At 55.2% G+C, this 56,874-nt stretch carries 54 protein-coding genes; 31 read left to right on the forward strand and 23 right to left on the reverse strand.

From position 1 onward, the window contains the following. Positions 1–197: 197 nt before the first annotated feature. On the reverse strand, positions 198–803 hold the full coding sequence (locus AUQ42_RS02130) for a LysE family translocator (protein WP_068517317.1): 606 nt from the start codon (positions 801–803) through the stop codon (positions 198–200). A 124-nt stretch (positions 804–927) separates the two neighbouring features. Here AUQ42_RS02130 and AUQ42_RS02135 point away from each other — a divergent pair, with 124 nt between their 5' ends. Then, positions 928–2,070 carry an AraC family transcriptional regulator gene (locus AUQ42_RS02135; RefSeq protein ID WP_082817681.1) on the forward strand — a complete coding sequence of 381 codons (1,143 nt, stop codon included), beginning with the start codon at positions 928–930 and terminating at the stop codon, positions 2,068–2,070. A 3-nt stretch (positions 2,071–2,073) separates the two neighbouring features. On the opposite strand, the gene AUQ42_RS02140 is transcribed toward AUQ42_RS02135, so the two are convergent. Further along, positions 2,074–2,811 (reverse strand): GntR family transcriptional regulator, encoded by a 738-nt coding sequence (locus AUQ42_RS02140; RefSeq protein WP_068517319.1) that lies wholly within the window; start codon positions 2,809–2,811, stop codon positions 2,074–2,076. Between the two features lie 333 nt (positions 2,812–3,144). Here AUQ42_RS02140 and AUQ42_RS02145 point away from each other — a divergent pair, with 333 nt between their 5' ends. The 4 genes from AUQ42_RS02145 (at position 3,145) to AUQ42_RS02160 (ending at position 7,878) form a co-directional block, all read left to right on the forward strand. Beyond that, positions 3,145–4,263, forward strand: a complete 1,119-nt coding sequence (locus AUQ42_RS02145) for a TRAP transporter substrate-binding protein (RefSeq protein ID WP_170310173.1) — start codon at positions 3,145–3,147, stop codon at positions 4,261–4,263. A gap of 1 nt (position 4,264) precedes the next feature. Then, positions 4,265–4,834, forward strand: a complete 570-nt coding sequence (locus tag AUQ42_RS02150) for a TRAP transporter small permease subunit (RefSeq protein WP_068517320.1) — start codon at positions 4,265–4,267, stop codon at positions 4,832–4,834. Between the two features lie 6 nt (positions 4,835–4,840). Then, entirely contained in the window at positions 4,841–6,166 is a 1,326-nt protein-coding gene (locus tag AUQ42_RS02155) for a TRAP transporter large permease subunit (protein WP_068517321.1), read from the forward strand. A gap of 128 nt (positions 6,167–6,294) precedes the next feature. Continuing rightward, positions 6,295–7,878 (forward strand): gamma-glutamyltransferase family protein, encoded by a 1,584-nt coding sequence (locus tag AUQ42_RS02160; RefSeq protein WP_068517322.1) that lies wholly within the window; start codon positions 6,295–6,297, stop codon positions 7,876–7,878. Positions 7,879–7,900: 22 nt separating this feature from the next. On the opposite strand, the gene AUQ42_RS02165 is transcribed toward AUQ42_RS02160, so the two are convergent. Continuing rightward, the gene (locus AUQ42_RS02165) at positions 7,901–8,962 is read right to left on the reverse strand and encodes an aldose epimerase family protein (protein WP_231856658.1); all 1,062 of its coding nucleotides are present in this window, start codon (positions 8,960–8,962) and stop codon (positions 7,901–7,903) included. 166 nt (positions 8,963–9,128) lie between these two features. Here AUQ42_RS02165 and AUQ42_RS02170 point away from each other — a divergent pair, with 166 nt between their 5' ends. From AUQ42_RS02170 to yjfF, 4 genes are all read left to right on the forward strand, one after another. Continuing rightward, positions 9,129–10,076, forward strand: a complete 948-nt coding sequence (locus tag AUQ42_RS02170) for an ABC transporter substrate-binding protein (protein WP_068517323.1) — start codon at positions 9,129–9,131, stop codon at positions 10,074–10,076. A 141-nt stretch (positions 10,077–10,217) separates the two neighbouring features. Beyond that, positions 10,218–11,741 carry a sugar ABC transporter ATP-binding protein gene (locus tag AUQ42_RS02175; RefSeq protein WP_068517324.1) on the forward strand — a complete coding sequence of 508 codons (1,524 nt, stop codon included), beginning with the start codon at positions 10,218–10,220 and terminating at the stop codon, positions 11,739–11,741. Next, the gene (locus AUQ42_RS02180; RefSeq protein WP_068517325.1) at positions 11,738–12,799 is read left to right on the forward strand and encodes an ABC transporter permease; all 1,062 of its coding nucleotides are present in this window, start codon (positions 11,738–11,740) and stop codon (positions 12,797–12,799) included. The genes AUQ42_RS02175 and AUQ42_RS02180 overlap by 4 nt, the downstream gene beginning before the upstream one ends. Next, positions 12,789–13,766 (forward strand): galactofuranose ABC transporter, permease protein YjfF, encoded by a 978-nt coding sequence (gene yjfF / locus AUQ42_RS02185; protein WP_082817683.1) that lies wholly within the window; start codon positions 12,789–12,791, stop codon positions 13,764–13,766. The genes AUQ42_RS02180 and yjfF overlap by 11 nt, the downstream gene beginning before the upstream one ends. An 84-nt stretch (positions 13,767–13,850) precedes the next feature. Here the strand turns inward: yjfF and AUQ42_RS02190 are convergent, their stop codons facing one another. Then, the gene (locus AUQ42_RS02190) at positions 13,851–14,597 is read right to left on the reverse strand and encodes a FadR/GntR family transcriptional regulator (protein WP_068517326.1); all 747 of its coding nucleotides are present in this window, start codon (positions 14,595–14,597) and stop codon (positions 13,851–13,853) included. 565 nt (positions 14,598–15,162) lie between these two features. Here AUQ42_RS02190 and AUQ42_RS02195 point away from each other — a divergent pair. The 3 genes from AUQ42_RS02195 (at position 15,163) to AUQ42_RS02205 (ending at position 17,838) form a co-directional block, all read left to right on the forward strand. Then, on the forward strand, positions 15,163–15,936 hold the full coding sequence (locus tag AUQ42_RS02195; protein ID WP_068517327.1) for an SDR family NAD(P)-dependent oxidoreductase: 774 nt from the start codon (positions 15,163–15,165) through the stop codon (positions 15,934–15,936). Positions 15,937–16,005: 69 nt separating this feature from the next. Continuing rightward, positions 16,006–16,995, forward strand: a complete 990-nt coding sequence (gene araD1 / locus AUQ42_RS02200) for an AraD1 family protein (RefSeq protein ID WP_068517328.1) — start codon at positions 16,006–16,008, stop codon at positions 16,993–16,995. Positions 16,996–17,163: 168 nt separating this feature from the next. After that, a complete protein-coding gene (locus tag AUQ42_RS02205) occupies positions 17,164–17,838 on the forward strand; it encodes a dihydrofolate reductase family protein (RefSeq protein ID WP_068517329.1) in 675 nt (224 codons plus the stop codon). 106 nt (positions 17,839–17,944) lie between these two features. Here AUQ42_RS02205 and AUQ42_RS02210 read toward each other — a convergent pair whose 3' ends face one another. Continuing rightward, positions 17,945–19,162: an MFS transporter gene (locus tag AUQ42_RS02210; RefSeq protein ID WP_068517330.1), complete on the reverse strand. Its 1,218-nt coding sequence runs from the start codon at positions 19,160–19,162 to the stop codon at positions 17,945–17,947. Between the two features lie 108 nt (positions 19,163–19,270). Here AUQ42_RS02210 and AUQ42_RS02215 point away from each other — a divergent pair, with 108 nt between their 5' ends. Then, entirely contained in the window at positions 19,271–20,287 is a 1,017-nt protein-coding gene (locus AUQ42_RS02215) for an AraC family transcriptional regulator (protein ID WP_082817684.1), read from the forward strand. Here AUQ42_RS02215 and AUQ42_RS02220 read toward each other — a convergent pair. Continuing rightward, positions 20,272–21,033, reverse strand: a complete 762-nt coding sequence (locus AUQ42_RS02220) for an IclR family transcriptional regulator (RefSeq protein WP_068517331.1) — start codon at positions 21,031–21,033, stop codon at positions 20,272–20,274. The genes AUQ42_RS02215 and AUQ42_RS02220 overlap by 16 nt on opposite strands. 137 nt (positions 21,034–21,170) lie before the next feature. Between AUQ42_RS02220 and AUQ42_RS02225 the strand changes: the two genes are divergently transcribed. The 5 genes from AUQ42_RS02225 (at position 21,171) to AUQ42_RS02245 (ending at position 26,550) form a co-directional block, all read left to right on the forward strand. Beyond that, on the forward strand, positions 21,171–22,898 hold the full coding sequence (locus AUQ42_RS02225; protein WP_068517332.1) for a thiamine pyrophosphate-requiring protein: 1,728 nt from the start codon (positions 21,171–21,173) through the stop codon (positions 22,896–22,898). A 164-nt stretch (positions 22,899–23,062) separates the two neighbouring features. Then, positions 23,063–24,877 carry a sugar phosphorylase gene (locus tag AUQ42_RS02230; RefSeq protein ID WP_068517333.1) on the forward strand — a complete coding sequence of 605 codons (1,815 nt, stop codon included), beginning with the start codon at positions 23,063–23,065 and terminating at the stop codon, positions 24,875–24,877. Positions 24,878–24,992: 115 nt separating this feature from the next. Beyond that, positions 24,993–25,469 (forward strand): hypothetical protein, encoded by a 477-nt coding sequence (locus AUQ42_RS02235; protein WP_068517334.1) that lies wholly within the window; start codon positions 24,993–24,995, stop codon positions 25,467–25,469. A 63-nt stretch (positions 25,470–25,532) separates the two neighbouring features. After that, positions 25,533–26,045 carry a hypothetical protein gene (locus tag AUQ42_RS02240; RefSeq protein ID WP_068517335.1) on the forward strand — a complete coding sequence of 171 codons (513 nt, stop codon included), beginning with the start codon at positions 25,533–25,535 and terminating at the stop codon, positions 26,043–26,045. Between the two features lie 10 nt (positions 26,046–26,055). Then, positions 26,056–26,550: a hypothetical protein gene (locus AUQ42_RS02245; protein WP_068517336.1), complete on the forward strand. Its 495-nt coding sequence runs from the start codon at positions 26,056–26,058 to the stop codon at positions 26,548–26,550. Between the two features lie 50 nt (positions 26,551–26,600). On the opposite strand, the gene AUQ42_RS02250 is transcribed toward AUQ42_RS02245, so the two are convergent. Continuing rightward, positions 26,601–27,833, reverse strand: a complete 1,233-nt coding sequence (locus AUQ42_RS02250) for a glycosyl transferase (protein WP_068517337.1) — start codon at positions 27,831–27,833, stop codon at positions 26,601–26,603. Beyond that, positions 27,826–28,665: a mannosyl-3-phosphoglycerate phosphatase gene (locus tag AUQ42_RS02255; protein WP_068517421.1), complete on the reverse strand. Its 840-nt coding sequence runs from the start codon at positions 28,663–28,665 to the stop codon at positions 27,826–27,828. Before AUQ42_RS02255 ends, AUQ42_RS02250 begins: the two co-directional genes overlap by 8 nt. A 286-nt stretch (positions 28,666–28,951) precedes the next feature. Between AUQ42_RS02255 and AUQ42_RS02260 the strand changes: the two genes are divergently transcribed. Further along, a complete protein-coding gene (locus tag AUQ42_RS02260; RefSeq protein WP_068517338.1) occupies positions 28,952–29,977 on the forward strand; it encodes a hypothetical protein in 1,026 nt (341 codons plus the stop codon). 204 nt (positions 29,978–30,181) lie between these two features. Further along, complete coding sequence (gene pobA, locus AUQ42_RS02265) at positions 30,182–31,348, forward strand: 4-hydroxybenzoate 3-monooxygenase (protein ID WP_068517339.1); 1,167 nt, start codon at positions 30,182–30,184, stop codon at positions 31,346–31,348. Positions 31,349–31,476: 128 nt separating this feature from the next. Here the strand turns inward: pobA and AUQ42_RS02270 are convergent, their stop codons facing one another. After that, positions 31,477–32,802, reverse strand: coding sequence for a thaumatin family protein (locus tag AUQ42_RS02270; RefSeq protein WP_197460760.1), 1,326 nt, complete (start codon positions 32,800–32,802; stop codon positions 31,477–31,479). A gap of 236 nt (positions 32,803–33,038) precedes the next feature. Between AUQ42_RS02270 and AUQ42_RS02275 the strand changes: the two genes are divergently transcribed. Together AUQ42_RS02275 and AUQ42_RS02280 are read left to right on the forward strand one after the other, a co-directional pair. After that, entirely contained in the window at positions 33,039–33,332 is a 294-nt protein-coding gene (locus AUQ42_RS02275; RefSeq protein WP_068517341.1) for a YqjD family protein, read from the forward strand. Continuing rightward, positions 33,329–33,820 (forward strand): hypothetical protein, encoded by a 492-nt coding sequence (locus AUQ42_RS02280; RefSeq protein ID WP_068517342.1) that lies wholly within the window; start codon positions 33,329–33,331, stop codon positions 33,818–33,820. The genes AUQ42_RS02275 and AUQ42_RS02280 overlap by 4 nt, the downstream gene beginning before the upstream one ends. 40 nt (positions 33,821–33,860) lie before the next feature. Here the strand turns inward: AUQ42_RS02280 and hpt are convergent, their stop codons facing one another. Then, positions 33,861–34,397, reverse strand: coding sequence for a hypoxanthine phosphoribosyltransferase (hpt, locus tag AUQ42_RS02285; RefSeq protein ID WP_068517343.1), 537 nt, complete (start codon positions 34,395–34,397; stop codon positions 33,861–33,863). A gap of 192 nt (positions 34,398–34,589) precedes the next feature. Continuing rightward, positions 34,590–35,543: a LysR family transcriptional regulator gene (locus tag AUQ42_RS02290; protein ID WP_068517344.1), complete on the reverse strand. Its 954-nt coding sequence runs from the start codon at positions 35,541–35,543 to the stop codon at positions 34,590–34,592. A gap of 136 nt (positions 35,544–35,679) precedes the next feature. On the opposite strand from AUQ42_RS02290, the gene AUQ42_RS02295 reads away from it, so the two are divergent. From AUQ42_RS02295 to AUQ42_RS02310, 4 genes are read left to right on the forward strand one after another with little or no spacing between them, the layout of a single operon-like run. Then, positions 35,680–36,651: a TAXI family TRAP transporter solute-binding subunit gene (locus AUQ42_RS02295; protein WP_068517345.1), complete on the forward strand. Its 972-nt coding sequence runs from the start codon at positions 35,680–35,682 to the stop codon at positions 36,649–36,651. Between the two features lie 29 nt (positions 36,652–36,680). Then, positions 36,681–38,549: a TRAP transporter fused permease subunit gene (locus AUQ42_RS02300; protein ID WP_068517346.1), complete on the forward strand. Its 1,869-nt coding sequence runs from the start codon at positions 36,681–36,683 to the stop codon at positions 38,547–38,549. Then, positions 38,546–39,883, forward strand: a complete 1,338-nt coding sequence (locus AUQ42_RS02305) for an acyclic terpene utilization AtuA family protein (protein ID WP_068517347.1) — start codon at positions 38,546–38,548, stop codon at positions 39,881–39,883. The genes AUQ42_RS02300 and AUQ42_RS02305 overlap by 4 nt, the downstream gene beginning before the upstream one ends. After that, on the forward strand, positions 39,883–40,200 hold the full coding sequence (locus AUQ42_RS02310) for a hypothetical protein (protein ID WP_369813516.1): 318 nt from the start codon (positions 39,883–39,885) through the stop codon (positions 40,198–40,200). The genes AUQ42_RS02305 and AUQ42_RS02310 overlap by 1 nt, the downstream gene beginning before the upstream one ends. A 150-nt stretch (positions 40,201–40,350) precedes the next feature. Here the strand turns inward: AUQ42_RS02310 and AUQ42_RS02315 are convergent, their stop codons facing one another. Then, positions 40,351–41,115 (reverse strand): glutathione S-transferase, encoded by a 765-nt coding sequence (locus tag AUQ42_RS02315; protein ID WP_231856659.1) that lies wholly within the window; start codon positions 41,113–41,115, stop codon positions 40,351–40,353. Between the two features lie 263 nt (positions 41,116–41,378). Here AUQ42_RS02315 and AUQ42_RS02320 point away from each other — a divergent pair, with 263 nt between their 5' ends. Beyond that, positions 41,379–41,597 (forward strand): DUF3126 family protein, encoded by a 219-nt coding sequence (locus tag AUQ42_RS02320; protein WP_068517348.1) that lies wholly within the window; start codon positions 41,379–41,381, stop codon positions 41,595–41,597. A 76-nt stretch (positions 41,598–41,673) separates the two neighbouring features. Here the strand turns inward: AUQ42_RS02320 and AUQ42_RS02325 are convergent, their stop codons facing one another. Genes AUQ42_RS02325 through AUQ42_RS02340 form a run of 5 tightly spaced genes read right to left on the reverse strand, consistent with a single transcriptional unit; the run spans position 41,674 to position 44,941 of the window. Beyond that, positions 41,674–41,943 (reverse strand): DUF4177 domain-containing protein, encoded by a 270-nt coding sequence (locus AUQ42_RS02325; RefSeq protein ID WP_068517349.1) that lies wholly within the window; start codon positions 41,941–41,943, stop codon positions 41,674–41,676. A 38-nt stretch (positions 41,944–41,981) separates the two neighbouring features. After that, complete coding sequence (gene yidD, locus AUQ42_RS16090; RefSeq protein ID WP_197460761.1) at positions 41,982–42,203, reverse strand: membrane protein insertion efficiency factor YidD; 222 nt, start codon at positions 42,201–42,203, stop codon at positions 41,982–41,984. 31 nt (positions 42,204–42,234) lie between these two features. Further along, positions 42,235–43,017 carry a siderophore-interacting protein gene (locus tag AUQ42_RS02330; RefSeq protein WP_068517350.1) on the reverse strand — a complete coding sequence of 261 codons (783 nt, stop codon included), beginning with the start codon at positions 43,015–43,017 and terminating at the stop codon, positions 42,235–42,237. A gap of 48 nt (positions 43,018–43,065) precedes the next feature. After that, on the reverse strand, positions 43,066–43,533 hold the full coding sequence (locus AUQ42_RS02335; protein WP_068517351.1) for a MarR family winged helix-turn-helix transcriptional regulator: 468 nt from the start codon (positions 43,531–43,533) through the stop codon (positions 43,066–43,068). A 16-nt stretch (positions 43,534–43,549) separates the two neighbouring features. After that, positions 43,550–44,941 (reverse strand): MFS transporter, encoded by a 1,392-nt coding sequence (locus AUQ42_RS02340; protein ID WP_068517352.1) that lies wholly within the window; start codon positions 44,939–44,941, stop codon positions 43,550–43,552. Positions 44,942–45,500: 559 nt separating this feature from the next. On the opposite strand from AUQ42_RS02340, the gene AUQ42_RS02350 reads away from it, so the two are divergent. Continuing rightward, the gene (locus tag AUQ42_RS02350; protein ID WP_197460762.1) at positions 45,501–47,138 is read left to right on the forward strand and encodes a TIGR04141 family sporadically distributed protein; all 1,638 of its coding nucleotides are present in this window, start codon (positions 45,501–45,503) and stop codon (positions 47,136–47,138) included. Here the strand turns inward: AUQ42_RS02350 and AUQ42_RS02355 are convergent. Further along, positions 47,122–48,339: a TIGR03862 family flavoprotein gene (locus AUQ42_RS02355; protein ID WP_068517355.1), complete on the reverse strand. Its 1,218-nt coding sequence runs from the start codon at positions 48,337–48,339 to the stop codon at positions 47,122–47,124. The two genes, AUQ42_RS02350 and AUQ42_RS02355, sit on opposite strands and share 17 nt — an antisense overlap. Before the next feature lie 381 nt (positions 48,340–48,720). Here AUQ42_RS02355 and AUQ42_RS02360 point away from each other — a divergent pair, with 381 nt between their 5' ends. The 3 genes from AUQ42_RS02360 to AUQ42_RS02370 all read left to right on the forward strand — a co-directional run bounded on the left by AUQ42_RS02360 (position 48,721) and on the right by AUQ42_RS02370 (position 51,490). After that, a complete protein-coding gene (locus AUQ42_RS02360; RefSeq protein ID WP_082817687.1) occupies positions 48,721–49,797 on the forward strand; it encodes an ABC transporter substrate-binding protein in 1,077 nt (358 codons plus the stop codon). A 111-nt stretch (positions 49,798–49,908) separates the two neighbouring features. Then, the gene (locus tag AUQ42_RS02365) at positions 49,909–50,682 is read left to right on the forward strand and encodes an ABC transporter ATP-binding protein (protein WP_068517356.1); all 774 of its coding nucleotides are present in this window, start codon (positions 49,909–49,911) and stop codon (positions 50,680–50,682) included. Next, a complete protein-coding gene (locus tag AUQ42_RS02370; RefSeq protein ID WP_068517357.1) occupies positions 50,672–51,490 on the forward strand; it encodes an ABC transporter permease in 819 nt (272 codons plus the stop codon). Before AUQ42_RS02365 ends, AUQ42_RS02370 begins: the two co-directional genes overlap by 11 nt. Before the next feature lie 54 nt (positions 51,491–51,544). Here AUQ42_RS02370 and AUQ42_RS02375 read toward each other — a convergent pair whose 3' ends face one another. The 5 genes from AUQ42_RS02375 to pcaQ all read right to left on the reverse strand — a co-directional run bounded on the left by AUQ42_RS02375 (position 51,545) and on the right by pcaQ (position 56,831). Further along, the gene (locus AUQ42_RS02375; protein ID WP_068517358.1) at positions 51,545–52,528 is read right to left on the reverse strand and encodes a helix-turn-helix domain-containing protein; all 984 of its coding nucleotides are present in this window, start codon (positions 52,526–52,528) and stop codon (positions 51,545–51,547) included. A 124-nt stretch (positions 52,529–52,652) separates the two neighbouring features. Beyond that, positions 52,653–54,044: a TRAP transporter large permease gene (locus AUQ42_RS02380; protein WP_068517359.1), complete on the reverse strand. Its 1,392-nt coding sequence runs from the start codon at positions 54,042–54,044 to the stop codon at positions 52,653–52,655. Beyond that, positions 54,037–54,534, reverse strand: a complete 498-nt coding sequence (locus tag AUQ42_RS02385) for a TRAP transporter small permease (RefSeq protein ID WP_068517360.1) — start codon at positions 54,532–54,534, stop codon at positions 54,037–54,039. Before AUQ42_RS02385 ends, AUQ42_RS02380 begins: the two co-directional genes overlap by 8 nt. 96 nt (positions 54,535–54,630) lie before the next feature. Further along, on the reverse strand, positions 54,631–55,662 hold the full coding sequence (locus AUQ42_RS02390; RefSeq protein WP_068517361.1) for a TRAP transporter substrate-binding protein: 1,032 nt from the start codon (positions 55,660–55,662) through the stop codon (positions 54,631–54,633). A 227-nt stretch (positions 55,663–55,889) separates the two neighbouring features. Next, the gene (gene pcaQ, locus AUQ42_RS02395; protein ID WP_068517362.1) at positions 55,890–56,831 is read right to left on the reverse strand and encodes a pca operon transcription factor PcaQ; all 942 of its coding nucleotides are present in this window, start codon (positions 56,829–56,831) and stop codon (positions 55,890–55,892) included. Between the last annotated feature and the right edge of the window lie 43 nt (positions 56,832–56,874).

Consider the following 56,874-nt stretch of genomic DNA (forward strand, 5'->3'; position numbering starts at 1 on the left):
AACTCAGAAGTGAAACCAGCCTGCGCCGATGGTACTTTGTCTTAAGGCACGGGAGAGTAGGTCACCGCCGGGCCTTCCAAATACAGCATCATATTCCCTAACATCACACGATATCAAAAACCCTCGACCTTCTGGTCGAGGGTTTTGTCGTTTCTGGTTGTGTGGCTGCTCTGGCTGCCAATGTTGCGCTATGTATTCTACCTGTTGAACATCAGAAGCGGGGCGATCGATGCCACCAGCAACAGTGCCATGATGATGTTGAAAATCCGGGTGCGGTTGCCGTGGCTGATAAAGTTGCGCATGGCCGCACCAAACAGAGCCCAGCTTGAAATGGTCGGAATATTGACCAGTGCAAAGATCCCGATCATGACCAGCAGTCCAGCAATCCCGCCATCCGGTGACATATAGGTGACCGTGACGATAAGGGCGACGGTCCAGGCCTTGGGATTGACCAGTTGCAGGGTGGCGGCTTCGATAAAGCTGACCGGTCGGGCTGCGGGGTGATCTGCGCTGCCAAATGATCTGATCCGTGCAATGCGAAAGGCCAGCCACAGAATGTAGGCCAGACAGATCAGGCGCAAGATATCGTCAATCACCGGATATCTGGCCATGACTTCCCCAAGCCCCAGCCCGACGATGAAGACCATCGACAGAAATCCGAAGCTGATGCCAAGGATCAGCGGGACCGTGCGAACCATGCCAAAATTCGCACCCGAAGCCAGCAACAGGAAATTGCCGGGGCCGGGCGACAGGGACATGACAAAGGCAAAACCGATCAGGGCGGCGAGTGTTTCCGGGGGCATTGATCTTATTCCATTTTTTGCGTGCCATCAGGGGCGATGGAGAGATCATTGAGGATTTCGTCGCCGTCGTCTTTGCGATAACCTGTTAAAAATTTATCAGATCGTTCCAAAAACACGGGCAATCATGCAGCCAGACGTTTTGAGTGATGTGTGCAGCAATTTAAGACTGCGATCGGATTTCTATTTCACAGCGGAAATGCAAGGGGCGTTTTGCGTCCGTGTTCCGGCCGAAGGGGCGCGGATCCGCTTTCATCTTGTGCTGGCAGGCGGATGCCGATTGCTGTTTGAGGATCGCGATCTGGCACTTGATCTTGGGCCGGGTGATCTTGTTCTGGTGCCAAATGGCAAGGCCCATATTCTTGCCGATGCACAGCAGAAAACAGGACCGGCCAATGTCATGCCGGTCGATCTGGCCACTGCGATGGCCCACGGCTTTGATCCGCAGACCGGCATTTTGCGCAACCGGAAAAAGGTTCCCAACCCGGCACCCGGAGATATGGACGAGCAGATGGTCAGGCAAATGTATGGGCAAATGCATGGACAAATGGACGGGCCAACGCAAGAGCCAACGCACGGGCAGGATGCCGATATGCGGATGTTATGCGGGTTCTGTGCCTTTGACGAGGCCATCCGGCATCCGGGACTGGCGCTGATTGATGATCATGTGGTGTTGCGTGGCGGGGATCGGCGTCAGTCACTCCAGCAGCCACCCTATGAGCTACCCCATGAGGCGCCCCACGGGCCACCCGACGAGCTGCCACATGATGCGGCCCATGGCGCGGTTCTGGCGGCAATCACCGATCTTGCCACAAGCCGCCGACCCGGTTGGCAGGCAGCGCTTGCACGCCTGATGGAGGTCGTGGTTCTGGAAATTCTGGGGTCGCAGCTGGGCAAGGATGATTTGCCGCCCGGTGTTTTGGCGGGGCTTGCTGATCCGCGGATCAGTCGTGCCCTTACGGTCATGCACCGCAATCCCGAACAGGACTGGAATGCCGAAAGCCTTGCCCGTCATGCCGGGATGTCGCGGACCCGGTTTGTTGTGCGGTTCGGGGCATGTGTCGGGGTGCCGCCGATGCAATATCTTCAGGATTGGCGCATGATCCGCGCCCGCACCATGTTGCGCGACACCAATCTGTCGATGGACGAGGTCGCCCTGCGCTGTGGATATCAATCGATGCCGGCCTTTTCGCGGCGCTTCAAGGCCCGTTTCGGAGAGGGGCCGGGCGGATATCGGCGGGGCTTGCGCAAGCAATCCGGGGCAGGCTGATGGTTATTTGGCGATCATGACCTTGTCGGATGGTTTTTCCGCTGTCTTGTCGTTGCGCAGGCTGGCCAGATAATCCTGGCTGATGTCATGAACCGACATGATATGCCCATAGAGCAATTCTTCGGCCGCCTTGACGTCGCCGCGCAGGATCGCATCGACAATGCCCTGATGTTCCTCGTGCGAGGAGGCAAGCCGGGCCAGGCTTTGGAACTGTACGCGGCGAAATGGCGCGACCCGACGGCGCACCGACAATGTCACATCGACCAGAACATCATTATGGGTGCCGCGATACAGCGCGTTGTGAAAGGCCCGGTTCAGCGTTTCATAATTGTCGCTGTCACCATGGCGGACGGTCTGTGCCAGGTCGTGATGGATCTTTTCAAGATTGTGGCGTTCGCCGCTGGTCATGCGTTTGGCGGCAAGGCGCCCGCACATGCCTTCGAGTTCGGCCATGCTTTCAAACATTGCGGTCAACCGTTCCGGGGTGGCAAGCGAAACATAGACCCCGCGATTGGGGATCTTTTCGGCCAGTTCGGTTGCGGTCAGAAGTTGCAGGGCCTCGCGGACAGGGGTGCGTGACACGCCGAAACGCTTTGCCAGAAGCGGTTCTTCAAGGCGCTGCCCGGGCGGCAATTTGCCCTTCACGATGTCATCTTCAAGGGCCTGACACAATTGCTGGGCAATGCCGACAGAATCCGGCTGGTCGGAGGCGGTGCTGAGCGTTTGGCGAAGCTCGATCATATGGCGTTTTAACCCTTCTTACGAGGTTTATGCGGTTTCCCTTTAAGGAATGTATACATCAGTTTTGCCATCAAATCCAAGAATACCAAGAGTTGCGCATGATTGCTTTTACGCGACCCGGTTTGCTGCATATTTTATGTGCAATAAATATATGCAGCGCAAGATAATGATTAAATAATAAACATAACTTGTTGTTGGGTGAGAGGTAAAAATCACATAAGTCATTGAAAAATATGAAATGGCACGACGGTTGCAAGATGTATACATAATGCGGAATGCATTCCGTTGAGAGTACGTTTCAAAGAAATAGCTATCTCTATCAGGGAGACATCAATGACGAATGTGAAACGGCGCGACTTTTTGACAAAGTCCGCAGTCGGTGCGGCAGCTGCGGGGGCAGCTGTTGTGGCGGCACCAAATATCGTGCGTGCCCAGGAAACCTTTAACTGGAAAATGACCAATGCCTATGGTCCCGGGTCGCCTTTTTATGTGACCGGTCCGGGCAGCCCGGAGGATTTCTGCAAACGCGTGACCGAGATGTCAAACGGGCGCCTGAATATCCAGCATTTTGCCGCAGGCGAGCTGATCCCGGCCCTTGAAGGGTTTGACGCGGTTCAGGCCGGCACGGTCGAAATGAATGCGGCCAACGCCTATTTCTGGGCCGGCAAGATCTTTGCTGCCCAGTATTTCACCACGGTTCCGTTCGGCCTGAACTTCCAGGGCATGAATGCCTGGCTTTATCATGCCGGTGGTCTTGATCTGTGGCATGAAGTTTACAAGCCATATGGTCTTGTCGCCTTCCCGATGGGCAATACCGGTGTTCAGATGACCGGCTGGTTCCGCGAACCGATCGAAAGCCTTGATGATTTCAAGGGCCTGAAAATGCGTATTCCGGGTCTGGCGGGCAAAGTGTACCAGCAGATCGGTGTTGAAGTGAAACTGCTTCCGGGTGGGGAAATCTTCCCGGCCCTTGAGCGTGGTGTGATTGATGCCGCCGAGTTTGTCGGCCCCTATCAGGACCGTCGTCTGGGCCTGCAGAAGGCCGCGAAATACTATTACACCACCGGCTGGCACGAACCGTCCAACGTCACCGAACTTCTGATCAATCAGAAGGCCTGGGAAAGCCTTCCGGCCGACCTTCAGGCGATTGTCAAGAACGCTGCCCAAGCCTGCAACCTTGACAGCCATTCCTGGTGCGAAGCCAATAACGCAGCCGCCCTGCGTGATCTGGTCGAGAACTTTGGCGTGACCGCCCAGACCCTTCCTGATGAAGTGGTCACCAAGCTTAAGGGCATCACCAAGGAAACCCTCGAAGCCGAAGCCGCCAAGGACCCGATCACCAAAAAGGTCCATGAAAGCTTCATGGCGTTCCGCGATAACCATCACGAATGGGCGGCCGTCAGCGAAAAACCCTATCACGGGATCATTTCATCCAAAGACGGGATGAGCTGACATGACGACGACCCGTACCGAACCGCCTTTTGACCGTGTTCTTGGCCTGATTGTCGATATTGCCGGATGGGGGGCTGCGATCAGTGGTCTGGCCCTTGTTCTGGTGGTCGGCGGCAATGTGTTGCTGCGCTATCTTTTGAATTCGGGAAGTGTGGCGATGCAGGAGCTTGAATGGCATCTGGTCTCGCCGATTGCATTGATGGGCATGGCGTATGGCATGCGTCATGGCGGTCATGTGCGGGTCGATTTTCTCTATGAACGTCTGGGCCTGCGGGCCCGGGCGGTCATTGACCTGTTTTCGGCTGTTCTGATGGCAATTCTTGGCGCGGCATTGATCTGGTTTTCGATCCCCTATGTCGAGCAATCCATCATGATGGGCGAAGGATCCCCCGATCCGGGTGGCTTGCCATATCGCTTCCTGCTTAAGGCATTCATTCCCGTCGGCTTCGGGCTTTTGCTGGTGCAGGCCGTGTCACAGGCAATGATCAATTATCGACAGATACGCGCCGAAAGCGGCGTTCCCACCTATGAGACATCCGCCGCGATACCACAAAGCGGCGCAGGAGACTAATCAGACATGACCGGAAATGAATGGCTGGCCATCGGCATGGTCGGGGGCTTCTTTGGCTTCCTCGTGCTTGGTGTGCCGGTGGCGATCTCGCTTGCGATTTCGGGATTTGCCTTTGGGATTATGGGTTTTGGAACCGGCCTGTTCAATCTGTTGCCTGCGCGCGTTTACGGGGTTGTGACCAACTATACGCTTCTGGCCTTGCCGCTTTTTATCTTTATGGGGGTGATGCTTGAAAAGTCGAAATTGGCCGAAGAACTGATTGATGTGATCGGTCATGCCATGGGGCGGCTCAAGGGCGGCATGGGGCTTGCGATTGTTATTGTTGGGGTTCTGATGGGCGCATCGTCGGGCGTGGTCGGGGCAACGGTTGTGACGGTGGGGTTGCTGTCGCTCCAGCCGCTGATCAATCGCGGCTATGACAAGGGCGTTGCAAGCGGGGTGATCTGTGCATCGGGCACCCTTGGGCAGATCATTCCGCCCAGTCTGGTCCTAATTCTTTTGGCCGATATTCTAGGCGAATCTGTCGGGACCCTGTTTGCCGCGGCCATGTTGCCGGGGCTGATCCTGGCGGGGATGCTTGGGCTTTATCTTGTCCTTTTGGGGATCTTCAAGCCCGACATGGTGCCGGCCATTCCCCAGGATGAGCGCGACGCTCTCAGTTCGCGCGATCTGCTGATCAAAATCGTCAAGGTGGTTTTGCCGCCGCTGGCGCTGGTTTTTGCTGTGCTTGGATCGATCGTTGGCGGGATTGCCGCCCCGACCGAGGCGGCCTCGATGGGGGCGCTCGGCGCGTTGCTTCTTGCGCTTTTTACCCGGCGTCTCAGCCTTGGCGTCATGCGCGATGTTTTGCATGACACCCTGATCACCAGTGCAATGGTGTTCTTTATCCTGATCTGTGCGCAGCCATTCGGTCTGGCCTTCCGCGGGCTTGGTGGCGAGGGGCTTGTTCATGCGATGTTTGAATGGGTGCCGGGCGGCGATATGGGCAACCTTTTGTTCATGATGGGCGTGATCTTTGTTCTCGGGTTCTTTCTTGAATGGATCGAGATTTCCTATATCGCGCTTCCGATGTTCTTGCCGGTATTCCACAATAGCGGCATCGATATGGCCTGGCTTGCCATTCTGGTGGCGATGAATTTGCAGACCAGCTTCCTGACACCGCCTTTTGGCTGGGCGCTGTTCTTCCTTAAGGGGGTGGCACCGCCGTCGGTTTCGACAGTTGATATCTATCGCGGTGTGATACCGTTTATCGGTATCCAGGCACTGGCCCTGATCCTGCTGTTCATTTTCCCGGAACTGACAAGCTGGTTGCCTGATCTGATCGGCTGGTAGGATTTCTTTCTACGATGTGAAAAGCCGGGCGCCGTTCTGGAAAAACGGCGCTAAGAAGAAATCACCGGACAATGTGCGAAAAGCACGCAGCATGACCGAAAGCATTACGGCAGGGAGGCCGGATTACGATGTTACGTTCAAGAACCGCACTTGGTGGCATGGTTACGGCCCCCCATCATCTGGCAGCCCAGGCCGGGCGGGATATTCTGCGCGATGGCGGCAATGCGGTCGAGGCAATGATTGCCGCGGCCGCCACCATTGCGGTTGTCTATCCGCATATGAATGCGATCGGGGGTGACGGGTTCTGGCTGATTGCCGAACCGGGCAAGGACCCGGTTGCCATTCGGGCTTGCGGCGGCGCGGCGGGGGCTGCGACCCCCGATTTCTATCGTCAGCAGGGCCATGCCGCGATCCCGTCGCGCGGGCCGCTGGCGGCGTTAACGGTTGCCGGGGCGATTGGTGGCTGGATCAAGGCTGCTGATATCGCAACAGGGATCGGCGGGAAAGTTCCGCTTGAACGGTTGCTTGCCGATGCGGTGCATCACGCCCGGGCCGGGGTGCCGGTCACGAAATCGCAGGTCGAACTGACCACAACCAAAATGGCGGAACTCAAAGACGTTCCGGGCTTTGTCGATACCTATGCCGCCAATGGCATTTCCGCGATTGGCGATGTGTTGAAGCAACCGGCCCTTGGCGCGACGCTTGAGCATCTTGGCAAGGTCGGGCTTGATGATTTTTATCGCGGCGACATTGCGCGCAGCAATGCCAATGGTCTTGCTGCCGTCGGCAGCCCGATCGCGCTTGCCGATCTGGAAAGCTACCACGCCAAGGTCATGACGCCGCTTTCGGTCCGGCTGTCGGCCGGCACGGTCTTTAACATGGTGCCACCGACCCAGGGGGTGGCATCGCTTATGATCCTTGGTCTTTTTGACCGGCTGGGGGTGAAGGCGGGTGACGGATTTGATCACGTCCACGGACTGATTGAATCGACCAAGCGCGCCTTTATCGCCCGCAACAATCATGTTGGCGATCCCGACCGCATGACCATTGATCCGATGGCGTTGCTTTCGGATGAAAACCTTGCGCAGGAGGCTGCAAATATCAGCATGCAAACCGCGCAGCCCTGGCCGCATGTTGCCAAGCCCGGCGATACCATCTGGATGGGGGCGGTTGATGCCAACGGTGTTGCGGTCAGCTATATCCAAAGCATCTTCTGGGAATTCGGATCGGGCATTGTGGTGCCGGAAACCGGCGTTTTGTGGCAGAACCGCGGGGCCAGCTTTACGCTTCATGACGGTCCCAATCAGCTCGGACCGGGGCGCTTGCCGTTCCATACGCTCAATCCGGCGATGGCAAGGCTCAATGACGGATCGGTTCTGACTTATGGCACCATGGGCGGCGAGGGCCAGCCGCAAACCCAGTCGGCGGTCTTTACCCGCAATGTCCTGTTTGGTCAGGATTTGCAGGAAGCAATCACCGCGCCGCGCTGGTTGCTCGGCAAGACCTGGGGCGATGAAACCACCACGCTTAAACTTGAAAACCGCTTTGATCCGGCCCTGATTGATCAGCTCCAATCAGCAGGCCACGCGGTCGAGATCGTTGGCCCCTATGAAGACATGATGGGCCATGCCGGTGGCATCCGTTTGCGTTCGAACGGGGTTATGGAAGGTGCAACGGATCCGCGCGCGGATGGAACCGTAGCCGCCATCTGATTTGCATGTTTTGGGGGATGGTTCAGCTGGTCTTTGATGAAAACTCCCACTCAATCACATGCTGGTAAGTTTCGCCGGGTTTCAGCCAGGGGCTTGGGAAGTCGGGGCGGTTGGGGCTGTTGGGCCAGGTTTGTGGTTCCAGTGCGATGCCGGCGGATGTGTGCAGGGGCACGCCGGTTGCCGATTTCATGGCGTCGGTGAAATGTTGGGAAAGATAGAATTGCAAGCCGGCCTCGGTTGAGGACAGTTCGATCGAACGGCCGCTGTCGGGATCGGAAAGGGTGGCGATATGGCGCAGGGCACCGCGATCCCCGGTCAGGCAGAAATTATGGTCAAAGCCCTGTGTCGCGCGCGGTAGCATGTCTGATATCCGGGCCGGGCTTCGGAAGTCATAGCCGGTACCGGTCACGTCGCGTTTATCGGCAAGCGGGATCAGTTTTTCATCGACCGGAAGCCAATGATTGGCCGTGATTTTCAGGACATGATCGGCCGCTGATTGGTCAAATTTACCCGTCAGGTTCCAATAGGCATGGCTGGTCATATTGACCGGGCAGGGCGCATCGCAGGTTGCCGAAATATCAAGACGCAAGCGGTTTTCACCGACAATCGAATATGTTGCCGTCGCATTCAGCGTGCCCGGATAGCCCTGATCCCCGTCAGGTGAGGTCAGCTTGAACGTCACGATTGTTTCCGACTGATCGGCAATATCCCAGACCCGCCGGTCAAACCCGTCCTTGCCGCCATGAAGGTGGGTTTCACCCTCGTTGGCGGAAAGCGTTACGTCATGACCGTCTGGGTCGGTATAGCGGGCCTTTTCGATCCGGTTGGCGTAGCGGCCGCAAACAGCCCCGATATAGCTGTCCTGTGCCAGATAGGCCGCATCATCTGCAAGGCCGATGGCGATGTTTGTGCCACTGGGATCTGAATCCTCATACAAATCAAGGGCGCAAATGCGCGCGCCAAGCGCAGAAACCGTAAGGCGAATCTGCGACGTGCGCAGCACCACACGCGGGGCATTTTCACCCGAATTACGGGTTTCCGAGGATGGTTCTGCCATGTCTGATGGTTGGTGGCTTTGGGGCATTCTGTTCTCCCGTAATCTTTGATTTTTCTCGGTTTATCCGATGCTTTTGATCGTTATAGGCGATAGGTGGCGGATCGCAATCACTATATGGTTGAGCGTTAACAAATCATATTGTAATACTATATGGCTTTTAAGCAATAAAACCACACTTAGGGAGGAAATCGTGGTGAAATTCAAAAAGCTTGCAGTGTCAACTGCGGCACTTGGCGTTGCGCTTGGTCTTTCATTTGCGGCACAGGCTGAAATGATGATCGGCTTTTCGCAGATCGGCTCTGAAAGCGGCTGGCGGACGTCTGAAACCGCATCGATCAAGGCCGAGGCTGAAAAACGCGGTATTGATCTCAAATTCTCCGATGCGCAGCAGAAACAGGAAAACCAGATCAAGGCTGTCCGTTCCTTCATCGCGCAGGGCGTTGACGGCATTCTTCTGGCCCCGGTTGTTGAAACCGGCTGGGATCAGGTCCTCAAAGAAGCAAAAGATGCCGGTATTCCGGTGGTGCTGGTGGATCGCGGCGTTGACGCCAGCGAAGACCTGTATCTGACCAAGGTGGCATCGGACTTTGTGGTTGAAGGCGCGCTTGCCGCTGCATGGCTTGCGGCGGAAACCAACGCGGTTTGCGATGTTGTCGAATTGCAGGGCACGGTTGGATCATCTGCGGCCAATGACCGCAAAGCCGGGTTTGAATCGGTTGTTTCGAACTTCCCGGGCATCAATATCATCCGGTCGCAGTCGGGCGACTTCACCCGTTCGGGCGGCAAGGAAGTGATGGAAAGCTTCCTGAAGGCCGAAAATGGCGGCAAGGATATCTGTGCGGTTTATGCGCATAATGATGACATGGCACTTGGTGCTGTGCAGGCCATCAAGGAAGCCGGTCTGAAACCGGGGACCGATATTCTGATCGTTTCGATTGATGCGGTGCCCGATATCTTCAAGGCGATGGCCGATGGCGACACCAACGCCACGATCGAGCTGAACCCGCATCTGGGCGGGCCGTCCTTTGACGCGATCAAGGCCGCCAAGGCCGGTCAGGAAGTTCCGAAATGGATCAAGGCAAATGGTCCGCTTTTCCTGCCTGATACCGCAGCAGAAGAATACAAAATGCGCAGCAAATAACATGTCAGTCGGCACCGTGATCCTTGGGTGACGGTGCCGGTTGCGTGGCTGGGTAGTGGGGGTGACGTGCTTCGGCTTTGGCCGGGGTGCGTCGCGCCGTATCAGGAACAAAAATCAAAAAACAGGGAGAGGGTGAGGAACATGTCAAACGCCGCACTTTCTGACGGGGGACGCGACACCGTGCTTTCGGTGCGCGGTGCGGGAAAATTCTTTCCCGGGGTCAAGGCGTTACAGGATGTCGATTTTGACCTGAAACGTGGTGAAATTCATGCCCTTTTGGGGGAAAACGGGGCGGGCAAATCCACCCTGATCAAGGTGATTACCGGGGTGCATCCGCGTGACGCCGGGGCGGTGATGCTCGATGGCATCGAAATCCATCCGCAGCATCCAGGCGATGCGCAAGGGCTTGGGATTTCCACGGTCTATCAGGAAGTCAATCTGGTGCCGACCCTGTCGGTGGCCGAAAACCTGATGCTTGAACGCCAGACGCGGAAATTCGGCCTTATTTCCTGGAAAAAGACCGAGGCCGATGCCAAGGCCGCCCTTGAAACGCTTGGGCTTGATATTGATGTCAATCGGCCACTGGGATCCTATTCGGTGGCGATCCAGCAGTTGGTGGCGATTGCGCGCGCGGTTGCGCTCGATGCCCGGGTTTTGATCCTGGATGAACCGACCGCATCGCTTGACGGTGATGAAATCCAGACACTTTTTCGCATCATGCGTGACTTGCGCGACAAGGGGCTGGGCATTGTTTTTGTTACCCATTTCCTGGATCAGGTTTATGCCGTAACCGACCGGATCACGGTTTTGCGCAACGGGCGCCTTGTTGGCACCTTTGTGACCAAGGACCTGCCGCAGATTGATCTTATCAACCATATGCTGGGCCGTGAACTGGCCGAAGTCAGTGCGCACCGCCATCAGGACGAGGGCAGCTATGCCGGGCCAAAGCGCAGCATTCAGGTCAAAAATCTTGGCAAGAAACGGGTGCTGGAGCCAGTGTCGCTTGATCTGAATGCGGGCGAGATCGTTGGTCTGGCCGGGCTTTTGGGATCGGGGCGGACGGAGCTTTCCGAACTGATATTCGGAACGCAAAAGGCCGATAGCGGCCTTGTGTTTCTGGATGGGGACCCGGTGATGCTGCGCTCCCCGCGCCATGCCATCCGGTCGGGATTTGGGCTTTGTCCCGAAGACCGCAAACAGGACGGCATTGTTGCCGAACTGAGTGTGCGCGAGAATATCGTGCTGGCCCTTCAGGGGCGGCGCGGATGGCTTCGACCGATCCCGCGGGCCGAGCAACAGCAATTTGCCGATGACATGATCAGGGCCCTTGGCATCGCAACACCGGACAGTGAAAAGCCGGTCGGGCAGCTGAGTGGTGGTAATCAGCAAAAGGTCATTCTGGCGCGCTGGCTGGTGTCCAAGCCGATCCTGCTGATCCTTGATGAACCGACACGCGGCATTGATGTCGGTGCCCATGCCGACATCATCAAACTGATCAAGGAACTGTGTGACGAAGGATTGGCGTTGCTGGTGGCATCAAGCGAGCTTGAAGAAATCGTTGCCTTTGCCGACCGGGTTGCGGTGATGCGTGATCGCGAAAAGGTATCCGAACTGGTGGGTGCGGAAATCACCCAGACCCGGATCATCGAGGCGATTGCACGATGACCAGTTTGCAGGACAAAAAGAAATTACGGGAAAGCAGCACCATGTCTGCATCTTCTTTGATAAGTCGGCCGTGGTTTGGCCCGGTCGCGGCACTGGTTCTGATCGTGCTGGGCATCGGGATCATTTCGCCGGACTTTTTCAATATTCGCATTGTTGACGGGCATCTTTACGGATCGCTGGTCGATGTTGTCCATCGCGGCGCATCAACGGCCCTTGTTGCCGTGGGCATGGCGATTGTGATCGGCACGCGCGGCATTGATTTGTCGGTCGGTTCGATCATTGCCATTTCGGGTGCCGTCATGGCGGTGCTGATCCGTGATACCGATCTTCATCCGGCGGTGATCATTCTGGCCGCCCTTGGGGCCGGGATTTTATGCGGGCTTTGGAATGGCATATTGGTGGCGTTCCTTGATATTCAGCCGATCATTGCGACCCTGATCCTGATGGTGGCCGGGCGCGGGATTGCGCAAATGATCACCGATGGGCAGATCGTGACATTCCATGGCGCGTTCTTTGAAGGGATCGGCAGCGGCTATTTGCTGGGCATTCCATGGCGGGTGATCATTGCCGCGGCGGTGATTGCGGCAATCTTTTTCGTGATGCGCAAAACGGCCCTTGGCTTGTTTGTGGAATCTGTGGGTGGCAATGCGCGCGCCAGCCGGGTGGCGGGTATTGATGCACGCGGCATCAAGCTGATGGCTTATGGGGCATCCGGGCTGTGTTCGGCCTTTGCCGGGATCATTATTGCGGCCGATATTCGCGGGGCGGATGCCAATAATGCCGGGCTGTGGCTTGAACTTGATGCGATCCTGGCGGTCGTGATCGGCGGCGCGTCACTGATGGGCGGGCGGTTCTTTATTGGCATGACAGTGATTGGCGTTCTGATCATTCAGGCGCTGAGTACCGGTATTCTTCTTTCGGGGTTGCCGTCGCAATATACCCTGATCGTCAAGGCGGCCGTCGTGATGATTGTTCTTCTGGTGCAGGCACCGAAATCCCGCCAACTGGTCGGGCAGGCGATGGATCGCATGAAGCGGGGAAAAGCCGATGAAAATTAATGAACGTTTTTACCCGATCCTTGCAACGCTTGCGGTTCTGGCATTGCTGTATGGCTACGGGATTTTTGAACATCGGGCCTTTTCCGATACTTACGTTCTGGGCGCGCTTCTGACCGATAATGCGTTCCTGATCATTACGGCCGTGGGCATGACATTTGTCATCCTTTCGGGCGGTATTGATTTGTCGGTTGGATCGATGATTGCCTTTATCGGGGTCCTGATGGCCGAACTTGTTACCGGGTTTGGCATGCATCCGTTAATAGCGGCCTTGATATCGTTGATTGTCGGGGCAGCATTCGGGGCCTTCATGGGCGTGATCATCGCCAAGTTTGATATTCAGCCCTTTATCATCACGCTTGCCGGCATGTTCTTTTTGCGTGGGGTGTGTTTCCTGATCAATCTGGATTCCGTTCCGATTGATCATCCGTTTGTCGCAGCCTTCAGCGGGTTTAAAGTGCCGCTGCCCGGGCGTGGATGGCTGACGGCATCGGCGTTGCTCATGCTGGCGACCGTGATTGGCGGTGTGGTGATTGCCCATTACACGCGATTTGGACGCAATGTCTATGCGATTGGCGGGGATCGTCATTCGGCCGAACTTCTGGGCATTCCGGTGCATGGCACCATCATTCGCGTCTATACCCTGTCGGGCTTTTTCAGTGCGCTTTCGGGTGTGGTCTTTGCCTTCTATACCGCATCGGCCTATCCGCTGGCCGCGGTCGGGGTGGAGCTTGATGCGATTGCCGCCGTGGTGATTGGCGGAACGCTTTTGACCGGGGGCATGGGCTTTGTCATGGGCACGTTCTTTGGCGGGATCATCATGGGCGTGATCCAGACCCTGATTGCCTTTGACGGATCGCTTAACAGCTGGTGGACCAAGATCATGATCGGGGCATTGCTGTTTGGCTTTATCGTCCTGCAACGCCTGATCACACGGTCGTTCTCGGGCATGCGGGCCGGGGCGACCTGATTGATGATGCAATCACGCATAATGAAAAACGGGCGCCATTGGCGCCCGTTTCTGTTTGGTTTAAAACCGACAATCGGTTGTGAGTTACAGCCCGATCTTGTCCCAGTCGTGATCGACCGACATGCCAAGTTGCTGGCGGAGCTGGCGCATGGTGCGGCGAAGCAGTTTGTGCATGGTCGCGCGCGCCTCGTCCGGGTCGCGGTGGCTGATGGCGGCATAGACCGCATGATGATCGGGAAGCGATTGCACATGGGCCTTGGGGCCACCTGACGACAGGCGGAATGATCCGATCAGGGCGGTTTCAATCAGCATGCCGAATGATTTCATGAAATCGTTGCCAGATGCATTAAGGATCGCCTGATGGAATTGCAGATCGGTAAGATAGACCGCTTCGGTCCCCGGTTCGGCCTTTTCCATGGCGTCATAGGCATCGCCAATCGCCTTGATTTCATCGGGCGTTGCGCGCACAGCAGCCATGGCGACCGTATTGGGTTCAATGATCAGACGCGTTTCAAACAGCGCATACAGGAATGCCGGGTCCGGGTCCGGGAAGTGCCAGGACAGGACATCAGGGTCCAGAAGGTTCCAGCTGGATCGCGGTTTGACGCGCGTACCGGTTTTCGGACGGCTTTCAATCAGGCCCTTGGCTGACAGGATCTTGATCGCCTCGCGCAGGGCCGTGCGCGATACATCAAGGGATTCACTTAATGCCGCCTCGGTCGGAAGCACATCCCCCGGCGCCAGCTGGCCCGAAACAATCCGTGCACCAAGATCATGGGCAACGATGCTGTGCAGGCTGCGTTTGGCGTAGGTTCTTGACATCGACGACATTAAATTCCCTCCGGCATGGCCATGGGCCAGGACCTTGTAAAAATGCAAAACGGCAAAAGGCCCGCTTTGATATTATTCATATAATATGAATTAATTTCGAGGGCAACTTATCTGACCCCATCAAGGCTTTGTGTTGCAAAGCATATAATTATTTCGGGCGGGGTCGAATTGCCGGACCGGCAATCGCAAAGGTCAGTACGTTATAAACCACTGCGCGACAGATCGAAAGAATTCACTTCACCCGTTTGTCGCTTGACAGGCCCGGATATCCTGATCATTAATGTTATTGTATGAAGAATTAAAAACATAATTTTCAGGAGGAAGCATCATGATCACGGGCCGGATGACAATGCCGCAAAACTGATCCGCACAGTTGCCCGATGCGGGTGATTGGCACCGCAACCCGTTTTACGGACAGGTGTCTTTTGCGCTGCACATATCGGCAATGATGCCTATTCTGAACATTATTGAATGCAAATCCGGATCGCGTGCGGGGTGGAGTCCCCGTGCCGGACCGGCAGAGAGACACCAAAAGAGAAACCACACGACGGGAGAAGCACCGATCATGTCTGATCGCATGCCGACACACTATACCAGCCTTGAAGATAAATCGGTATTCATCACCGGTGGCGCATCGGGTATTGGCGAGGCCCTTGTTACCGCCTTTGTCGAGCAGGGCGCCAAAGTCGCCTTTGTCGATATCATGGAAGATGCGGGCAACGCCCTTGTCGAAAAGCTTTCAAAAGATGCGCGCAATGCGCCGGTCTTTATCAAATGCGACCTGACCGATATCCCGGCCCTTCAGGCCGCGGTTGCCAAGGCCGCCGAAATCAACGGGCCGATCACCGGGCTTTTGAACAATGCCGCCAATGATACCCGCCACAAATGGCAGGACGTGACCCCGGAATACTGGGATGAGCGCCAGGCAATCAATATTCGTCCGTCCTTCTTTGCCATTCAGTCCGTCGCCCCGATGATGCAAAAGGCCGGCGGTGGTGCCATCGTCAATTTCGGGTCGGTCAGCTGGATGATGGGGCAGGGCGGCATGCCGGGCTATACCACGGCAAAGGCCGCAACCCACGGGCTGACACGCGGCATGGCGCGCGATCTGGGCAAGGATCATATCCGGGTCAATACCCTTGTTCCGGGCTGGGTGATGACCCAGCGCCAGCTTGATCTTTGGGTTGATGAGGCCGCCGAGCGCGAAATCGATGAACGCCAGTGTCTGAAGAACAAGGTGATGCCACAGGATATCGCGCGCATGGCGCTGTTCCTGATTTCCGATGAAAGCCGGATGTGCACCGCCCAGAACTTCATTGTTGATGGCGGCTGGGTCTAGGGCGGTTTTGCCCTTGGCGATCAAGCCGACATTCACATAACCGACAAAGATCATTCAGGACGAACTTTCATGAGACTGGTTCAATACAAGGATACCGCGGGTGCGCAGCATGTTGCCGTGGTCGAAGACGAAAATACCCTTATCCCGCTCAAGGGCGTTTCCACCACCCGTGAACTTGCGACCATCGCGCTTGCCAAAAACATGACGATGATCGAAAAGGCGAAAATTCGCATGGGGGACGACCGCGTTGATTATAACGAGGTTGTCCGTGACGGACGCCTTTTGCCGCCGATTACCCATGTTGATCCGGCGCATTTTCTTGTCACCGGGACCGGGCTTACCCATCTTGGTTCGGCCTCTGCGCGCGCAAACATGCACAAGGCCGATAACAAGGCCGCCGATGAAACAGATTCCATGAAGATGTTCCGCATGGGCGTCGAAGGTGGCAAGCCCAAGGCCGGTGAGCATGGTGTGCAGCCCGAATGGTTCTATAAGGGCGATGGATCCATTGTTGCCAATCCCGGGGCGGCGATCCCAAGCCCGTCCTTTGCCCTGGATGGCAGTGAGGAACCGGAAATTGCCGCGGTTTATATCATTGACCATGACGGAACCCCGGTGCGCATTGGCTTCGCGATCGGGAACGAGTTTTCCGATCACGTGATGGAACGTCAGAACTACCTGTATCTGGCGCATTCAAAGCTGCGCCATTGCGCGATGGGGCCGGAATTGCTGCTGGGGGATCTGCCAAGCCATGTCGAGGGGACCTCGCGTCTGTATCGCGATGGCAAGGTAATCTGGGAAAAGCAGTTCGTCAGCGGCGAAGACAATATGTCGCACTCGCTCGCCAATCTTGAATATCACCACTTCAAATATGACCTGTTTCGCCGCCCGGGTGATGTGCATGCGCATTTCTTTGGCACGGCGACACTCAGCTTTGCCGATGGCATCACGACACAGGACGGTGATGAATTCGAAATTTCATCTGCCCTGTTTGGCCGCCCGATCCGTAACCGTCTGATGGTTCAGGCAGAGCGCCCGGTGGTGGTCAAAGCCATCTGATTTTTCGGGAATTCCTGTAATTCCAAAGGGCGTAAAAGCCCAGTCTCCCTCCGAACGACACCAACTTCCCCCGGCGCCGCAATGTGCCGGGGTTTTCTTTTGCCGCATTGGCGATGCAGGCGTAACATGCCTGAAAATAAAGTTCGGCCTGCAAAAAGGAGCGTTCAGATGAGGAAGGTGATTGTATCGGCCTTTGTGTCGGTTGATGGCGTGATGCAGGCTCCGGGCGGCCCGGACGAAGACATCGCCGGCGGATTTGAATTTGGCGGCTGGACTTTCCATTATTGGGACGCGGAAATGGGCAAGATCATGGGGGATCATTTATCCGCATCCTATGATCTGCTGCTGGGGCGATATACCTACGATATTTTTGCAGCCCACTGGCCCTATGCCGGCGATGATGACCCGATCGGGCAGAAATTCAACAGTGTTACCAAATACGTCGCGACATCCGATCCCGACAGTCTGAGTTGGCAAAATTCGGTGGCGCTTGATGGAGACATTATCGATGCCATTCGCACGATTAAGGCGGGGAATGGACCGGATTTGTTGACACAGGGAAGCAGCAAGCTTGTCCAAGCCCTTATTGCCAATGATCTGGTTGATGAATATCGCCTGTGGGTGATGCCCGCCATCCTTGGCAGGGGCAAGCGCCTGTTTGGCAACGACGGTGCGCCAACCAACCTGACGCTGGTTTCAAGTCAGGCCTTTTCGACGGGCGTGTGCCTGAATATTCTGCGTCCGGACGGAGCTGTTAAATGCGGGTCTTTTGCCCATCACGCCCCGTCGGATGCTGAACGTGAAAGACAGCGCAAAATGCGCATCGCCGAAGGGCTTGCCTGATTTGATCGAAGCCTATGAGCAGGGTGGTCAAATGTAAAAAAAAGCAGCGGATAACCCGCTGCTTTTTCGTTTGTCGTGTGATCTGTGTTGCAGGTGGTGCGAGGGATCAAGCCTGTTCGCTGACAGCCGGGGCGGGGCGCAAGACAGCGGTAACAACGACCGAGGCAACGACAAGGGCGATGCCGCCAAGTTCAAAGACGCCAAGTGCGCCGATGAAATCAAACATCACCCCGCCAATGATGGCGCCAGCCGCGATTGCGGTTTGGAAACCGGCAACCAGAAGTCCGCCGCCGCTTTCGGCTTCATCGGGAACCATGCGGGTGATCCAGGTCGACCAGGCGACCGGCACACCGCCAAACGCCATGCCCCAGATCGCGACCAGAACGATGGTCGGATTAAGCGCGCCATTGATCAGGACCATGGCAAGGGCGCAAAGCCCCATGATGAAGGGCATCAGGGCAATGGTCATGCGCAGTGATCGCGCAATCAGCGCACCGGCCAGATGGGTGCCGAAAAAGTTGGCGACCCCGAAGCCCAGCAGCACACCGGAAATCCCGGCCGTTGCCACACCCGTCACGTTTTCAAGGAACGGGCGGACATAGGTAAACAGGGCAAAGTGCCCGGTAATGATGATGACCAGTGACAGCAGCCCGAATTTCATGCCCGGACGATTGATCAGGTCAACAAGGGTGCGCAGCGATGCGCGTCCGCGCGGTGGCAGGGATGGCAGGGTTGCGAATTGTACGACGAAGGTAATGACGCCGATCCCCGCAGCCAGCAGGAAGACTGCACGCCAGCTGATGATATCGCCAAGGAAGCTGCCCACCGGGGCGGCAAAGACGGTGGCGGCCGAAACGCCACTGAACATGATGGCCAGCGCACGCGGCACATGGTTTTCGGGCACCAGTCGCATGATGGTTGCTGCCGACATCGTCCAGAAACCGCCAAGGGCGATGCCCAGAAGCACGCGGCCAACCAGCAGGAAGGCAAAATTTTCCGCCGACGCAACGATGATGCTTGAAACCACCAGCAATATCGAGAAAGAAAGCAGGACATTGCGGCGGTCAAACCGACGGGTGACAGTGGCAATCAGAAGGCTTGTGATCAGGGCCAAAAAGGCCGTTGCCGAAATGGCCTGACCGGCGAGGCCTTCGGATACCGAAAGGTCGGACGCAATCGGAGTTAGAAGACTGACCGGCAGGAATTCGGCCGTGACCAGCCCGAATACCCCCAGTGTCATTGAAATGACGGCGGCCCATGCAGCAGGTGCTGGCGCGACGGCGGACGTCTGCGCAGGCCGGGCGTCGGATTGTGGTTCACTCATGCGGAAGTCCTTTTGAAGGTGTTTGTGCATTGCACCTAAAATAGACTGGACCGTTCGGACGATCTATGACAGTTTGTCTGAGTTAATTGATCAATCGTCCGGAATGTCATGTCCCCCATCCCGAATGCCGCATTCAACAGCCCGTCAAACCATATCGAAGGCCAGTTCAACGAAGCGGGCCATGATATGGTCAATGACCTGCTGTCGGGGGTGCGATTGCGCGGGCTTGATTATCGCCGGATCGAGATTTCGGCACCTTATGGCCTGCGCTTTGGCGAGGATATGGATGACACCCGTGCCTGGTTTCACTTTATCGGGCAGGGTACAGTTCATCTGCGCACCAAAAGCGGGGCAGTGCATGTTCTGGGTTGCGGGGATGCGGTATTGCTGCCTTGTGCGGGCATTCACGATCTTTATAGCGAAGATGGCGTTGCCATGCGCAGTGTCGATGCCTTTGAAAAGGCACCGCTTTGCGATGCGGCGTCTGAAATCCGGGCGTGCGAAGCGGATGCCTGCCGGTCAAAGGACAATCTGATTTTCAGCTGTGCGATGGAATTTGATCTGGGGTGGCTGCATCCGCTGGCGCATCTTAAGCCCGAAGTGATGCATATCGAAACGGTGCCCGATCATGATCCGCAAATTCCCGCGATCCTGGATGTCATGACCAGCGAATTGCGCGCCAAGCGCCCGGGCTATGGCGTGATCCTGACAAGGCTTGCCGATGTGGTGGCGGCCGCCATCCTGCGACGCTGGGTCGAGGCGGGCTGTGATGTTTGCGGCTGGGTCGAGGCCGTGCGTGATCCCAAACTTGCGCGGCTGCTGGCCGCCTTGCACAAGGAGCCGGGCCGTAACTGGTCGGTTGCCGATATGGCGTCGGAAATGGGGATGTCGCGATCGGTCTTTGCCGAACGGTTTGTTGAGCTGACCAAGGCCACCCCGCAGCAATATCTGACCAATTTGCGCATGCGTCTGGCCAGCCAGTGGATCGGGCGTGAAAACCTGTCACTTGACGAGGTTGCCGAACGGCTTGGCTATGCCTCGGTCGCGGCATTCAGCCGCGCGTTCAAGCGCACCACGGGCAAATCACCCGGCGCCATCCGTCACATGGACTACGCCGCGCCGTAAAGGGCCTGGCGGGCGGTTTGTGTTGCTGATCGCAGATGATCAAGCAGACTGTCGCGATGCTGGCCAAGGATTGCCGGTGATGCGCCGAAAACCGAAAAGCCTGAAATCATTTTGCCATGCTGGGTCGTGATCGGAACAGCAATGGCATAAATATCATTTTCACGTTCGCCATTATTGGTGGCAAAGCCCTGTTGACGGATCGTTTGCAGTTCGTCCCGAAGGGTTATTATGTCGGTGATGGTGTGATCGGTCATGCCACGGAGTTGGGCGTTCTTGAAATAGCGGTCCTGATCTTCAGAGCCCATATGCGCCAGCCATAATTTGCCATGGGCCGTGCAAAAAGCATCCAGTTTCGAGCCGATCCGGATATCGACATAAAGCGGCCGGTCGGGCAGGGATTTGGCGATGCAGACCGCCATGTCGCGATCAAATTCGGTCGCCATGCAGGCTTCCCCGGTGTCGCGCGCCAGCTGATCAAGGATCGGCTGTAACAGGGTGGGCAGATTGTCGCCCTGAAGAACCCGTTCGCCCAGATCGGCAAACATATATCCCAACCGGAAGACCCCGCGTGACGTGGCGCGCAATGCGCCGGCATGGACCAGCGTGTGCAGGAAACGGTGGGCGGTAATCATATTGATGCCAAGCGCGTCTGCGGTTTCCTTTGCCGTCAGTTCGGATTTCCCCGCCGCAAAAATATCCAGAATTTTAAAGGCCTTGAGGACAGATCCATTGAGCTGGCTGGTCATGATTTTCCATTCACATAAAACGCCACGGGTCAAAGTCGGACGCGATGCTTGACGCCGCCCGGATTTCAATAATAAACTATATTATAAATCATATTTCAAATATAGAAATATTGAAAGAGCAAAACAAGAGGCGTCTGATGACAAACGACACGCGTGACAAATCCGGTCAGATTACCCTGACCGCCGGCGGGGCGGTTCTGGCCCGCATGAAGGCGATCGGGATTGATTATATCTTTGCCAATTCCGGCACCGACTTTCCGCCGATCATCGAAGGTCTGGCCGAAGCCGCAGCAAAGGATATCGATCTTCCGCATGCTTTGATCATGCCGCATGAAAATGCGGCGATGGGCATGGCGCATGGCTATTACCTTGCGACCGGAAAAGCGCAGGCCGTTATGGCGCACACCAATGTCGGTCTTGCCAATTGTGCGATTGGCGCGATCAATGCCGCGACCGAACATGTGCCGGTCGTTCTGATGTCGGGCAGAACCCCGGTGATGGAAAAGGGCCGCCTTGGCGCGCGCACCGTTCCGATCGGCTGGGGCCAGGAAATGCGCGATCAGGCGGCCTTGGTACGCGAAAGTTCGAAATGGGAATATGAACTGAAGTTCCCCGAACAGGTGCCCGAAGTCGTTGATCGTGCCTATGCCATCGCATCATCGGTGCCCAAGGGCCCTACCTATGTCAGTCTGCCGCGTGAGGTTCTGTGTGAACCCTGCCCGGGGGACGAGATTGACGGGCCGCTTCGCATGCAGCCGGTACCGGTTGCCCCGCCGCAAGCCAGTGTCGAGCAGGCCGCCGACATTCTTGCCAATGCCAAGAACCCGGTGATCATTGCCCAGCGCGGGACGGGAACAGCCGAGGCGTTCGGCCGTTTTTCCGAGCTGGTCGATCAATGGGGCATTCCGGTCGTGCAATATTGGGCGATCCAGCTTGCCATTGGCACCGAACATCCGATGTTTGCCGGGATGGATCCGGCACCCTGGCTTAAGGATGCCGATGCGGTGGTGGTGATTGATTGTCTGGCGCCCTGGTCACCCGATATCCACACATTGCGTCCCGATTGCAAGGTGGTTCAGATCGGTCAGAACCCGCTTTATTCCCGTTTCCCGGGGCGTAACTTTGCCGCCGACATCTCGCTTGTTGGCGAGACCGGTGATGTCATCATGATGTTGGCAGATGCCATGGATCGTCGTCATGCCGATCATGCCGCGACCTGTTCGGATCGTCGGGGCAAAATTGCCACGATCAATGCCGAAACCCGCAAGAAAGCACTGGCGATGGCCGATGCCGGGGCAGTGGACCCGATGACCAAGGCCTTTGTATCGCGCTGTCTGTCCGATGCGATTGCCGGTCGTGCGGCAACGGTGTTTTCCGAGCTTGGCTGTCCGCTGGAGCCGCTTTCACTTTCGGAACATGGCAGCTGGTATCAGGAACCGCATTCCGGTGGGCTTGGCTGGTCATTCCCGGCATCGATGGGCTATCAGCTGGCCGACAAGGACAAGCTTGTGGTCGCAACCATGGGCGATGGTTCCTACATGTTTGCCAATCCGACGGCATGTCATCAGATCGCCGAGGCGCTGGAACTTCCGATCCTGATCCTTGTTCTCAATAACAATGAATGGGGGGCGGTGCGTCAGTCGGTGGCGGGGATGTATCCAAACGGCTATGCGGCGAAAACCAATGAAATGCCGCTGACCGCGCTTAAACCCAGCCCGGATTTCACCAAGGTCGCCGAGGCCAGCCGTGCTTGGGTCGCCAAGGCCAAGCGTCCCGAAGACCTGCCGGGTATTCTGCACGATGCCATCAAACATATCGACACCAAGCGCACCCATGCGCTGGTTGAGGTAACGATTGCGCCGTAAGGCACGATCGTTGCAGTCGCCATGTTGTCACGCCCGGCCTTGTGCCGGGCGTTTTGCGTATTAATGCCTGCTTTGTTGGCAGAATGGAATCCCTGCTTGCATCCTGTGCAATTTCATTATTTCATTGCGTAATGCTTTGAATTGCCTGCCCGGAAGGAGCCAGTATGGATCGTGTTGTCGGAACCTCGGGACGGATTGCGTTTGCCAGCGCGATGCGCAACCTGCTTGCAGATGTTTATCCCGAACACGATCACGAAGCATTGGTGCTGCGCGTTTTTGACGAGCTTGGCCTGCCGGTCGAAGGTGACGGGCCGGAACCCAAAGAGGAAAACCTGCGCAAATGGGATCAGCGCGATGCGTTTCTGATCACCTATGGCGACAGCATCCATCAGGACGGCAAAAAGGGTCTGCAAAGCCTTGGCGAGTTTCATCGTAAATGGCTGAAGGACTGGCTGACGGGTATCCATATCCTGCCATTTCATCCCTTTACATCCGATGACGGATTTTCAGTCAGCGATTTCAGCCAGCTTCGCACGGAACTTGGCGATTGGGGCGATGTCGAGGATCTGGCAAAGCATGGCACGGTGATGGCCGATCTGGTGGCCAATCATATTTCGGCGTCGCATCCCTGGTATCAGCAATTTCTGGCCGGTGAGAAGCCCGGTGTCGATTACATCAAAACCGCAAGCCTTGAAGATGATATTTCCGATGTGGTGCGCCCGCGCAGTCATGCGTTGCTGAATGATGTCGTGACCAAGGATGGCGAAAAGTTCGTCTGGTGCACCTTCAGCTATGATCAGGTCGATCTGGATTACGGCAACCCGGATGTGTTTTTCGAAATGCTGCGCGTGGTGCTGAATTACCTGAAGCATGGTGTGCGCGTGGTGCGGCTGGATGCCATCGGCTTTATCTGGAAAGAAGTCGGGACGACATCCATCAATCTTGATCAGACCCATAAACTGATCAAGGCCATGCGGCTGGCCTGCAATGCGCTTTATCCCGATGTGCTGTTTATTACCGAAACCAATTTGCCGCTTCTGGAAAACCTGTCCTATTTCGGCAATCAGGATGAAGCACACCTGATTTACAACTTTTCGCTGCCGCCGGTGATCATTCATGCGTTGCTGAGCGGGCGAAGCGACTATATCCGCAAATGCATCATGGCGATGCCGCCGGCCCCGGCGGGCTGTACGTTCTTTAACTTTACCGCCAGCCATGATGGCATTGGTCTACGTCCGGCCGAGAACCTTATTCCCGATGAGGATATTGATGGCCTGCGCGAGCATGCGCTCAAGATGGGCGGGCAGGTCAGTTACCGCGCGCTTAAGGGGGGCGGGCAAAAGCCCTATGAGCTCAATGTGACGCTTTACAGCATGCTGGCTGAAAACTTCGCCGGTGAAGCGACCATGGGGCTTGAACGGTTTGTGATGAGCCAGGCAATTGCCATGTCGCTTGAAGGGATCCCGGCGATCTATGTCCAGACCATTCTGGCAACGGAAAATGATCAGGCGGCTTATGAGGAAACCGGTATTCCGCGCCGCCTGAACCGCAAGATCTGGAAGCTTTCCGATGCAGAACGGGTTCTGTCCGAAGATGGTCCGGCCAAATCGGCGTTTGATCAGTTGCGCGCGCTTATGTCGATCCGTATGGGGCAACCTGCCTTTCACCCCAATGCCACGCAATATACCCTTAATCTCGGCCCGGATTTGCTGGGCATCTGGCGGCAGTCGCATTTGAATGAACAAAGCATTTTCTGTGTCTTTAACCTGACCGAGACCCAACAGGATCTTGATCTTTCGAAGATCAATCTGATCATGACCGAAGGCTGGCAGGATTTGATTACCCAGCAAGTGATCGAAGATTACGACGGCATCATGAAACTGGCGCCCTATCAGATCGTGTGGATTTCCAACCGGGACGGGCGCAACCGCACCGAAAGCCGGTTGCTGCAACGCTATCGGGATGCCATGCCGGTCTGATCGGTTTTTCAGATTGTGCAAAAAATACGCAGCCGATGCGTTTATCGTTGCGTCACAAAATGTGCTTTGCAAAACTCGTGTCCTGATTGCAGGACATAGAGGGCAATTTACGCACATGGCGTATGCGCAGGAAATCGAAATTCCGCACTTGCCCGAGGATACAGAAAGCCGCGTCAGAGCCTATTACGAGGTTTGGCAAGCGGCGGCAAAGGGCGGCAAGGTTCCTGACCGAAAGGTGCTGAACGGTCATGTTCTGGCGCCTTGGGTCGATGATATCTGTATCTATGAATATCTTCCGCAAAAGCGTGATTTTATCATCCGCATCGATGCTCCGAACATCATCGAGGCCAGCGGCGAAGATTATCATGGCTGTTCACCCCGGCAGATTGATCTGGATTTTGGCACCACATTGCACGCGACATTGCTTGAGGTGATCGATCACGGCAAGCCGGCCTTTCACCGCATCGGTTATGAACGCAAGGTCTGGGAAGAATGGCTGCGTCTTTTGTTGCCTGTGCGGGCAACCGACCGGCAGGGGCGGCTTATCGAACAGGTTTTCGTCACCCACTTCTTTTATCGCGGGGCATCGTGATTATTTGGCTTTCATACTTGTTTCGGGGCGTGATTTCCCCACGTGCATATCTGGGAAAATGCCATGATACCATCACGCGCGCTTGAATCAGCAGACACCGAACTGGACGGGTTGCCCGAGGACGTTGATGTCCGGGTCATTGCGCTTGTCGACACATGGTATGATGCATGGACCCAGACCGGGGTAAACAGCGTGCCGTCACGCGCCATTCTGAATGCGGAACGTCTGATCCGATGGCGCGACGAGATCAGTGTTTACGAATATCTGCCGGTCCGGAATGACTTTTTGGTGCGCATCGATGCACCGTCCATTGTTGCTGCCACGGGCGAAAATTTTCAGGGATCAACCCCGCGCGAGATCGACCTGAAATATGGCACCTGTCTGATGGCGGCATTGCTAAAGACAATGTACGAAAAACGGCCGACTTTCCATTATGTGAATGTGGCCGGAAATCATGCCAAACACCGCCATTGGTTGCGTGTCCTGTTGCCGGCGCAAACCATGGACCAGTTTGGTGACCCGATCTATCAGGTGCTTGGCGCACGTTTCCCCTACGAGCCGATGCACTATATCTGACGGATGTGCAATGGCTGGGCTTGGTGGTTCGCATGACAAGGAAGTGCCGCTGGATCGGCTTGGCGCGGATGCACCGGCCGGGGCGCATGCGCTTTTGGCATTGTGGGGCCGGGCTGCTGCACGCGGCAGAATTCCGACCCGTTGCGACTTTACCCCGGATACGCTGTCCCCATGGATTGATGATATCAGCATCTATGAATATCACCCGGACAAGGATGATTTTCAGATTTTGCTCGAAGGTGAAAACATCATTGCACTGACCGGCGAGGATTGGCGCGGTGCCTTTGCCCGTGAAGTGGATTGTCATTTTTCAACTGCATTGCATGCGGCCCTGTCCGCTGCACGCAAAACAGGCAAGCCGCAAATCCATCATTTGCAGATCTTTCAAAAAGACTGTCGCAAAGGGGTGCGGCTGTTATTGCCGGTGGTTCTTGAACGAAAAGGCCAGGAAGACGTTCTTCAGGTCTTTCTGGCCATATTTCCATTCCCCGATCATACGCAATAGCAACGAACCGCAAGCGCGTTCGAAGCCGCGTGCCGGATCAATTCCCGGTCTTAACCCTTGCCGATTTCGGTGTCGTTCAGATCTTCTTCAACTGCACTTGAAAGATGTTCGAAAATGTCGCCCATCGCACTTTCAACACGCTGCCAGCTGGGGATGAACGGGCTCTCAAGCGGGTTGTCGAGATAGTGCTGACCGGCACTGATGATGACTTCCGACAGAACCTCGACGCATTTTTCTTCTTCGTCGCGATTGATTTTAAGGCCGTTAAACAGCGCATCGGCACGGTATTGCTCAATCAGGTCGAGTGCCGCGCGATAATAGGTTGCCTTAAGGGTGCGGAATGTCTCGTGCGAGAAAATCGTGCCCTGTGTCGCCAGTTTGCGGAACAGGGATTTGGCGATGTCACCCGCCATACGGGACAGACCGTCATCTTTTTGCGCCGGGTCGAATTCGCGGTGCTTGTGGTCATAGATATCGGCGATATCGACCTGGGCCAGACGATGGACCGTGTGATTGCGATACATTTCCGAAAGCATGGAAATTTCAAGCCCCCAATCGGACGCAACCCGCAGGCCATAGGCAACATCGGTGCGGATTGCCATTTCACCGGACAGGGAATAGCGGAAACAATCGAGATAATTCAGGAAATCGGTCTTGCCGACCACCTGTTTCAACGCCCGGATCAGCGGGGTGACAAACAGGCGACATACCCGGCCCTTGAGGGTGCCATTGGCAACACGGGCGTAATATCCCTTGGCAAAGGCGAAATTGAATGCCGGATTGGCGATCGGATACATCAGCTTGGCCGGAAGATCGGGGGTATAGGTCGCAATGTCGCAATCATGAATGCCGATCACGGAACTGCGCCCCGATGCCAGGGTATAGCCCATGCAATACCAGACATTACGGCCTTTGCCCGGTTCGTAACGGGCCAGACCAAATTCATCAAGCCGGTCATGAACGCCGCGCAGGCGCGGCCCGTCATTCCACAGAATGCGCACATGCTGCGGCAGGTCTTTGAAAAATTCGCGCGCATGAAGATATTGCTGCGCATTGGCGCGGTCCAGACCCACGACGATCTGATCGATATAGGTCGCCTGTTTGAGCCCATCGACAATTGTCGTCATGGCCGGGGTTTCAAGTTCCGAATAAAGGCAGGGCAAAATCAGGGTCTGGCGCCTTTGGCGGGCAAAGGCAGTCATTTCATAGGCGAGTTCTTCCGGGTTGCGGTCAAGAATGCGATGAAGGGTTGTGATCGGGCCACCCTGATGGAAATCAGCCATGAAGTACCTCGCTGTTTTTATTGGTATTGGTTAACTGGTCGAGAAGGTCGTTAATCGCAGCGTCCCAGCCCGCAGGTCCGGGGGCGGGCGCGATCCGAAGATTGGCATGGTCAAGCAGCGGCGATGTCCGCGCGCCATGTTTGGTTGGAATCTGAATGGCAAAATCGGCTTCGGCCAGCATCGGGATGTCATTGGGGGAATCCCCAAGCGCGATGGTGGTGAACCGTTTGGGCAGGGAGGTTTCGTTTTTGCCGGTTTGCGACAGGGCAAGCCATTGCAGAATACGTTTCATGGCTTCGCCCTTGGTCGAGGGGCCGCACAAGGTGTGGAAACGGCCACCCTTGACCAGTTTCAGGGACCATTTTTCGGCAATGGCGCGCGCGGTGGTGACATCCTGCTTGCTGGGTTGCCAGATCAGCGGATCGGAACAATGGCGCTGACCGGCGCGAATGGCATCGTCAAGCGGAAGACCGGTTTCCGATGCAATGATTTCCGGCTCGACGGTTCGAAAACTGCCAACAGGGACGGAAACGGCATCGCGGATCTGATTGCGCGCAGCATCGATTGTTTCGGATGACGGGCCAGCCTGTTCGATTTCGCCATTCAGGGAAATGACGCCGCCATTTTCACCAATCAGCCCGTCAAACAGCATGGATTGCTGATTGATATGTTCAAGTTCGGCAAGTGTTTTCGAGGATACGGCGATCAGAGGGATGGCAAGCTGTTTCACGCGATCAAGTGCCGGACGGGCGGCGTCCCAGCCATAGGTGTCATGATCAAGCAATGTGCCGTCAAGGTCGGTAAAAATGGCGATGGCGCGGCTGTTTGGCATCATCCCGTTCTGTCGCGGTTTTTGACATGTGCAAGACCGTAAACTGGTCTCTTGGTCAGAAGCTTATCACAGTGATCGGGGCGGATCGACCTTTGGGAAGGTTAATTTTTGATCACAGCGATAATTTGATCAAAAAACATGCGATGGCGTCGGGCGCGCAATACCGGTTTGAGGACGGATGCGTATTTTCCTCTTCAATATCACCAAATGATGTTATTGTTGGTATGACATTGATCCATCAATGGTTTTTCAGCGCCTGTCACGGTCACATTTTCCGGAGATGCCTATGGGGTTATATCGGGAAGCGCATGTGCGATGGTTGCAAAGAACAGTTGTCATCGGGTTCATATGTGTTGCGGTCATCCTTGATGTCGCGGCAACCGCCCGTGCCGGATCGGTCATTGTGCCGGCAAAAGGCCAGAATACCCACAACCAAGCCAACACCCAAACCAACACTGACCCCCATGCCGGTGGCAATGTTGGCGATGATGCCAAAAGCCGGGCAGGGGATGTGATCCGTATCGGCGATGCCCGGCAAACCGGTCCGGGCAAATTGAAACCCGGATATGAGGTCTGGGTAGCGGTGGGCGAATGGCCGCCGATGATCAGTGAAACACTTCCTGATTTCGGCAAACATGCCAAACGGTTCCAGACGATTTTCAGTGCGATGGGATTTGACGTCCGGTTCATTTTTGTGCCCTGGCAACGGGCCTATGAGCAAACCCGTCAGGGCATCTATGTCGCGACATTTCCGTGGCTTCGGACAGTCGAGCGCAGGGATGCCTTTCATATTCCGCGCTATCCCATCGCCCAGGCCCATCAAAAGGGATTTTACAAAAAGTCCCGTTTCCCCGAGGGGATCGATATCAACGCGTTGCGCGATGTTGTCGGGCTTGGACTGCGTCCGGTCGGGATTGCCAGTTACTGGTATGAACAGGAATTCAGACGGCTTGGCATCGAAGCCGACATTGTAAATAACCCGGAATCCGCCTGGCGGTTTCTGCATGCGGATCGGGCCGATATCCTGTTTGAAGAAGAAGCCGTGGGCTGGCACGACCTGACCGGGCTTTTGGGCGAACAGGTGGCCGCACGTTATGCCACCACCAACACCATTACAACAAATGACATGTTCATTCTGTTTTCGCGCAAACATCCGTTCGGCGCGGAACTGATGCAGGCCTATGAAACCTTCATGATGTCGGATGACGGACAGGAAATCTGCAAGGAATGGGCGTTGTGCAAATCCGATTTTGTCACAGCCCCCGGGACGGCCGATGGCGGGGATCAGGCGCCATCTGGGCAACTGAACTGAGCCAGACCAGGCGGTGATTTGGCCGCAGGAGCCAAAACCAGATCAAACCCGATCCATAACCAAATGTGGATACGTGTTCGATTTGTCCAATCATTATCCCGGTTTGTCCATTCTGTCCAACTGCGAACAGGCGTATTCTTTCCGCAATGGAATGGTTCTTATTCCAATAAAAACCAACAACCGTGATCTTGTGAGGAAGCCGTCATGCATGTCCCTGTCGTCATTATCGGTTCCGGCCCCGCCGGTTTGCTTCTTTCCCATCTGTTGCATGTGCAGGGAATTGATTCCGTCATTCTGGAACGCAAAAGCCGCGACTATGTTGAAGGCCGCATCCGTGCCGGTGTTCTTGAAATGGGGACAGTCGACCTGATGAAACGGGTCGGGGTTGATGCCCGCATGAACAAGGAAGGCATCATTCACGGCGGCATCTATATCAGTGTGAACGGCAAGCGCACCCATGTGAATATGGAAGAGCTTACCGGTGGATCAACGGTGATGATCTATGGCCAGACCGAAGTCACCAAGGATCTGATCGCAGCGCGTCTTGCCCATGGTGGCGAAATCGTGTTCGAAGCCGAAGATGTCAGCCTGCATGACATTGATGGTGATGCGCCGCGTGTTCGATATGTCAAAGACGGCAATGAAGTAGAACTGCGGTGCGACTATATTGCCGCATGTGACGGGTTCCATGGTGTCGGCCGTAAGACCCTTCCGGGTGTTCAGGAATTCGAAAAGGTCTATCCGTTTGGCTGGCTTGGTGTTCTGGCCCATGCAAAGCCGGTGGCCGATGAACTGATCTATGCCAAGCATGACCGCGGTTTTGCGCTGTGTTCGATGCGTTCGGAAACGGTTGTGCGCCATTATGTTCAGGTGCCCAGCACCGATAAAATCGAAGACTGGTCCGATGACCGTTTCTGGGCCGAATTGCGCACCCGCCTTGGCGAAGAAGATGCCGAACTGGTCAATGAAGGCGAAGTGTTTGAAAAAAGCATCGCGCCGCTGCGCAGCTTTGTCGCCGAACCGATGCAGCATGGTCGCCTGTTCCTGGCGGGCGATGCCGCCCATATCGTGCCGCCGACCGGTGCCAAGGGGCTTAACCTTGCAGCCAGTGACGTGCACTACCTGTCCGAAGCCCTGATCGCGAAATACAAGAAAAACCGCGAAGACCTGCTTGCGACCTATTCCGATACCGCACTTGCACGCGTCTGGAAGGCAGAGCGGTTTTCCTGGTGGATGACCTCGATGCTGCATACTTTCGGGGATCAGAACGAATTTGACGGCCGCATTCGTGATGCCGAATTGCAATATATCCTGTCATCCAAGGCAGGATTGACCAACCTGTCGGAAAATTACGTCGGTTTGCCTTACTGATTGACGTAACGGGGATACCCACCCCCGTCGAAGAGTACCCACTCTTCATTTCCGCCCAGAAATTTCCGACAGGAACATGGAACGGCCCGCAGCCCACGCGGGCCGTTCTTTTTTTGGGCAGTTGGTACTCAACCGTTCCCGGTGCCGAAAACGATCATGAAATCGGTCTGGGCCGGGCAGGCAAAATCACCAATCGCATCGTCATAGGCAAAGCGATAGACATGCGTTGAGACCGGTGGGGCCAGATTGGTGACATAGGTCGAATTGTTTGCGCCAATAACACCGGTCGCTTGGTCACAGGTTTTCGATGATTTGTATGTCCCGGCACAGCAAAACAGATCCTGATTGCTGTCATTATTGACCTTGGCGTAGCTGCACGGGCTCATGCAGCCCTGATATTTGCCGTTGCTGGTGACCGTCAGGTCCCATTTGGCAGGCGCATCGCCCTTGTTATAGCCCTGTGGCAATTGCGAGCTGCTTTGACAGGTCTTTTCACTGTCAGTGATCCGGGCAAGAAAGACATCCGGGCCATATTTGCCGGCCCCGAGAATATTGGAATTTTCCGGCGGCACGGTATAGGTGCAATAGGTCGGCTTTGCCGGATAGCCGGTGACCGAAATGTTGTATCCGTCGACCGCCGAAATATCAAAATTGGTCGAACCTTCCGGGGAAGGGGCGCCGTTATTGATCGGGACGGCCTTGTGGGTGAATTCAATCTTGGTGGCATAGGGGGTTTCGCCTTTGCCATATCCGCCGGTTTCCACCCAGTCGTCACTTGCCGACTTTTTATAGGCCGTAACGGTAAAGCCATAGGATGTCAGACCGGCAAGCGGCGTTTGGGCGGGTGTCGTTCCATCCCCATCGACATAAAAGGTCGCACTTTCCCCCTTGGCAATTTCATAAAGATTGAGGTTGTTGGTGCAGTTGGAATTGTCCGGGTTGGCCGAAACCGTGCAATGTTCACCGATGCGGATCTGGGCGTATTGGGTATCGTTCTTGAAGGTGATCTTGCGTTTGGCGTAATCGACATTGGTCGGGTTTGTCGGGGCCTGATCAATCGCGGGCCAGGCAATTGCCCCCATCGCCAGGGTATAGACATTGGAATTTGCGACCGGCTTGTTGATCACAGCCCCCGGGCAGGTGGTTGTCGTGGCGATCTGGCCGTTTGTCAGGACCATGTTACAACCGTGCCAGGCCGCATTTGAATCCTGATAATAAAGGGTAAAGCTCGCATTCGTCGTTCCCGGCGCATAGTCGCCAAGGAAGGCTTGCTGGGTTGTGGCGTACAGATAATCGACCTGTGTGTCATTCTGATAGACATAGACCGGAAAACTGATCGCAGATCCCGGCAATTGCCACATCAGATAGCTGGTTGTTGTTGCCGCCGCATGGGCGTAGACCGGAAGGGAAAATGTCAGCAAAGCTGCACATAAAGTACCTTTGAAGGAACGCAAGAAACTTCTGAACATTGTTTAAGGCTTTCAATTACATGAATGATGGATTGAGAAGCGGTCGCATTCAGGACGTTTTGCCATGGCAATTGTGATGGCAGCACGCACATCAGGGCAATCGATATCGACCGGGTCGACAGGATCCCGGTGCCACTAAAACATCACAATTGAAGATGGAACCAAAGCCGGGCGGGGGCGTTTAGGGGGTGTTGCTGTTTTCAAAACAACAGGAGAAAACCATGGCGACCAAGACCGAGACGACTGCAGATACCGCAAAGCTTCAGGCCGATGTTGATGCCCTGCGCAATGATCTGGCCGAAATCACCAAAACCCTTAAGGCAATGGGTGGTGATGCGGCACAGACCAGAACACAGGCGGCCGCAGAACGCATTCGTGAAGTTTCCGGTCAGGCCCGTGAGCAGTTTGATCACGCACGCGGTGTGGCCGTGGATCAGGTTCGCGAGAACCCGCTGGCATCTGTTGCCGTGACCTTTGGCGTTGGCCTGCTTGTTGGCCGTCTGCTGCAGAAATGATTGATCAACTGACAGATAGTCTGGCTGATCTGGCAAGAGCCGCGGCACGCAAGTGCGCGGCTTTTGCCGCCATCGCGATTGTGATGTTGATCGGGGCCGGTTTTCTGCTTGCGGCGATCTATATGGCGCTTGCGGCATCGTTTGGTGCGATTGCTGCTGCCACTGCATTGGGTGGAACGCTGGTGACGCTGGGATTGATTGCACTTGCGATCATTCTGCAACGTGATCCGGGTGATGCGGTGGATCAGCCCGATGCCGATGCGCAGATGGCAACCGGGCGCAAATCCGAAGACGACATGCTGTTTGATCTTTTGTTGCATTCCGCAGTGACCGGTTACGCCACCGGACAGGGCAACAAGCCGCGCATGCAGACCGGGTTCGAACAGATCGTCGGCGATCTTGAAGCACTGGGCGTTTTTGATCGTCCGCCGGGGCGTGTGGATACGGCGCCGTCAGATGAAGATCACGATACAAAAATGGCGGGATAGCATCAGCTTCCCGCCATTTTAATTTCGATCGGGTCCCGGCCTATTCGCCGTGGAAATGCACCGTGCCGATATAGGGCAGGTTGCGGTTGTTCTGGGCATAATCGATGCCATAACCGACCACGAATTCGTCAGGAATATCAAAGCCGCAGAAATCAATCGGGATTTCGACTTCGCGGCGCGACGGCTTGTTCAGAAGCGTGCAGATTTCCAGACGGTTCGGATCGCGGGTTTTAAGCAACCGCACAACTTCCGACAGCGTATAGCCGGTATCAATGATGTCTTCGACCAGAAGCACATCCTTGCCACGGATCTGGCCATCCAGATCCTTGACGATGCGCACATTGCGCGAACTTTCCGTAGAGTCGCCATAAGATGATGCGACCATGAAGTCGACTTCGACCGGAACGGTCAGTTTGCGGGCCAGATCAGCGATGAAAACAAAAGAGCCCCGCAACAGTCCGACAACAATCAGTTTTTCCGTGTCTTTGAAGCTCTCGTTGATCTTGGCGGCAAGCGCGTCGATCTGGGTGGCAATTTCGTCCGCCGTGATCAGCGGCTTGACATCATAATCGGCCATAAATTCTGGTCCTGAAGCGTTGGGTTGTGATGTTTGGCTTGCTAGCACACGAAGGTCGCTATGACCAGCCTGTGAATGGTAACAGAAGTATAATCCCTTAGATTGCAAACAGATTATCGCGCCTTGGGCGAGGCAAATTGCGCCATTGCGCGGCAGAGGTGCGCCACGACGCAGGCAATGGAAAGCCACCCATCAAGATGTTGGCGAGACGAGGCTGTTTTCAATGGTTGAATGCGGGATAAGTGATTTGAGATTACGGCTGCGCACCAGGTTCAGGAAAGCCTGTGCGGCGGGTGGCAATGTGCGCCCTGATCGCCAGATCAAGCCGATCTGGCGCAACAGCACCGGGCTTTCAAGCGGCCGGAAAATAAGCGGTGAACGCCCCAGAACCGGCAAGGTCAGCGATGGCAGGGCGGTAATGCACAGACCTTGTGACACCAGCGCACCGGCGGTTGCCAGATGGGCAACTTCAAACCGCGGACGAAACAGGAAACTGTTTTGCGTACAGGCTGCATCAATGACGGCGCGCACACTTGTTTCACGCGACATGGCGACCATCGGCTGTGACAGGATTTCTTCCCACTTATATGTGCGTTCTTCCTGAAGAAAACTTCCGGGTGCCCCGACGGCGATGAACTTGTCACTCAGCAGGCGTTGAAAAGACAGATTGTCGCTGTCTTCGACCACATCGGCGGTAAAGCCGATATCGGCACGGCCCATTTCAACTTCGCGCAGCACGCCTTCTGAAAGCATGTCATTAAGCTGAACATCAACATTGGGATGGGCATCCATGAATTCGGCAATCAGCGGCGGCAACAGCCCGGCGGTTACCGATGGCAGTCCTGCAATCGTCAATTTGCCGCGCCGGGTATTGAGATAGGTATCAAATTCAGCCAGTGCGGAATCCGTGGTGTTCAGGATCCGTTCGGCGAGTCTGAGAAACATTTTGCCCTGATCGGTCAGCGCAACATTGCGCGTGTCACGGTCAAACAGGCGGGCCTGCGTGCGTTCTTCGATGCGGCTGATCTGGCGGCTTAATGTTGATCCGGAAATTCCAAGTCGTTGAGCTGCTTTGCGAAAACTGCCCGTTTCTGCCAAAAGACAGAATGATCGAATTTCGTCCGTATCAAGATTGATGCGTTTCATGCATCAATTATCTCACTATTTGATCTTCCTGCAATAAAAAAACTGAACCACACTTTCGGTCCGTCGAAAAAATCAACGTCAAAACAAATCGACGGAACGTCAAACATGCCGTTAAAGGCATAGGGAGGAATACATTATGAAATTCACGAAACTCGCCTTGGCGGGCGCGCTTGCCATTGGTCTTTCCGTACCTGCATTCGCACAGGACAAATTGCTGATCGGGTCAACGTCGGCATCATCATCGCATTACGGTTATTTCGTTTCTGTCGCCAAGCTGATCAATGATGCCGATAACGGTATCGAAGCATCGGTTGTCGAAACCGGGGCGACCATGGATAACCTGCGCCGTATCGAGCGCAACCAGATCGACCTTGGTCTGGTGACCACCAACGTCGCCCAGCACGCCTATTCCGGCAGCAAGGGTTTTGACGGCAAGGCGATGGAAAATCTGGGTCTGCTTTGGGTTTATACCGGCGCCCCGCAGAACGTTATCGTGCGCGAAGATGCCGGCATCAACAGCCTGGCCGAACTTGCCGGACAGCGTTTCAACCCGGGTATCAAGGGATCGGCAACCGAAAGCACGACCGAGGCGGTGTTTGCCGCACTTGATCTGTCATCGGATTATGTACGCGGATCGACCACCGATGTTGTCGACATGATCAAGGACAACCGTGTCAGCGGATATGTGAAATCCGGTGCGGGTCTTAAGCTCGATAGCTCTACCCTTGATATCGCGACCTTTACCCCGATCAAGGTGCTAAGCCTGACCGATGCGCAAAAACAGGCACTGATCGAAAAAATGCCTGACGTTTCGGTGGTGGATATCCCCGAAGGTGCGGCTGATGGCATTCCGGCCTATTCGACCTGGAGCTTTGGCGTCGGCGTCGGTGCATCGTCAAGCCTGTCCGAAGACGCGGCCTACAAGATCGTTGATGCCATCATGGCTGACAAAGAAGTGCAGGGCGCGGCAATGGCCAGTGTGAAGGGCGTCGATCTTGCCAAGCTGACGCTGCAATATGCCACCATTCCCCTGCATCCGGGTGCGGCGAAATGGTTCCGCGAACATGGATATGACATCCCCGCGAACCTTGACCCGGCCAAACAATAAGAAACCAGAATAACAGGGGGAAAACCGCCATGTCTGTGCGCATCCGCGACGGGTTTGCGTTGCTTGTTGGTATTTTTGTCTTTTACACCGCGGCGACGGGCCCGTTTGAAAGTCTTGTTCAAAGGGCGGTTTTCCTCGCACTTGTGACCTGTTTGGGGTTGTGTCTTTATCCGCTGGGCAAAGACACAAGCTGGCGAAAGCTGGGATTGGTTGTGGATCTTGTGCTTGCGGCGGTCACGGTTGGTGCCTGTGCCTATATTGTTGTGAACTACGACGAGATCATGACGACCCTGCCATGGGCGACCCGTCTTGATATGGTCCTGACCGTCGGGCTGGTTGTGACCGTTCTTGAAGTCGGTCGCCGTGCGGTCGGGGCAATTTTTCCTGCCCTTGTGATTGCCGGTCTGCTGTATGCGTTGCTGGGCAAATATATTCCCGGAAGTCTTGGCCATCGCGGGTTTGATGTTGAATTCGTTACCGAGACGATTTTCCTGGGTGATCTCGGGATCTGGGGCATGCTGACCGGGGTTGCCGCCACGGTGATTGCTGCCTTTGTCCTGTTCGGGGCTTTGTTGCTTCATACCGGTGGCGGGCAAAGCTTTATGGATCTGGCGATGCGCCTTGGCGGCCGGCAAAAAGGCGGCGCTGCGAAAATCGCGATTATTTCGAGCGGCCTGTTTGGCATGATTTCCGGATCGGCGGTGGCCAATGTTGCGACGACCGGCAATTTCACCATCCCGATGATGCGTCGTCTGGGCTATCCGGCACCCCTTGCCGCCGCGGTCGAGGCCGTGGCCTCAACCGGCGGGCAGATTGCCCCGCCGATCATGGGGGCGGCGGCCTTTGTCATGGCCGAAATTCTTGGCATTGCCTATGTCGATGTCATGATCGCGGCAATCATTCCGGCCATCCTTTTTTATCTTTCGGTGTTTGTGACCGTTCATATCGTCGCCACAAGACGCAATCTGAGCCTGGTGCCCGAAGACGAGCTTCCGGCATGGTCCGAAATTCTTGCCCTGCGCAAGGTGTTGCCGATCATTGCTGCCCTTGGTGGCCTTGCCATCGGGATATTTATGGGCCGATCGGTTGCGACATCGGCATTTTATGGCATGGCGGCGTTGCTGGTGGCTTTTGTCCTGACATCGGTCGGCCAGATACCGGTTGCCGAGATGGCAAAGCGGGTTCTGGACGGGGTGATTGATGCCGGCAAGGGTATGGTGATTATCGGTGTCTTGCTGGCCGGCGCGCAAATCCTTGTTTCCATGATCAACATGACCGGGATTGGTGTGACGCTCAGTTCCATGATCGTTGCGATTGCCGGTGATTCAACAGTTTTGGTGGCGGTGATTGTTGGTCTGGTGTGCCTGATCATGGGCATGGGACTTCCGACCACGGCGGCCTATGTGCTGGTTGCGGCGGTTCTGGCCCCGGCGATGACAGCGGTCGGGATCGAACCGCTTACCGCACATCTGTTTGTCTTCTATTTCGCGACCATTTCGGTCATCACGCCACCGGTCTGTGTCGCGGTATTTGTCGGGGCCGGGATCGCGCAGACCAACTGGCTTCCCGCCGCGTTTGAAGCGGTGCGTCTTGGCGCGCTGACCTATGTCGTGCCGTTCATGTTGCTGCTGTATCCCGGCATGACTGGCGGCGGTGGCGTCATGGCGGTGACCAACGCCATTTTGTCCGGGCTTGTTCTTGTCGTGGCGATTCCGGCCTTGCTGGGCGGGCAGCCGTTGCTGGGGCGGGTATGGCTTGATCGCGGGATGCTGGTGATTGTGATTGCCATTGCATTGTGGCCGGCCTTCCTGACGCCGGTGATTGCCGCGGGCCTGCTGGGCGGGTTGCTGTTTTGGGGGCGTGATGCCCGTCGTGCCGCGATGGAGGGTGGACAATGAAGACCATCCGCATCGGAACCGGTGCCGGTTTTTCCGGCGACCGCATCGAACCGGCTGTCGATCTGGCCGAGCGTGGCGATATTGATTATCTGGTTTTTGAATGTCTGGCTGAACGGACCATCGCGCTGGCGCAACAGGCAAAAATGCACGATCCCGATGGCGGGTTTGATCCGTTGCTTGAACGGCGCATGCGCGCGGTTCTGCCGATCTGCCATAAAAAGGCGATCCGGGTGATTTCCAATATGGGGGCGGCAAACCCGGTGGCCGCGGCACGGCGCACGGTCGATATCGCGTGCGAACTCGGCCTTTCGGGCTTGAAGGTCGCGGCAGTTGTTGGTGATGACGTTCTTGATATCCTGTCACCCGACCAGTTTCGCATTGATGAGGCCGGTTGCACCCTGGCCGGTTTTGAAAAACAGGTGGTGTCGGCCAATGCCTATCTCGGGGCCGGGGGAATTGTTGATGCGCTGGCGGCCGGGGCGGATGTCGTTCTGACCGGTCGTGCGGCCGATCCGGCGATGTTTCTGGCGCCACAGATTTTTGAATTTGGCTGGCAGATGGATGATTGGAACCGGCTTGGGCGCGGGACGCTTGTTGGTCATCTTCTGGAATGTGGCGGCCAAATCACCGGGGGCTATTTTGCCGATCCCGGGATCAAGGATGTGCCGGATCTGGCCCGGCTGGGCTTCCCGATTGCCGAGGTTGCCGAAGACGGAAATGCCGTCATTACCAAACTTGCCGATACGGGCGGTTTTGTGACGGCGGCAACCTGCAAGGAACAGCTTCTTTACGAAGTTCATGATCCGAAACGCTATATCCAGCCCGATGTGGTTGCCGATTTTTCCAACGTCGAGATTGCCGAAATCGGACCGGACCGGGTTGCGATTACCGGCGGTGACGGATCGGCGCGTACCGGCACGCTCAAGGTATCGATCGGCTATGTCGATTCCTGTGTCGGTGAAGGTCAGATTTCATATGCTGGTCCCGGTGCCGAAGCCCGCGGGCGTCTTGCCCTTGATATCCTGCATCAACGGCTTTTGCTTGCCGGGATCGCGCATGAAGAAGTCAGGGGGGAGCTGATCGGGGTGAATTCGGTGTTTCAGGACGCCAAATCAGGGCCATCAGAACCGGCGGAAGTGCGCCTGCGTTTTGTGGTGCGAACCCGTGATCTTGCCACTGCCGCACGGATCGGCGAGGAAGTCGAAAGCCTGTATCTTAACGGGCCGGCCGGTGGTGGCGGGGTGACCAAATCCAAACGGGAAATCGTTGCGATCGTATCGGGACTTCTGCCCGAAGGCCAGGTGCGCACGCAGTTTGAAATGATGGAGGCCTGATGTTGCAGTTACGCGATATTGCGCATTCGCGCACCGGGGACAAAGGCAACATTTCCAATGTGTCGGTGATTGCCTATCACCCTGAAGACTGGCCGCTTCTGATCGATCAGGTCACGGCAGAACGGGTGCGCGCGCATTTTGGCACAATGATTTCGGGCAAGGTCATCCGTTATGAATTGCCACAGATCGGGGCCCTTAATTTCGTGATGCACGATGCGCTTGGCGGCGGAGTGACAAGGTCACTGGCACTTGATCCGCATGGCAAATGTCTAAGCTCTTTGATCCTGTCGCTGCCGATCAACAAGGCCGGGGCATAGGGCATCAAACACCGCCGGGTCAAACAGGCAACAAACAAAAAGGGTGGCGTGATTGCCACCCTTGGGTCATCGGTGATTTGGTTGCTTTTGCCCGGAATTTTCCGGTGTTTCCCGGTATTTCCCGGTGTTTTTCAGTCCGGGTGCGCTTGATCAGGTGGCCTTGAAAATGACCGGGCTGTCGCCTTCGTGCCATTGATCATATTTGGTCATGGCCCGTTCAAAAAAGGACGAGGCCAGAAAATCATCCAGCCAGCGTTGGACATGTACAAACGGCATGGCATCAAACGCATCCGGGTCGGTATTGGCGAACTGGCGGATAAAGGGTGCAATGGCAAAATCGGCCAGGGCCGGGCGCGACCCGAACAGGTATTTGCCAACCGCAAGCCGCCCGTCCAGACGATTAAGGATCTTTTCCGCATCCCGGCGATGTTCGGCGGGATCGGCATCCTCGTAGCGGGTGTGGTATTTGTAACGATCAAGATGATGCTTGAACGGCCCGTCATTTTGCGCAATCAGCGCCAGCATGTCTTCAAGCGTGCCGCTTTCGGGGCTTAGCCAATTAAGCGGATCGTTTTCTGCAAGCGCCCAGACCATGATTTCAAGGCTTTCATCAATCACCGACCCGTCAGGAAGGATCAGGACCGGCACCGTTGCCTTGGGCGAAGCATCGATCATGCTTTGCGGCTTGTCGCGCAGAACCACTTCGCGCAGTTCGACATCAATTTCCGCTGCCAGAAGCGACATCCGTGCCCGCATCGCATAGGGGCAGCGCCGGAAACTGTAAAGGATCGGGCGTTCGGGCGATGCGGTGGCGCCATGGTCGGTATCGTTCCCGGTCGATGCGTCATCGCGTGGCGGGATCGACGGACCGTCAGCAGACGGCATAAGGTCGGTGGTGTGATCAATTTCGGGCATATAACCGGATTAAACGGTGCGGGGGGTGAATGCAATGTCATTTGCAATGTCGTCGGTAATATCATCGCAATATCATTTAGGGAAAATCGGTCAAATCGCGGTTTTTTGATGCTGCGGGCTTGATTTCCGGGGGCAGTTTGTGAAAGGACAGTGCACCAGTTTTACGCACAGAGACAGGAAATGGGGCAGACGCCAAGGCGTCTATGCGATATCCTGTGATCTGAGAGATTAAAGCCGATTGGAAAGAACAAGGGGCAAGTCCTATGACACCGACCGAAATCGCGCGCGTTACCGATTATCTGCGCCGCACCTTTGACAATAACCAGATCGCGATTGATGCGCCGAAGAAAAAAGGCCATCCGATCGAGATGCGTATTGGCGATGAGTTCGTCGGCGTCGTGCATCGTGACGAGGACGAAGGCGAAGTCAGCTATTCGCTTAATCTGGTCATTCTTGAAGAAGACCTGCCGCCGGCACCGTGATCGGTCCTGTTATTGCAGGAAAATAAAAACGCCCCGGGCCTTGTTTCCCGGGGCGTTTTTTTTGGGGCACTCGTATTTATGGTTTGGCATCATTTGGCGCGACTTTTGGGCGTTTGAATATGATCATTTTGAAGATTGTAATGATCGGTTTGTTTCCCTGGAGACATCCCGGCGGTTCAGAAGTCTGAAATTCATCAATTCCGACAAATTCCCAGCCTTTTCCGGCCTCCCGATTTATAATTGTTTGATACTCAGCTACAGCTTGAGCTCGGTTTTCTTTCTTGCCGATTGCAATGACCGTAGGTCCCGCAACACATTGATATTCGAATTGAACTTGATCGGTCATAGTCGATTCTTTCGTTTCATACGGAAAGGTTAATTCAACTATGGGTAGTCTATTCCGCCGTTTGGATACTTGCAACGACCTAAACGATCGATGGTTTTTTTTAGTGCAATGCTGAAGGGAAACTTTCGAAATGCAGTTGCAGCATAATTCGAGCAGCTAGGTTCGAACCTGCATTTCATCCTAACACTTTTGGGGGCAATCAGTTGGTACATCCTGATTGCCCCCAATGCCAAGTAACTCAGAGGGTTGAGTATTTTCATACTTTGTTACCGTCAGGTTTTCTATTGCAGCCTAAGCCGCTGTTTTGGCATCTTCGGATTTGATGACCTTGTGGTTGTCTTCATTCATGCCAAGTTTCCAATAGCTTGAAATATAAAGATCATCCTTGCCAAGGCCGCATTCTTCGCGGAAGTAGCTGCGCAGTTCCTTCATTGCGGTGAATTCACATGCCGCCCAGACCGACGGGCGTCCATCGCCCCAGGGAAGCTTTTTGACCACATTAACAAGGGCGTTGCTGACTTCGCCCGGACGCGGATTGATCACCCATTCGATGGTGATGTTGTCGGGCTTGGCAAGGGGCTGAATATCGGCTTCCGAGCGTACTTCGATCACCGCATAGCCACGTGCATCGGCCCCCAGCGTTTCGAGATTGACCGAAACCGCGGGAAGGGCCGTCATATCCCCGACAATCAGGAACCAGTCGGCATCCGGATCAACCAGCTTTTTCGGGCCGGGACCGCCGACCGTGATCACATCGCCGGGCTTGCAATTGACCGCCCAGTTCGATGCCGGGCCACCATGGTCATTGTGATCGGACCCATCGCCATGCATGACGAAATCAAGATCGATCTCGCGGCCCTGATCGGTCTTGCGGTCATGACGCACGGTGTAGGTCCGGCGCAATACCCGGTCCTTGTCATCGCCATCAATCGGAAAGATCAGTTTGACATAGGCGCTTTCCTGATCTTCGGGAAAGCTTGCCATGCCGTCGCCGCCAAGGGTAACGCGCAGCATATTGGGGGTGACTTGCTTTTTTGCGATCACGACAAGATCGCGTGGGGCAGGTCTGTTCATGAGAAACTCCTAAGTCCTTTGGTGCGGTTTGTTTTTTTGCACCATGTCCTATCCGCAGGGATCAAGGTTATCAGCCATAAGATTGGCGATTTCGACAAAATCCCTGATTTGTTGGGGGGTAAGACCGCGTGTCATTCGGGTTCTGACATCTTGCTCGACCGTGCGGAATGCTTCCATGCGGGTCTCGCCTGCGGCTGTCAAATGCAGTGTCTGGCTGCGTCGGTCGATCGGGTGCGGGCGGCGTTCAATCAGCCCGTCATTTTCAAGTTCTTTCAAAAGCCGCGTGATGCGGCCTTTGTCCTGACCGGATTTTTCGGCCATTTGCTGGGCGGTGATGCCCGGAATGCGGATGATCCATTTCATCACGCGTTTGTGCGAAATCGGCATCGGCATATCGGCATCGACCATCGCATTCATCAGGCTGCGTTTATAGGCGTGAACAAGCCGATGCAGGGTTTCACCCGGGACATGTGCCTTGTCCGATGCCTGGTCTTGTGCCTGATCCTGTTCGATCATGATCTTTCTCGCTTTATCACACATTCGCGGCAATCAGGCCGGTACGAAGGGCATGGCGACGCCCTTCGCAAATCAGGGCCGATGCCAGGGCCGCACCACTTGCCACCATCATGATGGTATCAAGCTCAAACCCGCCGCCGGTGCCAATCAGGATCGCGGCCAGTGCCGCACCCACCGATTGCCCGGTCAGGCGCGCGGTCGATAACATGCCGCTGGCCCCGCCGGAACGATCACGCGGTGCCGATGTCAGCATCAGGCGGTTATTGGGCGCCTGAAACAGCCCGAACCCGATCCCGCACAGGGCAAGCGCGCCGATAATCCCGGCATAGCTTCCGCCTTCCGGTACAAAGGTAATGGCATAAAGCCCGATCGCAAACACCATCATGCCAAGCCCGGTCAGACGGATTGGCGAATATTTATCGGCCAGCCGTCCGGCAACCGGGGCGGCAACCGCGGTGGCAAGCGGCCAGGGCGTCATCAAAAGTCCGGTGACGGTCGCGCTATAACCCAGCACGTCATGGAAATAGAATGGCAGGGTAACGAACGCAATCATCTGCGCACAGAAACCGCAAATCGATGATCCGATGGAACAGGCAAAAACCGGCAGTTTCAAAAGATCAAGCGGCAACATCGGCCGGTCCTTGGACAATTGACGCCGCACCAGAAACGCACCGGCAATGATCGCAATGGCAAATTGCGCGGTGATCAGGGCCGGGTCATTTTCGGTGCCGACATTGCCAAGGGCCGAAATCAACCCGCCAAAGGTCAGCACATTCAAAAACGCGCTGATGAAATCAAACCGGGTGCGGCTTGGCGCGTTAAAGGGCAGGGTGAAATAACCGACAATGATCGCCAGGATCGAAATCGGCACATTGATCAAAAACAGCCAATGCCAGCTTGCAACCGCCAGAATGGCCGATGCGATGGTCGGGCCGCCTGCGGCCGACACAGATACCGTCATGGCGATCCAGCCAATGGCACGGCCAAGCTTGGCCTGCGGGAAGATATGGCGCATGACCGCGCCATTAATGCTCATCAATGCGGCACCACCAAGACCCTGCAACACGCGCGCAGCAGTCAGAAACTCGATATTCGGGGCCATGGCACACAGGAATGATGCAATTCCGAAAATCGCAATACCGCTCAGATAAACCTTGCGAAAACCGATGGCCTCGCCAAGGGCGGCCAACGGCAATAAGGAAACAACAATCGCCAGCTGATAGGCGGTGACAACCCAGATGGCATGGGCGGGCGAAACGCCCTGATCCTGCGCAATGATCGGAAGGGCGACATTCATGATCGTGCCGTCAAGCACGGCCATCATGATGGTCAGCAACACCGCCATTGCGGCAAATCCGGCCCGCGGGCTTGGCAATCCGTCCGGGTAAATGGTGGTCGAAATCTTCATGGGGCGATTTCTCTTTCAGTCTTCTTGGCAACGCAGAACGGCTCGTCCCGAACGGACGACAAAGCACTGCGCAATTCGGTGACACGCGAGGGGTGCGGGGCGGACACAGAAGTCGGGGATGGGGGCGAAAGGCTTCAGTATCCGTGATCTTAATTGGTTGACTATATCAACTACATGAAGATGGTTGATTGTGTCAACTATATTTTGAGGCCTGCACTTCCGGGTAGTTCCGATCCGCGCCATTGGGGCGTAACATCAAGGAAATGAACAGGGAGGACAGAATATGAAAACCGCAATGATGCTTGCTATCACAGCAATGATTGCGCTTGGCGCACACCCCGCGCCAGTACAAGCCGGATCAGAACCGACAATCGTTGATCAACAGATCGAACATGGCGGCGGCTGCCGCAAAAGCTCCCCACCCGGTCAGTGTTGCCACATGGATCGCAAGGCCGGGACGGTGCATTGTCACTAATAGTTAGTGTTTACAATGAATATAATTGAATGTTAATTCAACTATTGGTGTTATATTTCTTATATCTCAATTTTGAGGTGTGTGGTGGAGAAAGTAACTTTCACAATTTACTTGGCGAAAGAGGGCCAAGAGCACTTCGAGGAAATTTTAACCGATAGCGCTAGGGAAAAACTCGGACGACGCGGGTTGTTCGTTCACAACTTACCGGAATTTGGGGATGGAGGGCGCTTGTTTGTATTTTCCGGCGATGAGCAAGTCCCCCTTTGGTACAGGAGGCTTGAACGGCACTTTGATTTAGCCTTCAAGGTGGGAACTAAGTCCACCAGCGCAATCCTGATGTTCAGAAAAGAAAGAAGGATCTTTGCTTGTCCATTTGCTTTCGGCTGGATGTATTTGAATGATCGTCGACTAGAAGCTGACTTCGGTTTACGTGCTGCAATTAATGCGTTGGATGACAAAAGGCTGCAACAAATAGAAAGGGCAAACTTGAGTGATGCAATTCGGGGTGTAGAACTGTCGCCTTTTAAAAGAGATTTGAGTTCTTTTGGGTTAGAAGCAGCGCTTAATCTTGTTCGACGAGTTGGTGGAGATGCGCAGGAAGATAGCACTGCAGAAACTATGCTTGGTGCGCAATCTCTCAAGATCACAGGTGATTTCGATCTTGAAAATCTTCCAGAGTTAGCAAGTGAGGCTTTGGGCCTATTCACATCGGAGTTTTATAAAGACACTAGCTTTGTAGCGTTGGATGTAATTCGGCCGATTAGAGATCGGGCTTTGGTTGATAAATTAGATTTGCTGGCATTGGAACGAATTAAGGAAGGCCACGAAGACTTCGAATTTGGTCTTCCAGTCGCTTTGGCTGATGAGTCGGTAATGTATAGTTTTCAGGGACCCGGATTGCGAGGAGGTTTTCCTGATCTTAATCTAACTGATTATCTAAACGCTCTAGGTGAAAAAATCGAAGAGATCACCCCCGATACCCTAAAAAAGCACAAGGTGATTGCTTCTTTTCAAGAAGCCGATCGCCCAGATCGGACTTGGTCTGCGCGACAATCTTTAGTGGGTACGTTAGTTCATGGGGACGGTTTGTACGCGCTTAACGAAGGAGAATGGTACAGGATTGACCAAGCTTTTAGAGATACTGTCATCAATTCATTTGAACAATCGTGTGCTGAATGGGACGGTTTTCCTAAACCACGACCGCTTGCTAAGCAGTTTCAAGAGAATGGAGACGGAGTATATGAATCTGAGGGGCAGTACAACCGTTCAGTAGGCAAAGCATTGGGATACTTGGTATTCGATACTGTGATGATAAAAGTTCCAGATGTACCAAACTCAGGTTTTGAAGTTTGTGACTTGCTTGACCTGCAGAATAAGAGACTGATTCATGTTAAGAAAAACTCTCGTAGATCCAGTGTGTTGAGCCACTTTTTCAAACAAGGCTCAAATTCTGCACGGAACATAAAATGTTACCCGTTAGTAAGGGAGAAAATGGCTGAATATGTTGGAAGCCAATATTCTCAAGAGCAGGCGGACGAACTTCGCAACTCCTTTGATAACAATTTGAACGACTGGACAGTGGAATATTGGATAGCGGATAGGCCTAGAGCCAATGGTCTCTTCGATATTCCGTTTTTCAGTAAAGCGTCATTCAGCGAAGAGCGAAGAAGTATGCAATCGATGAGTTACAATGTTTGCATTCGCTTTATACCGCTGCATTAAATTTCATAAAACACCCACTCAACAAATACCCACCTGTAGGTGCCTCCCAATCAATCATTTCGCCGAGGCAATAGGTGCCGGGGCGTTTGATGAGTTGGAAGTTGTCATCGAGTTCTTCCCAAGCGACACCACCGGCGGTGCTGATGGCCTCGTCGATTGGGCGGGGCTTTTTGATTTTGAGGGGGAGGTTTTTGATCGCGGTGGCCAGTTTGGCCGGATCGTTTTGAATGTCGCGCGGGGTGACTTCGAAAATCAGGGCGGTTTTGGTGGCATCAAGGCCGAGTGTTTTGCGCAAATGATTGCCAAGCGAGTTCTTGCCGCGTGGTTTGGCAAGGCGGGTGGTGACGTCATCAAGTGTTCTGTCGGGGCAGAGGTCGAGCGTCAGGGTGCCGGTCCCGGTTTCAAGCCACTGGTCGCGAAGCGTTGCAGATATGGCATAAACCGCACTGCCTTCGATCCCGGTTTTGGAAATCACGAACTCGCCGCGCACGGTCTGGGTGCCGCAGGTCAGCGTCACGGCCTTGACCGGTGATCCGGCACATTTGTCGATCAGATGATCCGTCCAGTCGATGTCAAAGCCGCAATTGGCCGGTTTGAACGGATTGCATTTGATCCCGGCATTCATCAGGATTTCCATCCATTTGCCGTCCGATCCCAACCGTTTCCAGCTTCCGCCACCAAGCGCAAGGATGGTGATATCGGCATCTGCCGTCACGTCGCCATCAGGGGTTTTGAAAACCGCCTGACCGGCATCGTTCCAGCCGGTCCAGTAATGGCGGTAATGGATCACGCAGCCCAACCCATCAAGGCGTCGCAACCAGGCACGCAAAAGCGGACTTGCCTTCATCGCGGTCGGAAAGACCCGGCCAGATGAGCCAACAAAGGTTTCAACACCAAGCCCCGCGCACCAGTCGCGGATTTGGGTGGGGCCGAATTTGCGCAAATGCGGTTCAAGGCGGGCGCGCGATGCGCCATAGCGGGTCAGGAAAGTTTCCAGATCCTCGCCATGGGTGATGTTAAGTCCCGATTTCCCCGCCATCAGGAATTTGCGCCCGGCACTTGGCATGCCTTCATAGATCGTTACCGCATAACCGTCACCCGCAAGCCGTTCTGCGGCCATCAGGCCAGCCGGACCGGCACCGATCACCATGGCGGTTTTGCCATTCGGGGCTGGTTTTACGGGGGTGTTGGCTGTGGTCATGATCGGCCTTGTGATGCGATGCGGTTCTGTTGGGCGGTTTTAGCTTCTTTGGCGGGGATTGGCAATTTGTGCTGATGGATCCTGTGGTGCTGGTGGTGAGAGGCCCGCGCCGTTGCAGGGGCCACGTAGGGCGGGGCAAAACGCAAGGGGGCGGGACACTGCTAGTATCGAGCAGTCTCAACCGCATATGGGGATGCGGTCGCAGGGATTTCTCGCCTGTATCAGGTGATGATGAAATATCATTTCATGAATTGCGGGTTGTTGGGTGAATTCGACCCTTTTTGTCGCGGTTTGCGCCAAACATTGGCAATTTGTCGGCATTTCGGATAACAAAAAATCAGAAGAGGCAAACAAACCAAAAGACGACCAACAGGAGGAAACATGCGTTCTTACGATCTGGTGAAGGGGATCGGCGCGATTACCCGTCGTTCCATGCTGGCAACCGCACTTGGCGCCATTGCATTTGGCGCGGTGTCATTCGGGCAGGGGGCTGCGCAGGCGGCCGAGAAAATCAATATTGCTGCACTGACCTTTGTTTCAAGCTCGCCACTGTTCATCGCCAAGGAAAAGGGCTATTTCGCGGACGAGGGGCTTGATGCGGAAATCACGTTCTTCCGCGCTGCACAGCCGGTTGCCGTTGCGATTGCATCGGGCGATGCCGATTTTGGCGTTACGGCCTTCACCGGCGGGTTCTTTAACCTGGCGGGCAAAGGCGCGCTTAAGGTGATTGGCGCACAGCTTCATGAAGATCCGGGCTATGACGGGTCGGCGATCCTTGCATCCAATGCCGCCTATGAAGCCGGTTTGACGTCGGTTGACAAGCTGGGCGGGCACAGCTTTGCCCTGTCGCAGGTTGGGTCAAGTTTCCATTACATGATCGGCAATGTTGCGGAAAAGGCCGGCGTTGATATCGACAGTATGGAGCTGAAGCCGCTGCAATCGGTTCCGAACATGATCGGGGCGCTTAAAAGCGGGCAGGTCGACAGCATGATCATCGTACCGCACATTGCCAAGCCGCTGGCAAATGCCGGTGCGGCCCATATCATCGGCTGGGTAAAGGATTATGTGCCTTATCAGGTTGGTGGTCTTTTCACGTCGACCAAGAATGTCGAAGAACGCCGTGACGTGGTCGAGAAATTCGTGCGCGCCTATCAGAAAGGTGTGGCTGATTACCGTGCGGGCCTTCTGGCGACCGATGCGGATGGCAAGCTGATTGAAAGCGATACCACGAACGAAATCCTCGAAATCGTTCACAAATATGTCTATGCCGATGACCCGGCCGAGAAGGCCTATCCGAAAATCCGCAATGGCGCGATGTTCATCACCGAGGAAGGCAAGCTTGATGTCGAAGACGTCAAGGCACAGGTCAAATGGTATCAGGAGCGCGGCTATGTTTCCGAAAGTGCCGATCCAGATACCTTCATCGATACCAGCTTCATCGCGCCGCTTGGCCAGTAAGCGGATGTGATTTCAAACCGGGCCGGAACTGTTGCGTTCGGCCCGGTTGTCTTTGGGACGCCTGTTTTCCCGAATTGCCACCACGAATGTTAATTATCCAAAGAGTTGGCCATGCGGCTTACCATCAAAAATGTCAGCCATCGCTATGATCAGGTCGAAGCATTGCGCGACATTGATCTGACGATTGAACCGGGCGAGGTCGTTGCCCTGATCGGGCCTTCGGGCTGCGGGAAATCAACGCTTTTGTCGATCATTGGCGGGATGCTCAAACCCAGTTCCGGTGACGTCCTGATTGATGATCAGGCCAAACCCGACGGGTGCCTTAACCCGCTGACATATGTGTTTCAGGATTTCGCATTGCTGCCCTGGCGCACGGTTGCGGGCAATATCAGTCTGGTGCTTGAAGACCATCCATTGTCCAAAGCCGAACGGGATGCCCGGATCGAAGAAGTTCTGACGCAAACCAATCTGTCGGATTTCCGCGATGCTTATCCCAAACAGCTGTCTGGTGGCATGAAGCAACGCGTGGGTATTGCCCGTGCCCTTGCGGTGCGCCCGGCGGTGCTGTTGATGGATGAACCACTATCGGCCCTTGATGCGCAGACCCGCATTCTGTTGCTTGATGAATTTTCCGATCTGTTTGCGCGCACCGGCATGACCGCGGTTTATGTCACCCACAACCTGAACGAGGCGGTGCGTCTGGCCCATCGGGTGGTGGCACTGCGCCGCCGTCCGGGCACGATCAAGGAAATCCACAGCATCGATATCCCGATCAGTGATCGCACTGAGGGCATGGCCGAACTTGTTGCCCATGAACAGGCCCTTTGGAACCTGATCCGGGATGAGGCGATTGCCGCGGACAAGGAGCTTGAAAATGTCGCGTGAGGTCGCAAACATCACTTCTGATGGCGCGGATAACAAGGTCCGTTTTCGCGCCACCGGCTTTAATCCCAAGGCCAACCCGGTTGCCGCATGGGCAAGCTTTATGGTGGTGATTGCCCTTTGGCAATTGGGATCAAGCACCGGGTTTATTTCCGAACTGGCAATGCCAAGCCCGGTCGCGGTGGCCCAGGCACTTTGGCAATTGATTGTGTCGGGTGATCTTTGGCGCCATCTGGCGGCATCGCTTCAGCGTCTTGTGGGCGGCTGGGTGATGGGGACGGTTGCGGGGCTGATCGTCGGTTTTCTGGTCGGCATGTTTACCTGGGCGCGTTCGCCCGGTGTGGCATTGGTATCCGCCCTGTTCCCGATCCCGAAAATCGCGCTTTTACCGCTGTTTATCATCTGGTTTGGCATTGGCGAGCCGTCAAAGTTTGCCACCATTGCCTTTGGCGTGTTTTTCCCGACCGTGATCAACACCTTTGGCGGGGTCGATAACGTCCAGCGTAACCTGATCCGCATGGGGCAAAGCTTTGACATGCCGATGTGGTCGGTGATCCGCAAGATCATCCTGCCCGGTGCATTGCCAACCATCCTGTCGGGGTTTCGTATTTCATCCTCGATCGCGATTATCCTTCTGATCGCAGCCGAGATGATTGGGGCACAATACGGGATTGGTGCACTTATTCTTGCGGCAGGCAACCTGTATCAAACCGATCAGCTGATTGCCGGTGTGGTGGTTTTGTCGCTGTTGGGATTGTGCGTATCCTGGTTGCTGGGGCGGCTGGATCGCTGGTTGCTTGGCTGGCGCTAGGTTCTTCACAAAACACAGAAAAGCCGGGCAATTGTGACGATTGTCCGGCTTTTTTTATCTGTGATCGGCCCGGAACCTGGCCGGCGGCATGCCAGCCTTTTTGGCAAAGAAACGGGAAAAATATCCGGCATCGCGAAAGCCGAGTTCGGCGGCGATTTGCTGAACCGCGATGTCGGTATAGATCAGGGTGCGCTTGGCCTCCAGCATCAGGCGGTTTTGCAATACCTCGCTTGCGGTCATGCCATAGATATCCTTGGCAATGCGATTGAGCTGGGTGGTGGTGACGCCGATTTCGCGGGCATAGAATTCAAGCGGCTTGTGATGTTTGTAAAACCGTTCAACCAGCATCTGGAATTTGCGAAATTTCGCGGTTTTCTGTTCCTGACGCGACAGATGGGCCGGATCACCTTGTGGCGCGATCCGCCCGACATCAAGCAACAGCAATCCCAGAATATGACGAAGCGCAAACAGACGCCCGGTATTGTGGCTGTAATATTCGCGCGCCAACTGTGAAATCAGGAAATCAACCGGCCCGGATGGCTGGCTCTGATCGGGGTCAAGATTGGTATCAACACAGATCGCCTGATCAAGCCGGGCAAGCAATTTGGGGGCCGGGGCCAGAATTTCCTGAAGATGATGATCGGTCAGGGAAATGACCCAGCCATCAATATCATCACTGAATTTGAAACCATGCACCGTGCCCGGCGGGACAGTAATCAGCTGCCCGGCCTGCATGGTCAGGTTCTGGTCATCAAAGCTGATTTCGGCTGTGCCCCGGGTGATGTAAAGCAACTGAAACAGGTTGGTATGACGGTGCGGCTTGATGTGCAAATCATGCAGGCGCGACCGTTCCGGGATGCTTTCAAGATGAAAGAATTCCGGTTCGGTGATCGGTTGCTGTGCGCTGGTTTCCGCGCCATCGGGAAAATCATCGGCGAAACCATCGGACACATCCCGATCAAACGCGTCGATTGGCGAGTGTGCGCGATGGGCGTCGCGTTCGCCATACAGTTTGTAGATCGGGATGCTGTTGCGCATAGGGTTCCTGATGGGTTCGATCGGGCTTGGAGGCAGTTTATCCGTTTTAAGACAGGACCAAAATACCCAAAAGAAAAGCCCGCCACAGGGGAGTGGCGGGCTTTTATGATCAGCTTTGTTTCGGCTATCCGCCCAGTATCGAGGGGACGAACAATGTCAGGACCGGCACAAAGATCAAAAGCAGAATACGAATGATCTCGGCCCCGAAGAACGGCATCACCCCGCGGAAGGTCTGGCTCATGGGGACACCCTTGGCCAGCGCGTTGATGATAAAGACGTTCAGTCCGACCGGCGGGGTTATCAACCCCAGCTCCACGACAATGAGTGCAAGGATACCGAACCAGATTTTAAGGTCCTCGGTCCCCATGCCATAGGCCGCGGTCGCCGCCGTTGCCCAGTCGCCACCATTGATATCAACAAGGGCAGGCCAGAAGAACGGGATCACAACCACAATCATGGAAAGACTTTCCATGAAGCATCCAAGCAAGATCAGCGCCATCAGCATCAGAACCATGATCAGCCACGGGTCAAGACCACTGGTTGCGGCTGCTTCTGCCATATAGGCCGGAAGGTTCGCACGGCTGAAAAAGCCCTTGAGGATTTCCGCACCCAGCAGGATGAAGAAAATCATCGAAGACGTAATCGCCGTATCCTTAAGCGATTGACGCAGGCCTTCCCATGACAGGCCGCCTTTGCCTTTCCAGCGCATATAGGTGCCGTAAACCAGGATCGCGAACACCCCCACACCGGCGGCCGGGGTCGGCGTGAACAGACCGGCACCAAGACCCAGAATGATTGATCCGAAAATCACCATCACCGGGATCAGACGCAGCAACGCTTCCTTGCGTTCGGCGGGCGGCATCGGTTCGGGTTTCGGGGCCAGCGACGGGTTCAGGCGGACCTGAATAGCGATCACGGCCATAAAGAACACAACGGCAATCAAACCCGGAATGATCGCGGCCTGGAACATCTGAATGATCGATGCTTCGACCGTGACGGCATAAATCACCAATGCGACCGATGGCGGGATCAGAATGCCAAGCGTTCCGCCAGCTGCCAGCGTACCGGTTGCCAGCCGCGGCGAATATTTCAGACGATCAAGTTCCGGAAGGGCAACCTTGCCCATGGTCGATGCGGTGGCAAGCGATGATCCGCATACCGCACCAAAGCCGGCACAGGCACCAATGGCTGCCATGGCAACACCACCACGGAACCGGCCCAGAATGGCATTCACCCCCTGGAACAGGTCGCGTGACAGATTGGCCTGACTTGCCAGATATCCCATCAGAACAAACAGCGGAACGACCGACAATTCATAGTTCGACACAATCCCGTACAGCAGCGATTTGAACTGCTGAAGATAGGGGTCGAAACGCAGGAACGGGAAAAACAGGCTCAGCACATAGTTGCCGCCAATGCCAACGCCAACCATGGCAAGGCCGACGGGAACACGCAAAGCCAGAACGAAAAAGAGAACAGCAAGGCCACCAAGGCCGATCAATTCGCGCTCAGACATCGGCCTCTCTTTCGAAAATCTGACTTCCGGCAATAGCCGCCCACAGGAACATCGAAATGATGCCCGGGACATAGAACGGCCAGATGGTCCAGCCGAGAATTGCCGAAAGGGTATTGTCGCCACGAACCTCGATCAGGCCATTGACCATCATATAACCAAGGAACAGCGCCAGTCCGGTCATGAGAATGCTTGAAACCACGTCAATTACGCGGGCAAACCCGTCCGGGAACATTTTGATGAACACATCAACGGCAACGTGACCGCGATGTGCCTGGCAGTAGGGGAAGAACATCAGGGCAGCCGAGCTGACAATCATGCTGACGAAATCTTCATAGCCGATAATGGCCGGAAAGTTGGCGTCAAACAGCCGGGCGATCTTGTCCAGACCAAAGGCGGTAACGTTGACAATCGTTACAACGGCAATCAGCAGGGCAAGCAGGCCACCGATAACGGCGAACCATGATGCAGCCTTGTAGAGCACGTTTTTCATATGTCTTACAATCTAGAGGGCAATCTAGCGGGAAAAACAGGGTCACGCATCGGTATGATACGTGACCCCACAAGATTTTCCAGTAACTTGATATCGTTACTTGGTATGGGCCAGAACGGCTGCTTTTGCGTCTTCGACGAGTTTCGCGCCGTCGATGCCGTTGGATTTGGATTCTTCGATCCAGCGATCAACGACCGAGGCAGCGGCATCATCGAAGGTCGCTTTTTCAGCGGCGGTCAGTTTGACAACCTGACCCTTGCCTTCGTTGATCATTTTCTTGCCGACTTCTTCAACATTGTTGAAGACATCGCCGATTTCGGCTGCGAAGTCGCGGCCGGAGTTGCGATCGATGATTTCCTTGAGATCATCCGGAAGGCTTTCGTAACGATCCTTGTTCATTGCAAACAGGAAGGTCGAGGTGCCAAAGCGCGAATTCACGCCTTCGCCTTCAACAGAATAGGAAATCAGTTCAGCCAGTTTCAGCGGCGGAACAACTTCGAACGGAACCAGACCGCCATCGACCACGCCAAGCGACAGTGCCTGCGGCAGGGCCGGGACCGGCATGCCAACCGGCTCTGCACCCCAGGATTCAATAACCCAGGAACCGGTACGGGTCGGGGTACGCAGTTTCAGACCTTTGACGTCATCAACCGTGCGGACTTCCTTTTCCGTCAGATGGATGGCCTGACCGGCATGGACGTGAACCGCCAGCGGGTGGATGTCTTTAAGGTCTTCGGCGAATTCGTCCTTAAGATCCCACATCGCAAGGTTGGTTGCGCGCGCGTCACCAAGATGCACGCCCGGCAGTTCGAAAACTTCGATGCGCGGGAATACGCCCGGGGTGTAACCCGGAAGCGTCCAGACGATGTCTGCAACGCCGTCACGAACCTGACGGTACAATTCCGGCGGGTTGCCGCCAAGCGACATGGACGGGAAGATTTCAAACTTGATACGACCGTTTGATTCTTCTTCGATTTTCTTTGCCCACGGCTCAATCATTTTGGACTGTGCCGGTGCCTTCGGACCCAGGAAATGGTGGATCGTAAGCGTGACTTCCTGTGCGTGTGCGCCGAACGACACCATGGTCGCAACAGCTGCACCCGCAAGCAATTTGGTGATGTGTTTCATTCTTCCTCCTTTGAACGTCTTGTCGCGGTCATGACGCCGACAAACGTTTCAGCCATGATGCGCATCTAGCGTGCGAAGTTTTCCAAGATACTTGGTTGTTGTTTTTATTATTATTTTTGGAATGGCCTGCGTTTGGTGCAATTCTGCCATACCGAATTGGAACCAATCTAATGGGCACGTGATGGTTATGTATAATGATATGTCCGCACATTTTCATAACCAAACGATTATGTATTAAGGCCTGAATGGGTTGCGTGATGCAGTGCCGCTTCTTCGCGCACAGCATTGATCAGCATCTCGACAGGCGGTGAAATCGGCGAGTCAATCCGGGTCGTCAACCCGACGGGTCCAAAAGTGTCACTGGTATCTATCGGTAATTCAACAAGATGGCCCTCGGCGATGTCAGATGCAACAGCCCCGTTCGAGATGATCCAGATCGCATCGGTTTCGCGCGTAAAGGCGCGCCCGAATGATGTTGAAACCGTTTCGATCCGGTCGGGAAGGGCACCGATGCCATGGGCAATCAGCATTTTGTCGACCGTCGGATGAATGATCGCATGTTTGGGCGGCACCAGAACGGTGAATTCGCGGATACGCGTAATGTCGGGGTTTTCATCGGTCAGCAACGGATGCCCCGGACGCGCCACCAGCGAAATATGTTCCGAATATAAATGTATGAATGACAGGCCAGACATCTGATCGGGTTCGGCCAGTCGCCCGACCACAAGATCAAGCTCACCAACGCGCAATTGTCCCATCAGCATGACGTTCGGCCCGGCAACCACCTTGACCGTTGTATCGGGACTGAGGGATTTGAACCGGCGGATGGCATTGGGCATGACGCTGGCGGCGACGGTTGGCAATACGCCAAGATTGATCGAAAGACCGCCCTGCATGCGGACCTGGCTGATGCTGTCGACACCCTGGCGAAGGGCGGTGACGCTGGCCCCGGCATATCGCAGGAAAACCTTGCCGAAATCGGTCAGGGTCACGCCGCGTTTGGACCGGTCAAACAGCCGCGCATCAAGATGTTCTTCAAGTTCGCGGATGGTCTTGGAAACGGCGGGCTGAGTGATGGATAGGGTGTCGGCGGCCTTGACAACGCTGCGCTGACGCGCGACTTCCAGAAAACAGGTCAGATGACGGAATTTAATGCGTTGATCAAGCATGTGTGCCTACGTCGCGTCGTTGTAGAATAAAGTAATCAGAATA

This window comes from Thalassospira sp. MCCC 1A02491 (assembly GCF_001613785.1).
Taxonomy (GTDB): Bacteria; Pseudomonadota; Alphaproteobacteria; order Rhodospirillales; family Thalassospiraceae; genus Thalassospira; species Thalassospira povalilytica.

Coding starts and splice junctions, on each gene's coding strand:
- AUQ42_RS02370 (WP_068517357.1), top strand. CDS start 50,672: ATGTCGCGTGAGGTCGCAAACATCACTTCTGATGGCGCGGATAACAAG.
- AUQ42_RS02220 (WP_068517331.1), bottom strand. CDS start 21,033: ATGACCAGCCAGCTCAATGGATCTGTCCTCAAGGCCTTTAAAATTCTG.
- AUQ42_RS02310 (WP_369813516.1), top strand. CDS start 39,883: ATGTTGCAGTTACGCGATATTGCGCATTCGCGCACCGGGGACAAAGGC.
- AUQ42_RS02355 (WP_068517355.1), bottom strand. CDS start 48,339: ATGACCACAGCCAACACCCCCGTAAAACCAGCCCCGAATGGCAAAACC.
- pcaQ (WP_068517362.1), bottom strand. CDS start 56,831: ATGCTTGATCAACGCATTAAATTCCGTCATCTGACCTGTTTTCTGGAA.
- yjfF (WP_082817683.1), top strand. CDS start 12,789: ATGAAAATTAATGAACGTTTTTACCCGATCCTTGCAACGCTTGCGGTT.
- AUQ42_RS02325 (WP_068517349.1), bottom strand. CDS start 41,943: ATGACCGATCAAGTTCAATTCGAATATCAATGTGTTGCGGGACCTACG.
- AUQ42_RS02210 (WP_068517330.1), bottom strand. CDS start 19,162: ATGAGTGAACCACAATCCGACGCCCGGCCTGCGCAGACGTCCGCCGTC.
- AUQ42_RS02335 (WP_068517351.1), bottom strand. CDS start 43,533: ATGATCGAACAGGATCAGGCACAAGACCAGGCATCGGACAAGGCACAT.
- AUQ42_RS02385 (WP_068517360.1), bottom strand. CDS start 54,534: ATGAAAAACGTGCTCTACAAGGCTGCATCATGGTTCGCCGTTATCGGT.
- AUQ42_RS02300 (WP_068517346.1), top strand. CDS start 36,681: ATGTCTGTGCGCATCCGCGACGGGTTTGCGTTGCTTGTTGGTATTTTT.
- AUQ42_RS02275 (WP_068517341.1), top strand. CDS start 33,039: ATGGCGACCAAGACCGAGACGACTGCAGATACCGCAAAGCTTCAGGCC.
- AUQ42_RS02390 (WP_068517361.1), bottom strand. CDS start 55,662: ATGAAACACATCACCAAATTGCTTGCGGGTGCAGCTGTTGCGACCATG.
- araD1 (WP_068517328.1), top strand. CDS start 16,006: ATGAGACTGGTTCAATACAAGGATACCGCGGGTGCGCAGCATGTTGCC.
- AUQ42_RS02280 (WP_068517342.1), top strand. CDS start 33,329: ATGATTGATCAACTGACAGATAGTCTGGCTGATCTGGCAAGAGCCGCG.
- AUQ42_RS02165 (WP_231856658.1), bottom strand. CDS start 8,962: ATGCCCCAAAGCCACCAACCATCAGACATGGCAGAACCATCCTCGGAA.
- pobA (WP_068517339.1), top strand. CDS start 30,182: ATGCATGTCCCTGTCGTCATTATCGGTTCCGGCCCCGCCGGTTTGCTT.
- AUQ42_RS02140 (WP_068517319.1), bottom strand. CDS start 2,811: ATGATCGAGCTTCGCCAAACGCTCAGCACCGCCTCCGACCAGCCGGAT.
- AUQ42_RS02255 (WP_068517421.1), bottom strand. CDS start 28,665: ATGCCAAACAGCCGCGCCATCGCCATTTTTACCGACCTTGACGGCACA.
- AUQ42_RS02295 (WP_068517345.1), top strand. CDS start 35,680: ATGAAATTCACGAAACTCGCCTTGGCGGGCGCGCTTGCCATTGGTCTT.
- AUQ42_RS02380 (WP_068517359.1), bottom strand. CDS start 54,044: ATGTCTGAGCGCGAATTGATCGGCCTTGGTGGCCTTGCTGTTCTCTTT.
- AUQ42_RS02235 (WP_068517334.1), top strand. CDS start 24,993: ATGGCGTATGCGCAGGAAATCGAAATTCCGCACTTGCCCGAGGATACA.
- AUQ42_RS02180 (WP_068517325.1), top strand. CDS start 11,738: ATGACCAGTTTGCAGGACAAAAAGAAATTACGGGAAAGCAGCACCATG.
- AUQ42_RS02160 (WP_068517322.1), top strand. CDS start 6,295: ATGTTACGTTCAAGAACCGCACTTGGTGGCATGGTTACGGCCCCCCAT.
- AUQ42_RS02260 (WP_068517338.1), top strand. CDS start 28,952: ATGGGGTTATATCGGGAAGCGCATGTGCGATGGTTGCAAAGAACAGTT.
- AUQ42_RS02190 (WP_068517326.1), bottom strand. CDS start 14,597: ATGTCGTCGATGTCAAGAACCTACGCCAAACGCAGCCTGCACAGCATC.
- AUQ42_RS02365 (WP_068517356.1), top strand. CDS start 49,909: ATGCGGCTTACCATCAAAAATGTCAGCCATCGCTATGATCAGGTCGAA.
- AUQ42_RS02340 (WP_068517352.1), bottom strand. CDS start 44,941: ATGAAGATTTCGACCACCATTTACCCGGACGGATTGCCAAGCCCGCGG.
- AUQ42_RS02230 (WP_068517333.1), top strand. CDS start 23,063: ATGGATCGTGTTGTCGGAACCTCGGGACGGATTGCGTTTGCCAGCGCG.
- AUQ42_RS02155 (WP_068517321.1), top strand. CDS start 4,841: ATGACCGGAAATGAATGGCTGGCCATCGGCATGGTCGGGGGCTTCTTT.
- AUQ42_RS02320 (WP_068517348.1), top strand. CDS start 41,379: ATGACACCGACCGAAATCGCGCGCGTTACCGATTATCTGCGCCGCACC.
- AUQ42_RS02135 (WP_082817681.1), top strand. CDS start 928: ATGCAGCCAGACGTTTTGAGTGATGTGTGCAGCAATTTAAGACTGCGA.
- AUQ42_RS02130 (WP_068517317.1), bottom strand. CDS start 803: ATGCCCCCGGAAACACTCGCCGCCCTGATCGGTTTTGCCTTTGTCATG.
- AUQ42_RS02305 (WP_068517347.1), top strand. CDS start 38,546: ATGAAGACCATCCGCATCGGAACCGGTGCCGGTTTTTCCGGCGACCGC.
- AUQ42_RS02245 (WP_068517336.1), top strand. CDS start 26,056: ATGGCTGGGCTTGGTGGTTCGCATGACAAGGAAGTGCCGCTGGATCGG.
- AUQ42_RS02215 (WP_082817684.1), top strand. CDS start 19,271: ATGTCCCCCATCCCGAATGCCGCATTCAACAGCCCGTCAAACCATATC.
- AUQ42_RS02145 (WP_170310173.1), top strand. CDS start 3,145: ATGACGAATGTGAAACGGCGCGACTTTTTGACAAAGTCCGCAGTCGGT.
- yidD (WP_197460761.1), bottom strand. CDS start 42,203: ATGAAAATACTCAACCCTCTGAGTTACTTGGCATTGGGGGCAATCAGG.
- AUQ42_RS02375 (WP_068517358.1), bottom strand. CDS start 52,528: ATGCGCAACAGCATCCCGATCTACAAACTGTATGGCGAACGCGACGCC.
- AUQ42_RS02290 (WP_068517344.1), bottom strand. CDS start 35,543: ATGAAACGCATCAATCTTGATACGGACGAAATTCGATCATTCTGTCTT.
- hpt (WP_068517343.1), bottom strand. CDS start 34,397: ATGGCCGATTATGATGTCAAGCCGCTGATCACGGCGGACGAAATTGCC.
- AUQ42_RS02195 (WP_068517327.1), top strand. CDS start 15,163: ATGTCTGATCGCATGCCGACACACTATACCAGCCTTGAAGATAAATCG.
- AUQ42_RS02315 (WP_231856659.1), bottom strand. CDS start 41,115: ATGCCCGAAATTGATCACACCACCGACCTTATGCCGTCTGCTGACGGT.
- AUQ42_RS02250 (WP_068517337.1), bottom strand. CDS start 27,833: ATGGCTGATTTCCATCAGGGTGGCCCGATCACAACCCTTCATCGCATT.
- AUQ42_RS02175 (WP_068517324.1), top strand. CDS start 10,218: ATGTCAAACGCCGCACTTTCTGACGGGGGACGCGACACCGTGCTTTCG.
- AUQ42_RS02240 (WP_068517335.1), top strand. CDS start 25,533: ATGATACCATCACGCGCGCTTGAATCAGCAGACACCGAACTGGACGGG.
- AUQ42_RS02330 (WP_068517350.1), bottom strand. CDS start 43,017: ATGAACAGACCTGCCCCACGCGATCTTGTCGTGATCGCAAAAAAGCAA.
- AUQ42_RS02360 (WP_082817687.1), top strand. CDS start 48,721: ATGCGTTCTTACGATCTGGTGAAGGGGATCGGCGCGATTACCCGTCGT.
- AUQ42_RS02150 (WP_068517320.1), top strand. CDS start 4,265: ATGACGACGACCCGTACCGAACCGCCTTTTGACCGTGTTCTTGGCCTG.
- AUQ42_RS02225 (WP_068517332.1), top strand. CDS start 21,171: ATGACAAACGACACGCGTGACAAATCCGGTCAGATTACCCTGACCGCC.
- AUQ42_RS02205 (WP_068517329.1), top strand. CDS start 17,164: ATGAGGAAGGTGATTGTATCGGCCTTTGTGTCGGTTGATGGCGTGATG.